This is a genomic window from Streptomyces odontomachi (assembly GCF_024435355.1).
GTDB lineage: Bacteria > Actinomycetota > Actinomycetes > Streptomycetales > Streptomycetaceae > Streptomyces > Streptomyces odontomachi.
On the sequence record NZ_JAMJWG010000004.1, the window covers coordinates 288357 to 345793 of the forward strand.

A 57437-nucleotide genomic window follows, 5' to 3' on the forward strand; every position below is an offset into this window, starting at 1 on the left:
CATGTGGTTCACCGACGGCGCCGCCGTTCCCGCCGGCTCGATCCTGCAACCGCGCGCCGAGGCGGAGATCGCCTTCGTGCTGAAGCAGGATCTCGCCACGGGTGACCTGTCGCCTGACCAGGTACGCGGCGCGATCGACTACGCGGTCGCGGCCATCGAGATCTGCGGCAGCCGCATCGAGAACTGGGACATCAGCTTCGCCGACACGGTCGCGGACAACGCCTCGGGGGGTGCGTTCGTGCTCGGCCGGGAGCGCCGGCGCCTCGATGAGTTCGAGCCGCGTGACGTCGTGATGTCGCTGGTCGTCGACGGGGAGGAGGTGTCGGCCGGCACCGGGGCCGCCTGCCTGGGCGATCCCCTTGCGGCCGTCCGGTGGCTGGCCCGCCGGGCGCGCGAGACCGGGGAGCCGCTCCGTGCCGGCCAGGTGATCCTCTCCGGCGCTCTGGGCCCCATGAAGCCCATCGAGACCGGAAGCACCGTCCAGGCCACGGTGGCGCCGGTCGGCACGGTGCGGTTCACCCTCGGCGAGGAGCAGCGATGACGAAGACGAAGGTCGCGATCATCGGGTCGGGCAATATCGGCACCGATCTGATGATCAAGGTGATGCGTGCGTCGCAGCACCTGGAGATGGGTGCGATGGTCGGTATCGACCCCGGCTCCGACGGGCTCGCGCGAGCCGGCCGGTTGGGCTTCGCGACCACCGCGGAGGGCGTCGACGGGCTGATGCGGCTTCCCGGGTTCGACGACATCGAGATCGTCTTCGACGCCACCTCGGCCAAGGCCCACGAGTACAACGCCGGCAGGTTGCAGCCCCTGGGCAAGCGGCTGATCGACCTGACGCCGGCAGCCATCGGGCCGTACGTCGTTCCGGCGGTCAACCTCGACGAACACCTGAACGCGCCGAACGTCAACATGGTCACCTGCGGTGGCCAGGCCACCATCCCGGTCGTCGCCGCGATCTCCCGGATAGCGCCGGTGCACTACGCCGAGATCGTCGCGTCGATCGCGAGCAGGTCCGCCGGTCCGGGGACCCGCGCGAACATCGACGAGTTCACCGAGACCACCTCGTCCGCGATCGTTCAGGTCGGCGGCGCCAGACGCGGCAAGGCGATCATCATCCTCAATCCGGCGGAGCCGCCACTGATCATGCGGGACACCGTCTTCGCGCTGGTGGACGCCCCGACCGCGGCACTGCACGAGGAGATCCGGCAGAGCATCGGCAAGATGATCGCCGACGTGGCCGCCTACGTCCCCGGCTACCGGCTCAAGCAGCGGGTCCAGATCGCACGGATCGCCGAGGACGAGCCGGTGCACACGCTGCTGCCCGGGGGCGTCTCCCGTCCGACCCACCAGGTGTCGGTGTTCCTGGAGGTCGAGGGCGCCGCGCACTACCTCCCGGCGTACGCGGGGAACCTCGACATCATGACCTCCGCCGGCATCCAGGTGGCGGAACGCATCGCAGCCCAGAAGGTGCAGCCGTGAGTACTTCGCTCTACATCCAGGACGTCACCCTGCGCGACGGCATGCATGCCGTACGCCATCGGATCGGCCCCGCCGACGTGCAGCGCATCGTCACCGCGCTGGACGACGCGGGCGTCGACGCGATCGAGGTCGCCCACGGTGACGGTCTCGCCGGTGGTTCGGTCAACTACGGGCCCGGCTCGCACAGCGACTGGGAGTGGATCGAGGCCGCCGCTTCGGTGCTCGAAAACGCCCGGCTGACCACGCTGCTGCTGCCCGGCGTGGGCACCGTCCAGGAGCTGAAGCGCGCCTACGAACTCGGTGTGCGCTCGGTCCGGGTGGCCACGCACTGCACCGAGGCCGACGTCTCCGCCCAGCACATCGCCGCGGCCCGCGAGATCGGCATGGACGTCTCCGGCTTCCTCATGCTCTCCCACATGGCACCGCCCGAAGAGCTGGCCGAGCAGGCCAGGCTGATGGAGTCCTACGGCGCCCACTGCGTCTACGTCACCGACTCCGGCGGCCGGCTGACCATGAACGACGTGGCGGCCCGGATCCGCGCCTACCGCGATGTGCTCGACCCCGCCACCGAACTCGGCATCCACGCCCACGAGAACCTCTCGCTGTCGGTGGCCAACTCCGTGGTCGCCGTCGAGAACGGTGTCACCCGCGTCGACGCCTCGCTGGCCGGCCACGGCGCCGGAGCCGGCAACTGCCCCATCGAGGCGTTCGTCGCCGTGGCCGACCTGTCGGGCTTCCGGCACGGCTGTGACCTGTTCAAGCTCCAGGACGCCGCCGACGACATCGTCCGACCGCTACAGGACCGGCCCGTGCGGGTCGACCGTGAGACCCTCACCCTGGGATACGGCGGCGTCTACTCGTCCTTCCTGCGCCATGCCGAGAACGCCGCCGCGCAGCACGGCGTCGACGTCCGCGACATCCTCATGGAATGCGGGCGCCGGCGGCTCGTGGGCGGCCAGGAGGACATGATCATCGACATCGCGCTCACCCTGGCCGAGCGGCACGCCGGCTCCCCTCAGGGCTGAGCGCCTCGGGACGCACCCGCCGAAGCGGCTGGTTCCGGCACCTGCACCAGGTCTGCCGGAACCAGCCGCTTCGCGTCAGTTGTGGGTGACGAAGTCGGCCACCAGGCGGTTGAACTCGTCGGCGTGCTCGAGCTGGGCCCAGTGGCCGCAGCGGTTGATCAGGTGAGCACGGGAGTTCGGGATGTGGGCGGCGAGGAAGAGCGTGGACTCGAAGGAGACCACGCGGTCGTCGCGGCCGTGGATCAGCAGTGCCGGGGCGGTGATGCCCGATACCCGGTCCAGGTCGAGCCAGATCGGGATCGGGGCCTTCGGGGCGACCGAGGCGATGTTGCGCAGGTGCTCGGGACGCTGGAGCGCGGCCTGCGAGCGGAGCCGGCACAGCTCCGGCGTGGCGAAGCGGGCCTTGTCGTAGACCATGATCTCGACGAGCCGGCGCATGCCCTCGGGCGTCGCGTCGGTGTACGTCTCGTACATGATCTTCAGGCCCTCGGTGGGGCCGCCGCCGGCACCGAAGAGGAACGGCCTCAGCTGGATCGGCGGGCCCATGGTGATGAGGTGCGAGACGCGCTCGGGGCGCTCGGCCGCGAGCCGCAGCGAGGTGTGGCCGCCCATCGAGTTGCCGACGAACGCGGCCTTCTCGATGTCCAGGGCGTCGAGCAGCTGGCAGGCCGCATCGACGTGGTCAAGCGTGGCGAAGTCGACCGTGTCGGAGTCGCCCCAGCCCGGCATGTCGGGTGCGATCACGCGGAAGTGCCGGGACAGCGCCTCGATGTTCGGGGAGTAGTTGCTCCACCCGGTCGCACCCGGGCCGCCACCGTGCAGCAGCACGACGGGGTGGCCGGTGCCGACGTCGTTGAGGTGGATCTTCCAGTCCTTGGTCTGGACGTACCGCGAGATGTCGTGCTGTTGCAGGGCCATCAGTGGGCTCCTCCCGGGATCTGGTTGGTGAACGGAGCCCGGCCGAGCAGGTCGTGCACGACCTCCGGCGGGCGGTGGCCCCAGCTGTGCAGCCGGTCGAGGGTGCGGACCTGCCAGGTCTCGTCGTCGATGAGCAGACCGCCCCAGCCGTACTCGACCGAGAAACCGGACGGCGTACGGACGTAGAAGCTGAACATGTGGTCGTTGGGGTGCATGCCCAGCGTCATCTCGAAGGGCTGCTCGGCGTCCATGCACCGGTCGTAGGCCATGCCCAGGTCGCGGATGTCGGTGACCTCGACCATGAAGTGGTGGGTCATCTTCGGATGCGGCATGTCGCCGAACGCGACGCTGTGATGGCGCGGGTTGCAGTGCAGGAAGATCAGGTCGGCGAGGATTCCCGGCGCCAGCTCCTCGACGATGACGTCGCTGATCCGGAAGCCGAGCAGACCCTCGTAGAAGGCCAGGTACGCCTCGCGCGGGACGCCCTTGGAGAGCAGCACCTGGTGGCCGGCGCCACCGGTGCCGGTGACGAACCCGCCGAGCAGCACGTCGGAGTGGAACGGCGCGTCGGCGTCGGCGAGACCGGTGACCAGTTCGATGCGGTTGCCCATCGGGTCCGTGATCTGGACCAGGCGGTCGACGCGGCGCGCCTCGGCCAGGGCCGCGTCGCCCTCGGCGACCTCGACGCCGGCGTCGGCGAGGCGTCCGACGAGCCTGTCGAGACACTCCCCCGACTCGACCTCGTAGCCGCTGGCCACGAGGTCGTCGGCCGGTCCCTCCGTGATGATCCAGCGGTGCGCCTTCTCGTCGGTGCGCAGCGTGAAGCCGTGGTCCGACTTCTGGCCAAGCTGCATGCCGAGCAGCGTCACGCCGAAATGCTCCCAGTCGGCGAGGTCGCTGACCTCGTACACGACGTACGCGAGCTCCTTCACACCAGTCATGGGTGTTTCCTTTCGATGATCGGGTGAGCGTGCGCGGTGCGCGCCCGCCCGGCGTCAGAGGGTCGGCGGGGCCAGGCCGGTCCGGTCGGCGGCTGCGACGAACTTGTCGGGGCGTACGGCGACCGCCCTCACGCCGTACCGGGCGAGCCACGGGAGCAGGACGTCCTCGAGGTCGACCAGCTCGCCGGGGCCCTGCGTGTACGCGGAACGGGGGCGCACGGCGACGTAGGTCGCGCCGAGGCCGTCCCACCGCGCCTTCTGCTCGGTGCTGAGCAGCGTGGCCGGATCGAGGTCGGCGCCGAGCAGCACGAAGCCGTCGGGGAGCAGGTCGTCGAGGCGGGCCAGGGTGCCCACGGTGTCGCCGCAGACCGGCTGCGGCACCATCCGGCCGATCACGCTGCCGTCGCCCCGCTCGCCGCGCAGCCAGCCGGCGGCCAGCACGGGCGGGGCGCTCAGGGGCGGCTCCCACGGCGTGACGGTGTTCTCGGGGACCGTGTTCATCGCCTCGAGCTCCTGTGGCGTCGCCTCCTGCCTGATGACCCGGCCCAGACCGACCGCGAGGCCGGTGTAGAAGTCGGCGTTGGGACGGCGCTCGGCCTCGTAGGTGTCGAGCCATTCCTCGCCCAGTTCGCCCCTGAGCACCCGGGCGAGCTTCCAGCCCAGGTTGTGGGCGTCGCGCAGGCCCGTCTGCATGCCGGCGCCGGCCCACGGCGGCATCAGGTGACAGGCGTCGCCGGCGAGGAAGACGCGGCCCCGGCGCCAGGTCTCGGCGGCGCGCACATGGTGGCGGTAGAAGGCGTGCTGGTGGATCTCGACGTCGTCGGCGGTGACGCCGAGCGCCTCCAGCAGCGGCCACACCTCGGCGCTGGTCGGGAAGTCGGCCTCGGTCTCGCCGGGCTTGAGCGGGATCTCCCACCGGTGGTTGCCGGCCGAGAGCGCGATGTCGACGACGGGGCGCTCCCGGTCGGTCCAGAAGGTGAGGAAGTCGCGGTCCGGCCACCAGCGCTTCACCTTGCAGTCGACGACGACCCAGAGGGTGTCGACGGTGTCGCCGAGCATCCCGACACCGAGCAGCTTGCGGGTCGGGCTGGAGCCGCCGTCGGCCGCGATCGCGTACCGGGCACGCGTGGTGGTCTCGGCGCCGCTCTCGCGGTCGCGTGCGGTGACGGTCACACCGCCGGCGTCCTGCTCGACGGCGACCACCTCGGCGCCGTACCGGACCTCGAGGCCGTCGAGCTCCTCGCCGCAGCGCCGCAGCTCGGTCTCCATGAGCGGTTGGTAGATGTTGTAGAAGCGCGGCCTGGTGTTGCGGGTGCCCAGCGTCGACGGCGGGTGCTCGACGCGCATGACCTCGTGTCCGTCGTACGTCACCCAGCGCAGGGCACGCTGCGGCTCGATGACCCGCTCGATCCGCTCGTCGACGCCGAGCTCCTGGAAGATCCGCATCGTCCAGTCGTTCACGGTCACGGCACGGGCCCGGGCGTAGATGTCCTTGTCGCGTTCGAACGCGACGACGCCGACGCCCTTGCGGGCCAGCGTGAGCGCTCCGACCAGGCCCGTCGGGCCGTAGCCGATGACCGCCACATCCGCGTCGTATCCCGCTTGTGCGTGTTGGCGCATGCCGATCTCCAGTGATCGCTCGTACTATTGGACCGGTCGTTCCGTCCAATAGTGACACGGTCATCGCGGGAGGGGCCTCGCGTCAAGAGGGTCGGGCACGGCTTTTGCGATGCGTGACCGACCGGCGGAGAGCAGTAAGATCACGGGAATGGAGCGTGGAACCAGGGCGCCGAACGGCAACCGGCGCGGGCGACGCTCGAGGGAGGAGATCCTCGACGCGGCAGCCCGCGTGATGGCGCTGCGCGGATACGCGGCCACCACGATCTCTTCGATCACGGCCGAGACCGGACTGCCGAAGAGTGCGATATATCACCACTTCCGCTCCAAGGGCGGGCTGCTCTCAGCGGTGATGGCGCGCGGTGCGCGCGACTTCTTCGACGCGATGCGCGCGGCGCACGCGAACCCTCCCGAGGGCGGCACCCACCGTGAACGCATGGCGTGGTACCTGGACCGGACGGCCGAGGTCTTCACGGCCAAGCCCGACTTCCTGCGGCTCCACATGCTGCTGGTCATGAGCGACGAGGCCGCCGAGGCGGAGGTCGCCGAGATGAACCAGCAGGTGCGCGCCGAAGGCCGTGCCTACATGCGGGTGATGATCTCTGCGGCCTTCGCCGACGAGGGACCCGACATCGCCCGCGCGGTCGCAGCGGAGCTCGATTTCTTCGCGATCGCCGGCTTCGACGGAGCCTTCGTCGGCGCGCAGGCCGACCCCGAGCGCACCGTCGTCTCCCAGATGGCTCGGCTCACCGACGCGATGGTCGCCCTCGGCGAGGCGACGGTCGCCCGCCTCAAGGCCTAGACCCTCTCGTCACACTCCCGTCTGCCCCGCGACGGTGAACGCGTTCACCACCGTCTGCACCAGCCGGTCACCCGCCGCGTCGGTGGCCGTGATGCGCAGCGTGACGTCCTTGCCGGCCGAGGTGTCGGGGTTGGTCCACCGGGCGGCGAAGGTGTCCTTGCCCCGAGTGGTGGTGGCCTTCGTCCAGAAGGAGCCGCCGTCGTAGGAGATCTCCACCTTCGCCTGGGTGACGGCCGCACCGGTCGTGGTGCCGGGCGCGCGCCCGAAGGTGACGGCGAGGTGGTCGTCACCGGTCGCGCTGGTGCCGTCCGGCGCGGCGCCGAGCCGGTAGTGCGGGGTGATGAGCGGGAGGGCCGAGCACGCGGCGGAGTCGCCGTACTGCCCGTCGTCCGCGACGCAGGACCAGTCGTCCGGCACGGTCCGGTCGCCCGAGTGGGCCGAGGAGAAGGACCACTCGGTGTGCGTGGTCAGCGACTGGTGGAAGGCCGGGTTCAGCCTGGTCTGGTCGTACGCCACCGTGTACGACGCCGGTTCGGGCGGCACGGTGACGACCGCGCCGACGACGTCGTCCTGGTCGTAGAGGGTGACGCCGGCCGAGCGCACCGTCATGTGCGTGGCAGTCACGTCGGACGGCACGGACAGGGCGTAGTGCCCGTCGCTGTCCGTGGTCGTGTGCAGGACGACGGCGAGCGTGTCACCCTTGCGGCAGGCCTGGCAGTACCAGGTGTCGTGCGGGACGGTGGCGCCCCGTGCGGGCGCGGTGAGTCCGGGCACCAGAGGGCCGCGCAGCCAGTCGACCGGGATGGTACGGCCGGGCAGCAGGGGCTGCGGCGTGGAGATGAAGCGCAGGTCACCCGCCTTGAGCCAGTCCTGATAGGTGGCGCCCGGCGAGCCGCCGACGTACTCCACGCGCCGCATGGGGGCGTGGAACGGCTCCGACAGCGCGTCGCTGCCCTGCTCGTACGGCAGGGACATCAGCCGCGCGACCTCCTCGGCACGGTCGGGCCGGTCGCTGTGGTACCGCGTCCGCACGGTGGTCAGCCGGTGCGCGGTCACCTTGTGGTGCTGGTCGGGAGCGATCGCGCCCGGTGGGTCGTCCAGCTTGAGGTCGTAGGAGTACGGCTCGGTGGCGTCCGCGGGTGCGTCGCGATGCGTGTAGGCGTTGAAGTGCAGGTTCCCGACCCTGACCGGCCCGGCGGAGGGCTGCACGTACACCGGCAGGTCGCCGGTGACGCCGAGGCCGTGGTTGAGCGCCGGCTCGCCGGTGGCGTCCTGGCGCAGGTAGTGCAGGATGAGCTGGGCCTGCCGCGACGGCTTCGGGGTGGCGAAGGTGACCTGTTCGGTCGCCTTGGACAGGTCCAGCACGACGTCGGTGCCGGTGGCGTCGTCCGGGACGGTGAACTCCGCGGTGGCCAGGCGGACGTCGGCCGGATCGCCGGCACCGTCGTAGTCCGGCACCGCGACCAGGGCGCTGTAGTGGCCGGCGGGCACGTCGACCTCGGCGTGACCGTCGGTCGCCGTCAGCGCGGGGTTCTGGTAGCTCCCCGCGTCGTCGACGTCGGCCAGGCTGAAGGGTGTCGCGCCCGGCCGGGGCGTGCCGTCCGGGCCGAGCACGGTGACCCGTACGCTGCGGTCGGCAGTGGCTTCCCGATGCCCGGCTGCTTCGGTGCCGGCCGTGGTGAACGCGGGCCGGACGGAGGTGACGCCGCCGAACAGCGGTCCGTCCCCGACCCGTTTTGCGGCCGCCTGCGCCGCCGTCTGGTGCGCCAGCGCCGCGCCGAACGCCGGCCCCGGAGCGGGGGCGGTGCCGCCCTCGACGCGTACCGGAGTGGCCGTCAGACCCGCCCGGACCAGGGCGGACACGTCGAAGAGCGCCGGGTCGAGCACCGTCCCCAGGTAGGGCAGGGCCGTCAGCGGGATGACGTAGACATCGTTGTCGAGACGTTCGGTGACGTAGTTCGCCGCTGAAGCGCCACGCCGCGGTGCCACGACGACACCGGCGTCCGCACCCAGCGTGACGCGCTCGCCGGTGACGAGGGTGACGGTGTGGGAGGGCCTGTCATCCGCCGTGGCCGGCATCGTGGGTGGGTGGTAGGTGCCCGCCGGGACCGGTACCGGCGCGGCCAGGGCGCCGGGAGCCGGGGCGAGCGTCAGTGCCAGCCCGAGCACCACGCCACCGGTCGTGGCCAGTCGGCCACCCTCACGCGGGCGCCGCCGCACCGCGCCCCGTTCCCTCTCGGACACCGCCGTCCGTCTGATCCGCGGGTGCCACATGGAGCCCCTCCCTCACGTCCTTGACGGTGGGTCAATGGGTCACAAGGAAACACTCACGCCCCACAGCGTTCGCCACGGCGGAGATCACTTCCAGGTACGAACCAAAGCTGGCCGGTTAACGCCCATGTACGGCGCCAATCAAGCGATGCGTACGCGCCGTCGCCCCTGCCCCTGCCCCTGCCCCTGCCCCTGCCCCTGCCCCTGCCCCTGCCCCTGCCACCGAACGGGAACGGGTCGGTGGCGGGGGCGACGGGCGGGCGAGCGTCGGGTGAGCGGTCAGCGGGTCACGCCGTGCCGTTCGTTCGGAACGCACCCGCCCCGCCTACCCTGTGGCGGGCCGTGCTCCGACGGTGGTCAGGTTGTGGTCAGGTTCGCCCCCTGCGGTCCGCCACCAGCTTGCCGGCCGCATCGGCGAGGGACGGCCAGCCGGCGGGGTCCTTCCCGTACCTTTCGGTGATCGTGAGGAGCCACCGTTCGACCCCGAACGCCACGCATCCCGTCGTCACCGGCTCGTCGGCCTGCACGATGTCGAAGGCCGCGCCGAAGTGGTCGTGATGCAGGTTCACCGAGGCGATCGCCAGGTCGCCCCCGTGGACGGCTTCGAACTTCGTCGGTGACACCTTCTGGAGCAGGAAGCCCGGATTCGACAGCGGCTGGAAGAAGGGGTCGGTCGCCGGTTCCCAGGAGATCTCGATGTCGAGCAGGGCGCACAGGGCCCTGACGCTCTCCCTGGCCTCGGCCAGGAACGCCGCGACGTCCGCGGGCGTGCCGAGGCAGACGATCTCCCGCATCCAGAAGCTCCATTGCCGCCGAAGCGGCACGTACGCCCGCTCCCTTCGAAAGCACGTGTTCGCCGTGGTCACGTACTCGGGCGCGGTCCGGCGTTGCCCTTGGCGTGCGGCGTAGACGTGGTAGCAGGCCGCCGGGGTGAGGATCTCCTCGACCTTCGGCTGCCCGGGGAGGGTGACCGGACCGTTGTCCGGCAGCGCGGACACGAACGCGGCGAGGCCCTGCTCGTCGCCCGGCGGGAAGGCCGCGAAGCTCGCCTGATGGGGGAAGGAGCGCAGGTAGTCGAGCCGTTGCAGGACGTCGACCGGCAGCGTGGCGGGGTGCCGTTCCTCGTCGGCGTGCCACGACGACGCCAGCAGCCTGACCGCCTCGTCGATCTCTGTCGCCAACCGCAGTGCGGCGCCGGAGAGACTCATCTGACCTGACTCGTGCCATCGCATCATGTCGGCCCTCAGTCCTGTTCGGTCGCGTCTGCCGGCATGACGGTAGAGGGGGCACACGGCCCGCCGTCATCCGGGAAAACCACGATCTGCCGAGGCGCTCCGCCCGCCCGCCCAAGGTCAGTGGTCTCCCGGATGTCCGGTCACCGGCGCAGCGCGCAGGATCGTGGCGAACACAAGCTGCGAGAGGAGGTGCCAGATGAATTCGGTGACCGTCAGTGACCTCACCCTCGAGGAGCTCGCTCTGCTCGAGGACTCCCCCGTCGCGCAGGAACTCCGCGTGATCGAGGAGGGACAGGACCGCACCAGCGGGTTCATGTCCCAGAACAGCATGTTCTGATCGGCTGTTCCCAGCCCGGACACGGGCGGTGTGCGCCGGCGCCGTCACCTTGCGGCGGCGCACACCGCCTCGGGCTCGACGACCGTGGAAGCGGATGGACGACTGGCGGATGGACGGCTGATGGATCCGATATTCGTGCAATCGATCTCGTACACGCTGGGAGAGAACAAGTACGAGCTGGGCGAATCCGGTGCTGCGGGCCGGCTCGCCACGCCGGTCGACGACCTGGCCGACGCCGGCTTTCGTTGGCATCACGTCTGCGCCCCGGAGACATCGGCCTACGACCTGGCCCGCGCGGCCGTGGCACCCCTGGCCGAAGCGGGTTCGCTGCACGGGGTTTCCGCGATCGTCTACGCCACCTGCCTGCCGTGCAACGCAAACCTGGAAGACGACGGGGCGTGGCGGGAGACCCGTGACGCGCAATATCTGGTGCGCTCCCCGGCCAGTCGCTTGCAGGCCGAATTCGCCCTGTCCGACGCGGTCGTCATCGGGCTCACCCAGCAGGCGTGCACCGGCATGCTCGGTGCCATCCGGGTCGGCAGGGCGCTGCTCCAGACCGAACCGGGATGGGACAAGGTCCTGTGTGTCACTGCTGACCGGCTTCCTGACGGCACGCTGTACGAGCTCACCTCCAACCTGGTCTCCGACGGTGCCGCCGCGTGCCTGCTGTCCTGGGAGCCGACCGGGTTCCGGCACGTCGCCGGTCACCACATCTCGGACGGTGCACTGGGGGGAAGCACGGAGCCCGGTGCCGCCATGGGCAGCTACTACGAGTACGTCATCCGGCTCGTGACGGAGACGCTGGCGAGTGCCGGGATGGGCATGGCCGACGTGGACGTCATCGTCCCGCAGAACGTCAACCCGCACCTGTGGGACATCCTCGCCCGTGCTCTGGACTGTCCACCGGACCGGATAGCGATGCCCTCACTCCCCGACGTGGGTCACGTACTGGCCGCGGACAATCTCATCAACGTGAAGCTGCTGCGTGAGTCCGGTCGGGTTCGGGCGGGAGACCGGGTCCTGTTGCTCATGGCCGGACTCGGTATGAACTGGCAGTCGACGGTCCTGGAGGCGGTATGACCCTCGCGAGCACCGTCAGGCGCTTGTCGGACCTGTCCCGGCATTCCGCCAAGGACCCGTACGTCGAATTCCAGTGGCCGGACGAGCTGGAGCCGGGACACGACTGGTTCACCACGCCCGAATACCTTTCGCTCGTCGGCACCGGCATCTGGCCCACGCTGTCCGAGGAACGCAGGAAGTCGCTCTCCTTTCACGAGGCGGCGAACTTCTACAGTCTCAACATCCACGGCGAGAAGACCCTCTTGCAGGGCCTCTCGGCGCGACTGTACCGAAGCGACATGGTGGAGGTTTCGCCGTATCTCCATCACTTCATCGACGAGGAGAACAAGCACAGCGTGTACTTCGGCGGCTTCTGTACGCGCTACGCGAAGGTGTACCGGAACCGCCAGTTCTCGTTGGGTGTCCAGCGCCTTCCCCAGGACGTCGAGGACTTTCTCTTCTTCGCAAAGACGCTGATCTTCGAGGAAGTGGGCGACCACTACAACTGGGTGCAGATGCGCGACGATCGGCTGCACCCTCTGGCACGTCGGATCAATCGGAGCCATCACGTCGAGGAAGCCCGGCACCTGCTGTTCGGGCGGGCCCTGGTCACCGATCTCTGGCAGCACCAGGAGTGGAGCCGGGAGACCGTTCGCGACGTACGTGACCATCTCGTGCAGTACTTCGTCAGCGGATGGAAGCAGTACTACAACCCGGACGTCTATGCCGACGCCGGCCTCACCCACGCCTTCGACCTGGCCGAGGAGGCCTGGTACAGCCCGGTGCAGCGCGCACACCGGAAGACCGCCTCGGCGAAGTGCGAAGAATTCCTCGTCGACGCTCGCATTCTGCCTCCGGAGTCCCTTGATGTCTGCTGACACACCGTTCCGATCCGCGTTGCGGACCTGGGTACGGGAGAAAACGGGAGACGCGGTGTTCGACGACGACAGCCCGCTGTTCGAGCAGCGTTTCCTCCGGTCGGTGCATGTGCCGGAACTGCTGGTCTTCATGGAGCGACTCCGGCGGTCACCGATCGATGTGGAGCGGCTGCGGATCGACGACTTCCGCAGCATCAACACCCTCGTCGCGCGATTCGACCGCTGAGCACGGACTTCTCAACTCAGGAGCACACCATGGGTGTGGAAACAATGCAGAGCAGCGGCCTCGAGTGGCCGATGACCGGGCTGGACGTACCGGCGTTGAAGGCCACGGGGTGGCGCCCGGTTCCGTTCAACCAGTTCGTCCTGAAAGTGCACAGCAGGTGCAACCTCGCCTGCGACTACTGCTACATGTACGAGATGTCCGACCAGAGCTGGCGGGGCCGGCCGGCCGTGATGTCCCCCGATCTGATCCGGGTCACAGCCTCCCGGATGGGCGATTACGCACGACGCCACCGGTTGCCTGCCGCCCAGGTCGTCCTCCACGGGGGCGAGCCGCTGCTGGCGGGCAGTGACGTGATCGCCTTTCTCGCCGAGGAGACGCGTCGCGCCTTTCCCGCGGAGACCCGGTTGGCCATCGGTGTGCACACCAACGGGGCGCTGCTCACCGAGGAGATGCTGGAAACCCTCCGGGCCCACGACATCCGGGTGGGAATCAGCCTGGACGGCGACAAGGGCGCCAACGACCGGCACCGCCGGTATCGAAACGGCAGGAGCAGCTACGACGACGTCGTCCAGGGGCTCGCCCTGCTCAGGTCGCCGCGTTATGCGCATCTGTTCTCCAGCATTCTGGCCGTGATCGACCTGGCCAACGACCCGATCGAGACGTACGAGGGCATCGCCGGGTTCGAGCCGCCCGCCATGGATTTCCTGCTGCCGCACGCGAACTGGATGGAGCCGCCGCCCGGAAAGGCGGAGCCGGGATCCACCCCGTATGCGGACTGGCTGATCAAGGTGTTCGACCACTGGTACGACCGCGGGTCGAGCCGGGCGAACGTGCGGCTCTTCGCGGGGGCGATGAAGCTGTTGCTGGGCCGGCCGGGCGACACCGAGCAGATCGGCCTGCAACCGGCCAATTTCCTCGTGGTCGAGACCGACGGGACCATCGAGCAGGTGGACACCCTGAAGTCGGCCTTCGCCGGGGCCCCGGAGACGGGTTCCCACATCGCCGACTGCGACTTCGACACGGTGGCCGAGCATCCGGGTGTGGTCGCCCGGCAGATCGGGGTCGAGGCCCTGTGCGAGCAGTGCCGTGGTTGCCAGTACCGCGACGTGTGCGGTGGAGGGCTGTACGTGCACCGCTACAGGGCCGGCACCGGATTCCGCAATCCGTCCGTGTACTGCGAGGACCTGATGAAGTTCGTCGGGCACGCCAAGGGGCGTCTCATGCGGGACCTCGACCGGGTACGCAGGGCGCGGGGCTGACCACATGTCCAGGGCGATCACTGCGGATCAGCGCACCGCTCCCACCGGGGCGGAGCTCTGTTCCCTCTGGCGGGACATCGTCGGCACCCCGTCCGTCGACGAGCACCACCGGTTCACCGACGCCAGCTCGTTACAGGTGATGGAACTGGTGGTCAGAATGGCGAAAGACCTCGGCCGCCGGGTGACGTTCCGCCAGGTCGTCGAGGCCCGGTGCGTGGCGGGTCTGGCCCGTGCCCTCGCGGCGCAGGCCGACGACTCCCGGCGGCGACCGCCCGGCACGATCCCGACGTGGACCGATCGGTCGACGCCGGCGTGGTCCGATCGGCGTTGGCGTGCGGCCGTGCAGGCGGAGGCCGAGTACCTGCGTCTGCGCGAGGGTGACGCGGCAGCGCTCGCCCCCTTGTACGAGGCCTTTCGGCTTTCCGGCCCGTTGGACGTCACCGCGCTGCGGGCCGCGTTCGGCCGCGTGGTGGCCGCCCACCCTGTCCTGCGCAGTCGCTTTGCCGTGCGCGTCCATGCGGGTGCGGAGGACCTGGCCGTCTACCAAGAAGTCGTCCCCGGAGACGGGTTCGAGCTCATGGTCGTGGAGCCGCCTTTCACTCCGGACGCCGGACTGCTCGCCACCGCAGCGTCCCGTTCCGTCGGCAGACCGTTCCCGCTCCACCAGGCCCCGCCCCTCAGAGCCACCCTCGTACGGGTGGACGACCACGAACACCTGCTCGTCATCACCATGAGCCACCTGGTCGGCGACGAGGCCTCGATGGAGATCCTGCTGCGAGAACTCTCTTCGGAGTACCAAGCGGCATACCAAGCGCCCCTTTCCGGCACACCGTCGCCTTCGCCGTCACATTCCCCGCCCTCACATCCCTCGCCGTCACATTCCTCCCCCTCCCATCCGTCGCCGTTGCGTCCGTCGCACGCGCGCTGGGCGAGCAGGCAACGCGCCCTGGCCGACGGTGCGGCGGGAGCTGCGGCTCTTGCGTTCTGGCGCACCGTGCTGCCCGCGGAGATCGAGTCGCTCGACACGTTCCTGACGGGCTTCACCGAGGACACGGGTGACGAGGGCGTCCACGTCGTGCGGATGGACATCCCTGCGGCGGATCGGGCACGCCTGCACGCGGAGGCGAGCGCGGCGAACGTGACGCTGTTCAGCTTTCTTCTGGCGCACTTCGTAGCGGTGGTGGCGGAAGAGACCGCCGGGTCACGGGTCAGCGTCACGACGAACATCGCGAACCGCATGGACGAGGTGTCTGCCGGCGTCATCGGAATGGTGGCCCAGTCGGTCGTGGTCAGCCTCGACCTTTCGCCGGGCATCGGCCTGACCGAGGTCATCGGCGAAGTGCACGACGTGATGCTCGGCATCATGGATCACTACGCGATCCCCTTCCTGGCGGCGTCGCAGCGCATCTGGCCGGCCCGCAGCGCCTCGTCCGCCCCCAGGCCCGAGGCACGCATCTTCTTCGGTTACCGGGAAGAACGACGCGCGCCCTTGCACCTGCCCGGCATCACGGTCGAGTCGTTCCCCGTAGCGGCGCCGGAGCGGCGTGGCAGCGGTGTCGAATGGCTGGTGGTCGAGCACGCGGACGGATTGCTGCTCGAGTCGGCGTGGCAAGGACGGAACTACCCGGCGGAATACGTTCACCACTTCACCGAACGGTTCCGCGCCAGCCTCATGGGCGACGAGCAGAGCGCCCCGAAGGAGCGTCGATGACCACCCTGAAGATCATCACTGCCAGCACCCGGCCGGGCCGCGTCGGCCCCGTCGTCGGTACCTGGATCGAGCAGCGAGCACGCGCGCACCAGGGCTTTGCCACGGTGGAGCTGGTCGACCTGGCGGAGGTCGGCCTTCCCTTCATGAACGAGCCGCACCATCCGAGTCTGGGCGACTACACCCATCAGCACACGCGGGACTGGAGCGCCCGGGTGTCGGCGGCGGACGCGCTCGTCTTCGTCATGCCGGAGTACAACAACGGCTACAACGCCGAGCTGAAGAACGCGATCGACTACCTCCACCACGAATGGCATTACAAGCCTGTCGGGCTGGTCAGCTACGGCGGAATTTCCGGCGGCACCCGCGCGGCCCAGGCCGTCAGGCAGGTGGTCACCACGCTTCGCATGGTGCCGGTAGCAGAGGCGGTCGCCATTCCGTTCGTCCACCGGTTCATCGACAACGCGGAGCTGCACCCCAATGCCCTCATGACCGGCGCTGCCGACGCGATGCTGACCGAGCTCGCCCGGGTCGCGGACGTGCTGACCGGGCTTCGGGCGGCGAGGGTGTGAGCTCTTTCAATGGCAGCGTGCCGTGCCCTGGTCCCGCAGGGCGTTCACCACGGCGAGGCGGGAGGTGACCCCGAGCTTGGTGAATATGTGCGACAGGTGGGTCTCGACGGTGCGGACGCTGAGGAAGAGTTTCTCGGCGATCTGCCGGTTGGTGTGGTTCTCCATGAGGAGCATGGCCACTTCCTGCTCCCGTCGTGACAGCCCCCATGGACCGGCGTTCCGCTTTCCGGAGGGCGTCGCCTTGGCGTCGATTTCGCGCTGCTCCCGAAGTGCCTGCTGGTACAGGCCGGTCGTCCCGCAGCTGCGGAAGGTGTCCGCCGCGGCGCGTAGCTCGCGAAGCGCCCGGGGGCTGTCGGCCGCTCTTGCGTGGGCGGCTCCGGCACGTAACCGGGCGCGGCCGGCGCCTATCCGGAATTCGCTCGCGGTGAAGGCCGCTGCGGCGGCGGACGCGTGCTCTGCCGCCGCAGCGGGGTGTGCCGCGCACAGGGCGTGGGCATGGGCCAGCCGAGCAAGCGCGACATCGACCGGGAGATCGGGGTGGGCCATGCGCCCAGCCCGGTTCGCCCATTTCGTGGCTTCCGCCACGCGGCCGTGCGCCGCCTCGGCATGGGCCATGGCTTCGCAGCAGTGCAGCAGCATGGACCGGTCGAGTACCGGCTGGTGGAATCCGTCGAAGGCGTTCAGCACCGCCTTCCTGCCGTCGTGGCGGCGCTCGGCGTTGAGCAGGGCGATGGCATGGGCGTAGCGCGCGAACGCCGCCCACCACTCAGGACGGTCGCCGGCCGCTTGCGCCGCGTCCCGCCCGAGCCGCATCGCCTCGTCCGTGCTGCCCTGCCAGCTCGCGGCCAAGCACTGGGTGGCCATGGCGAAGGCAACGGCTCGCGGTGCGCCCAGCGCCCGCGCTACCCGGACCGCTTCCGCACCGGCAGTCCATGCGTCCGCCGGCTTCCCCACGTGGGTGTACGCGTACGACTGCACGCTGAGGAGGCGGGGCAGGTGGGAAATCCGTCCGGAGTGCCGGGCGACGCCGAGCAGCCGTTCCAGGATCCGCAACGCCCTGGAGCCGTGGCCCATCATGACCTCGGCCAGGCACAACGATGCCGCGGCCTCGAGCGCTGCGGCGCAGTGCTCGTCCCCGGCCAGGTCGAAGAGCCGGGTCGCCCTTTCTGCGTGCCGTGCCGCCTCGGCGATCCGCCCCCCGCGGTAGGCGGGCAGGACCCGGTGCGCGGCGACCTCCAGCCGCAGGCCCTGGTCCCAGTCGTCACCGTCCTGGGGAGCACCGTCCAGCGCCGGAGCGGCCCGGGTGGCCGCTGCGCCGTCGTCCATCACGCTCCCCGCCGCGAGTTGCAGCCGGAGCCGGGTCGCCGCCGCGGACCAGGGGTCGGGTATCTTCCGCAGCTCGGTGAGCAGCATGGGGCGGCTTTCAGCGGGACGTTCCCCCAGCCGTTCCGCCGCCGCGTGGCACGCCGCCGCGCGAGAGCGCCGGCCGTGATCGTCAGGAGGCAGCTGCCGGAGCGCCTCGGCCGCGTGCTCGTGGGCCCCGGCGAGCTGACCGCCGGCCAGCTGCGCCTGGGCGATCTCCAGGAGGAGATCGACGTGAGGACCGGGTTCACCGGGATCGACCGGCGTCAGCTCGCGCGCCACGATGAACCAGCGAGCGGCGGTGGCCGGCGCATGGGAGAGCACCGAGCGGGCGGCTTCGACCAGCGTGGCGACCGCGTCGGCATCGCCGAAACTCCCCGATCGCGCGACATGGTGCGCACGCATGCTGGCGGGAGCGCCCAGTTCGCCGAGCCGGGCGGCGATCCTGGCGTGTGCGAGCCGCTGCCAGCCGGCGGCGGCGGAACGGTACACGGTGTGCCGGACGAGCGGGTGCCGGAACCGGAAGCGCCCGGTGGAGGTCGCCGCTCGCACGAGGTCACGCGCCGCTATGTCGTCGAGCGCCTCGAGCGCGGCCTCCTCGGTCACCCCCGCCGCCGACCCGGCCAGCACCGGATCGAACGCGTCACCGAGCAACGCACCCGCCTGGGCCACGAGTCGCGCGGTGGGTGTCAGGCTGTCCAGTTCCAGCTGGATCACCGCCCGTACGGCGGGCGGGAGCGCGTCAGGGCACCCGTCGAAGTCGCACGCCCCCGGGAGGCTGCCGCTCTGGTCCATCGCGGCGAGGGCTTCCAGGTAGAACGGTATGCCGCCGCTGGCCTCGTAAAGGGCCTCGAACCGGTCCGGGTCCTGCCCGCCGAGGAACTCGGCGGCCTCCGCGCGGGTGAACGGTTCGACGGGGAGCGTGTGGACGCCGGCCGCGCGTAGCGAGTTCAGCCGCGGTGTCGCCTGGCCGGGGCGGTAGGCCACGGCGATCAGCACCGGGCCGAGCGGCGGATGCCGTACCAGGTGGTCGAGGAGCTCGATGGACGCGGCGTCCGCCCAGTGGGCGTCGTCGAGGATCAACAGGAGTCCGGACGGCTGTGCCAACTCGCCGAGGAGCCGGCTGACGTCCCTGAAGATCTGGTGGCGAGCCAGGCCCGTGACATCGGCAGAAGGTGGCCCGCCGGGGGCCTCGGTGGCGGAGGTGGGGAAGATCGCACTCAGCTCGAGCGGCTCGTCGGCGGCGCCCTTCGGCGCACCTCGCCTTCCCAGGTGGTCTACGAGCGCATTGATGACCACCCCGAAAGGGATGCCCTGCTCGAACTCGGTGGCCCGGGTGTGCAACACCGTGAACTCCCGGTGCACGGCGCTCAGGGCGACCTCGTCGAGCAGGCGTGTCTTGCCGGTCCCGGGCTCCCCCACCAGCCGGAGGAAACGGAACGAGCCGCCCGCTGCGGCGTGCAGGAGCCGTTCGAAACTCTTCAGTGCGTCATGGCGTCCGATCAGGGGCCGAACCTGGTGCCCGGTCCGATCCACGTTGTGTCCTCCCGGTGGGCTGCAATGTCACCTGTGGGGCGGCATGGTTGGCGGCCATGACCGTGCGCTGCGCCTCGGTGTGCTTGCGGGGGAAGTCAGGCACCGTCACGCGTAGCCGGTCGCGGGGACGGTGTCGTAGCGGCTCATGATCTCGACGGTCGACTCCGGGGTCAGCTCCCGGCCGCCCGCGATCATGTTCCGCAGGTCGCGGAAGTACTGCACGTACAGATCCGGCGTGAAGGTGTTGAGCAGCACCGCCGGCTCGTCGCCGAGATTGGCGAAGGTGTGCGGAGCGCCGGGCGGGATCATCGCGAGCGTGCCGGCCGGCGCCGCGTGGGTGGTCTCCCCGATGGTGAAGTGGGCGGTGCCGGAGACGACGTAGAAGCCCTCGTCGTGCTGGGCGTGCCGGTGCTGCGGCGGGCCCTGGGTGTGCGGGGCGAGGGTGATCTCTCCGATGCCGAGGCGGTGCCCGGTGGTCCCGCCGTCCTCGAGGATCCGCATCCGCGTCGGGCCGAGCTGGATGGTCTCGCCGTCTTCCGGGCCGACCACGGAAACCGCGCTCATGTCTCCTCCTTCACGAGAGCTGACTCTCACGACACTAGGAGGCCTAGCCTCATAATGCAAGTGCACTCTCACGAAGAGAGGCCACTGCTATCATGTGGCGGCACCAACAGGAGGAGTCTCGCGATGACGCAGCAGACGGGTACCGGCCGTACCAACCAGAAGCAGCGCACGCGGACGGCGATCCTGACGGCCGCCCGTCAGCTCGTCGACACGGACGTCGAGGTGACCATGCCCGCGATCGCCCGCGCCGCCCTGGTCTCCGAGGCCACCGCCTACCGGTACTTCCCTGACCTGCCCTCCCTCATCAGTGAGGCCCTGGCCGGGGTCTGGCCGCCCCCCGCCGAGGCTCTCGCACCGGTCGCGGACTCCACCGACCCCGTCGCACGCACCGCCTTCGCCTGCGAGTTCCTGCTGCGCGGTGTCCTCGCCCGGCAGGGCTCGGTGCGGGCGATGATCGCCGCCACCATCACCCGGCCCGAAGCGGTGACCTCGCGCCCCGGCATCCGCTTCGGACTCATCGACCACGCGCTCCTCCCGCTGGAGGACACCCTCGGCGCGACGGACCCGGAGGCCTTCGCCCAGCTCAAGCGGGATCTCGCGGTGGTCGTGAGCGCCGAGGCGCTCTTCACCCTCACCGATCTCTGCGGGCTCGAACCCGACGCGGCCATCTCCAGCGCCGTACGGACCGCGTCCGCCCTCACCGCGGCCGCGATGTCCTCGGCCGGGTAGCGGCCCCCGCGACAACGGCGCCGGGACCCTCCCCGTCGCAGGACGCCATCAGGCCTGACCGTCGGGCACGTCACCACGGTGTCGGCCACGCGTCGGCTTGTCGGGGCTTGTCGGGACTTGTTGTCGAGGCCTGTCGGCGGGCCTTTCGGTGGGGCCTGTCGGTGGGGTGTCGGGGCCTGTCGGTCCGGTGTCGGTGGTTTGTTGGGGGTGGCCTGGAGGCTTGCCGGAGATCCTGCCGGGGCCCGTCCCGGCAGGCGTGCGAAAGGCAGGGATCCAGCATGACCACCAACGTGACGATCGTCGGCGCCGGGCTCGGCGGCCTCACGCTCGCCCGCGTCCTGCACATCCACGGAATACCGGCCACCGTCTACGAGGCGGAGGCCTCACCGATGGCGCGCACGCAGGGCGGAATGCTCGACATCCACGACTACAACGGACAGCTGGCCGTGCGGGCGGCGGGCCTGATGGACGAGTTCCGCGGCATCGTCCTGGAGGGCCGTCAGGCGATCCGGGTCCTCGACCGGGACGGAAACATCCGGCTCGACCAGGGCGACGACGGCACGGGTGGCCGCCCCGAAGTGCAGCGCGGCGAGCTGCGGCAGATCCTGCTCGACTCGCTCCCGGCCGGCACCGTCCGGTGGGGCCACAAGGTCGGCGGTGTCCGCGGCATCGGTGCGGGCCGCCACGAGGTGGCCTTCACGGACGGCGGCAGCGTCGTCACCGGCCTGCTGGTCGGCGCGGACGGCGCATGGTCACGGGTCCGGCCGCTGCTCTCCGACGCCGTGCCCGAATACGCCGGCATGTCCTTCGTCGAGACCTACCTGTTCGACGCCGACACCCGGCACCCCGCCGCCGCGAAGGCGGTCGGTGGCGGGTCGATGTTCGCGGTCGATCCGGGCGCCGGCCAGATCGGCGCGCACCGGGAGAAGGGCGACACCCTCCACACCTACGTGATGCTGTCCAGGCCGCAGGAGTGGTTCGCAACCGTCGACTTCACCGATCCCGCCGCGGCGACCGCACGCATCGCGCAGGAGTTCGACGGCTGGGCCCCGGAACTCACCGCCCTGATCACCGACAGCGACACCGCGCCCGTGCTGCGCCCGCACTTCACGCTGCCGGTCGGGCACCGGTGGGATCGGGTGCCGGGCGCGACCCTCGTCGGCGACGCCGCCCACCTGATGCCGCCGAACGGCGAAGGGGCCAACCTGGCCATGCTCGACGGCGCCGAACTCGGTGCGGCCCTCGCCGCGCACCCCGACGACACGGAGACCGCACTCGCCGCGTACGAGCGCACGATGTTCCCCCGCAGCGCCGCCGAAGCCGCGGCCGAGGCCGACGTGCCCGACAACCCCGCGATCCAGGACGTGCTCGACTTCTTCACCCGAAGCAAGCAGACCCCGTGAGCCGGCCCTGACAACGCGCCCACCCGCACGTGATGAGACACCGTCGTCCTCCGCCCGCGCCCCGGCCTGCGGTGCTCATGCCAGCCGCCGCTCCTCCTCCAGGTAGCGCAGGACGGCGGCGACCCGCCGGTCCACCTGGTCGCCGGGGGACAGCTCGAGCTTGGCGAAGATGCTGCGGATGTGCTTGTGGACGGCGCCCTCGGTGACCACGAGCCGGCCGGCGATGGCCGTGTTGCCGAGCCCTTCGGCCATCAGGCCGAGCACGTCGCGCTCGCGGGGGCTGAGCCGCTCCAGGCGGGGGTCCTGGCGGGAGCGGGTGAACAACTGCGCGACGACCTCGGGGTCGATGGCGGTGCCCCCGCCGGCCACCCGTCGCAGCGCGTCCAGGAACTCCTCGACCCGCCCGACCCGCTCCTTGAGCAGGTAGCCGAGCCCGCCCACACCACCGCCGAGCAGTTCGGCGGCGAAGCTCTGCTCGACGTAGCCGGAGAGCACGAGGACGGCCAGGCCGGGCCGCCGGCGACGGGCCTCGACGGCCGTGCGGATCCCTTCGTCGGTGTGGGTCGGCGGCATCCGCACGTCGAGGATGGCGATGTCCGGGCGGTGCTCCTCGATGGCGGCGAGCGCCCCTTCGGGGGTGCCGGCGGTGGCCACCACGTCGAGTCCTTCGGCCCGCAGCAGCAGGGCGAGGCCCTCGCGCAGCAACGGGTCGTCCTCGGCCATCACGATCCGCATGGAAGCTCCACCTGAAGCGTTGTCGGGCCGCCCTGAGGGCTGGTCAGGCTGAGGCTACCGTCGTGCGCCGCGACCCGGCGGCGCATGCCGGTGAGCCCTGAGCCGCCCCCCTCTCCCCCGGAGCCGACCGCCTCGGATGTGCCCCCGGCGCCGCCACGGCCGTCGTCCTCGACGCGCAGCAGCAGCGTGCCGCCGCGGCTGTGCGCCGTGACGGTGGCGTGCGCTGCACCGCTGTGCTTGGCGACGTTGGTCAGCGCCTCGGCGACCACGAAGTAGGCGGTCGCCTCGACGGACGCGGCACACCGCTCGGGTATGTCGACGTCGACCCGGCACGGCACCGGGCAGTTGGCGGCGAGGCCGGACAGCGCGCCGGTCAGACCCCGGTCGTCCAGGACCGGCGGCAGGATGCTCCGGGAGACCGTGCGTAGTTCGGCGAGCGCCTGTTCGGCGGCCGACTGGGCACGTTCCAGCAGCTCGTCGGCGCCGGCCGGGTCGCGGGCCACCATGCGACGGGCCGCGCCGAGCAGGACGGTGACGGTGACGATGCGGTTCTGCGTGCCGTCGTGCAACGACCGTTCGATACGGCGCAGTTCGACGGCGTGGGCGTCCAGCGCGGCGGCGCGGGTGGCGGTCAGCTCCGCCACCCGCAGGGAGAGGTCGACGTCCGGACCGGCCACGAGGAGGCTGCGTCCGGGCCGGGCCTGGAGGCGGGCCATGCCGGGGGTGAGCCCGAGGATGATGACGATCCAGCTCAGGCCCAGCAGCGCCACGGCGAGCGCGTCCGGCCAGGAGTGCGCGACGCCGAAGCCCACCGAGGTGGCGGTGGTGTCCTCGGGCATGGCCCGCCAGTACAGCGGGAACGTGGTGTCGCGGAGGGCGGCGACCGGCAGGTAGACGCCGAGCAGTCCCAGCAGCAGCCCGAGGGTGGCGTGCCGCAGCAGCCAGCGCAGCTCCCGGCGGGTGGTGGGGTCGACGAGGGCGGGCCGCAGCCGCGTGGGCGGCGCCTGCGGGCCGATGACCTCGGGGCCCCAGCGGCCGAGCCGCGCGCGTTCCCGCCCGGCCAGCGCGTGCAGCGCGCGCAGGACGAAGGGTGCCGCCAGCAGCCCGATGCCGATCAGGCTCGTCACCGCGGTGACGGCCGCCCAGAGCAGCACCAGCAGGGCGAGCAGGGCGGTCCTGAGCCCCGACGCGAGCTGCGCGACCGCGGTGCGGGCCGCGGTCAGGGGCGGTACGACACCGTTCCTGAGGCTGGTGACGCGGCGGTCCGCGCCCGGGTGCCCCGTGCCCGGGTGTTCCGTGCCCGGGCTGGTCGTGCTCGGCTGCTCCGTGCCCGGGTTGCCCGTGCCCCGGTTATCCGCGCCCGGGTGCTCTGTGCCCCGCCGGCCCACGTCCTGCCGGCCCGCCGGAGCCTGGCCCTGGATGGACATCCGCTCTCCGTCCCACGCGTTCCGTCCGGTGCACCGCGCCAACGACCTTATGTCGTGGTCCTGTTCGCGTCAGCGTCCCAGGGTGAGAAGTACAGCCTGCTGTACCAGGGCGGGTGGGCTGCCGGTACCCGCACTGGGTGGGCTGCGGGATCGGCCGGGAGGGGTGCGGATCCATAGCGTCGGTGAGGTCAGCAGGACACCGCCCGGACCGACGGAGGAACCCCATGTCGCACACCGAACCGCACCGCCTCGCCGGCTGCCCCGGCGAGCCGTCGCCGCCCGGTCTCACCCGCGCGGACATCTTCCGTTCACTGCTCTGGATCATGGCGGTGACCAGCGCCGTCATCAACATGGTCGTCTCGTACAGCGCGGCGATCAGCTGGGTGAACCTGGTCTGCGGCGCCGTCACCCTGGTGTGCGGCGGGATCCTCGTGGCGCGCCGTCTGAGGGGCCGTCGGTGAGCGCTGCCGCCCTGTCAAAGGTCACCACCGAAACCGACACCCAACCCCCGACCTCCGACCCCCGACCCCGAAGGGATCTCGCAGTGAGCGCCCAAGTCCCCGCCGGCACCGCGACCCGACCGGCCGGCACGCCTCGGCGAGACCGCGCCGCCGGTCCGCGGGAGAGCATCCGCCGACACCCGCTGACCTGGTTCTTCTCGCTCGCCTACCTGTTGAGCTGGGCCGCCTGGATCCCGTACATCCTGTCCGAGAACGGTATGGGCGCCTGGCACTTCACCTTCCCCGGCGGTTCCGGCGGCAGCCAGTTGCTGGGCGTCCTGCCCGGGGCCTACCTGGGCCCGATCACGTCGGCCCTCCTGGTGACCGGGGTCACGGAGGGGCGTTCGGGGTTGCAGGCCTGGCGCCGCCGGGTGACGAGGCTCCGGGTGGGCCCGCGCTGGTACCTCGTGGTCCTGCTCTCGGTGCCGGCCGTCCTGACCCTCGCCTCGACCGCAGTGACCGGCCAGGGGCCCGCGCTGCCGTCCACCGCGGTGCTGGCCGCGTTCCTGCCCGGCCTGCTCGTCCAGATGCTCACCACCGGTCTGGCGGAGGAGCCCGGCTGGCGCGAGTTCGCCATGCCCCGCCTCCAGCTCCGCCACGGTCCACTGCGCGCCACCCTCGTCGTCGGCCCGCTGTGGGGTGCCTGGCACCTCCCGCTGTTCCTGACCGAGTGGGGCGGCGGGCCGCACGTGCCCTGGACCACGCCAGTGGAGTTCATCGCCACCACGATCGCCTTCAGCACCGTCATGACCTGGGTGTTCAACGCCACCGGCGAGAGCCTGCCGCTGGCCATGCTGCTGCATTGCAGCGTGAACAACTACTTCTCCCTCGCCTCGTCCGACCTCTTCCCCACGCTCTCCCGCCAGGACGTCGCGCACGCCTTCCTGCTCGGCTCCCTCACCGCGGCCGTCGTCCTGCTGGTCGCCACCCGCGGCCGGCTGGGCTGCCCTCCGGCGCCCGCAACCGCCGCCCTCGCTTCCGGCTGACGGAGCCGTCCTGCCGGTCGACGGGGGGTGGCTGGGGCGCTGACGGCCGCCGGCTTCGGGCTCGGCGCCGGTGTGCCGCGTGCCCGGACGGGTGCGCGGCCACACCATCAGGCACCGTTGACCCGACGGTTCCTGATGGTGTGACCAGGGCTGATGGCTGAAACCGCATCACTGGGTCTTGCGCCACGGTCCTCGGAACCGAATACTCCCTTTCGACATTCGTCAGGGTCACAACGACCCGGGGGAACACCTGACCGCTCACCATGAGCCCGCACGACCGCGCGGGTTCCCGCTTCTCCAAGTGGAGGTACCAGTGAGGGTCCTACGCTCCCGGGGACATCTGATCCCGCCCGTCACAGCCGCGTCCAGGCCGACCGCCGACGCCGACGGGCCCTCGGCGGGAAAGCCACCGTCAGCGTCGTGAGCGGGCGCCGGAGCCGCACCGGCCCCATCCGTCCCGTCACCTGACGGCCCGGCACGGTACGCCCCGCCGCTCCGTTCCGCACCCGTCCGACCCGCCCACGGCATGCCCGTGCAGCGGCCGACGCGTGCTGCTGATCCGTGCCCGCCGGCTCGTTCCCGCGCTGCCGGTTCGCGCTCTGGCGGCGTGCCCTGGTGCCCGCGTGCAGCCCTCCCGGTACAGCCCCCCGCTCCGCCAGCATGACTTATCACATCAAAATATTCTTTAACATCTCATGGGATATCAATACACCCCTGAGCCAGCACGCTGAAGTGTCCTCGTTCGCCTCGAACCGAAGGAACGTCACATGCATCTACGCGCGAAGATGATCAGCGCGGGATCCGCGATCCTGGCCGCCCTGCCCCTGGTGGTCCTGGGTCCGGGCGCGGCCCTGTCGCACGCCGCCACGACCCCCGCGGTGGCGACCGCGCACGCCTGCGCCGCGCCCAAGGCCGGCTCCGCCGCCTGCCAAGCCGTCGTCCGGACGGACGTGACCCCGCTCAGATCGGCCCATCCCACCGCCACACCGTCGGGGTACGGGCCAGCCGACCTCCAGTCCGCCTACAACCTGCCGTCCGCGAGCGCCGGCTCGGGCCGCACGGTCGCCATCGTCGACGCCTACGACGACCCGACGGCCGAAGCGGACCTGGCCGTCTACCGCTCCCAGTACGGCCTGCCCGCCTGCACCACGGCCAACGGCTGCTTCCGGAAGATCGACCAGGACGGCGGCACCAACTACCCGCGCACCAACGCCGGCTGGGCACAGGAGATATCCCTCGACATCGACATGGTCTCGGCCGTCTGCCCCAACTGCCACATCCTGCTGGTGGAGGCCGACTCCAACAGCTTCGCCAACCTGGGCGCGGCAGTGAACCGGGCGGCCGCGACATCCGGCGTCGTGGCGATCAGCAACAGCTACGGCGGCTCCGACGCCTCCGACACCTCCTACGGTTCCTACTACGACCACCCGGGCATCGCCGTCACCGCCAGCTCCGGTGACGCCGGCTACGGCGCCGAGTACCCCGCCTCCTCGCACTACGTCACGGCCGTGGGCGGCACCAGCCTGACCACCGCGGCCACCTCCCGCGGCTGGACCGAGAGCGCCTGGAGCGGCGCCGGCAGCGGCTGCTCCGGCTACAACACCGCGCTCTCCGGGGCGGCCTCCTTCGACACCGGCTGCGGCAAGCGGGCCGAAGCCGACGTCTCCGCCGTGGCCAACCCGGCGACCGGGGTGGCGGTCTACGACAGCACCGCCTACCAGGGCAGGTCCGGCTGGTTGGTGTTCGGCGGCACGAGCGTGTCGGCACCGATCATCGCCTCGGTCTACGGGCTGGCCGGCAACACCGGCTCCATCGACAACAACTACCCCTACACGCACGCCTCCGCGCTCTGGGACGTGACCACCGGCAGCAACGGCAGCTGCCCGACCACCCAGTGGTGCAACGCCCGCACCGGCTGGGACGGACCCACCGGCCTCGGCACGCCCAACGGCGTCGGAGCGTTCTGATCCGACCCCGACCTGCTCCCGATCGGCCACACGCCGGCCACGAGCAAGCGGGCCGCCCCCCGGAGCCAGCGGCGCGGCCCGCACCGACCCCAGCCCGCCCCCGCCGCACCGTTCCTGGTGCACGGTGCACGGTGTGCACCAGGAACGACGCAGGCGTTCTTGCCGAAACCGGGTGTTCACCCCGACACTAACCAATTGTCAGGTACGCGACACATCTACAGATGTGGGGCTCACCTGACACGATCCAGGGCCTCTCACCCCCCGGGCCCCTCGCTCCTGAGGAGGAGACAGTGAGATTCGAGCGCACTCCGTACCGTTCCGCACGCCGGAGATCCACGCGTCTGCTCGCCCTGGCGGCAGGACTCGCCGCAGCCGCCACGCTGGGCCTGCCGACCGCCCAGGCGGCGCAGGCGCCGGCCGGTTCCACCAGCACCGTCTCGCTCTCCGCAGTGCGTGACGCAGTCCAGCGTTCCGAGGTCACGGGTATCGCCTGGTACGCCGACGAGACGTCCCACCGTGTCGTCGTCACCGCCGACAGCTCCGTCTCCCGCGCGGAGATAGCCACGCTCAGGCACAGCGCGGGTGCCGCCGCGGACACCATCGACGTGCGACGCACCGACGGAGTCTTCCGGCCGCTCCTCTCCGCCGGCAACGCCATCTACGGCGGCAACTACCGCTGCTCCCTCGGCTTCAACGTCGTCCAGGGCAGCACCTACTACTTCCTCACCGCGGGTCACTGCGGCAACATCGCCAGTACCTGGTACACCAACTCCGGACACACCACCCTCATCGGTGCGACCGTCGGCTCCAGCTTCCCGGGCAACGACTACGCCCTGGTCCGCTACGACAACACCGCACTCACCCACCCCGGCGGCTACAGCGCGGCCAACGCAACGGTCGGCGAGTCGGTCAAGCGCACCGGATCGACGTCCGGCACCCACAGCGGCACGGTCACCGCGCTCAACGTCAGCGTCCGCTACTCCGGCAGCGGAGGCGGCACGGTGAGCGGCATGATCCAGACCAACGTGTGCGCCGAACCCGGCGACTCCGGTGGCCCGCTCTACGACGGCAAGAAGGCCCTGGGCATCACCTCCGGCGGCAGCGGCGACTGCACCAGCGGAGGCACCACGTTCTACCAGCCCGTACCCGAGGCGGCCAACGCGTACGGGGTGACCGTCTACTGAACACACGGCCCGGTCGCGCAGAGGGATGCGCGACCGGGCCGTCTCCGGCGCCTCGCTTCCTCGGCCAGGCAGTCGACGGTGCACCGTGCCCTCGAAGCACCGCAAACGGCCGTGCGTGAAACCGAAACGGCTCGCCGACCGTCGTATCGCGGTACGGTGACCCACCGATAGGGCCCGTCCCCGTCCTCACCCAGACGCCTTCAGAGCGTGCGTGACCAGGGTGGGCGGCGGTTTCGTCGACCACTGGTCGTCGACCGACGGCCCGTCGCAGCACCGCAGCACCACCCGCGGACGTGGCCGGTCGAACCGGTTGCGGCCGGCGCGACATGCCCACGCACAGCACGGAAACGGGGCCCCGATGACCCAGCCGCCCGCACCGCGGGACCTCGACACCAGCAGGCCGCACTCGGCCCGCATGTACGACTACTACCTGGGCGGCAAGGACCATTTCGAGGTCGACCGGGAGGCAGCGGAACGGGTCGCCGCGGAGTTTCCCACCATCTTCATCGGGGCTCAGGCGAACCGGTCCTTCATGCAGCGGGCGACCCGTGTGCTCGCCGGGCAGCACGGCATCCGGCAGTGGCTCGACATCGGCACCGGCATCCCGACCAACCCCAATCTGCACCAGGTGGCACAGGCCGTCGCGCCGGAGGCGAGGGTCGTCTACACCGACAACGACCCCCTGGTCCTGAAGTACGCCCAGACCCTGATGCACAGCACCCGGGAGGGTCGTACCGCCTACATCCACGCGGACATCAACGAACCCGACTCGATCCTGAACGCCCCGGAGTTCCACGAGGTCCTGGACCTGACCAAGCCGGTCGCGTTGTCCCTCATGGCCATCATGCACTTCGTCACCGACTCCCAGGACCCGTACGGAATCGTCGACCGTCTCATGGGTGCCCTGCCCTCCGGCAGCGCCCTGGTCCTGAGTCACGGCACCACCGACTTCGACCCGGAGGCCTGGGAGAAGATCACCGAGATCTACCACCGGAGTGGCACGCCGTTGCAGTTCCGCCCCAAGGCGGACGTGGCGCGCTTCTTCACCGGCCTTGACCTGCTGGAGCCCGGCATGGCCGTCGGTCACCGCTGGCGTCCGGATCCCGTGGACGACACCGCCGAGGCACCCGGCGAGGAGCCCACGGACGCCGAGATCAGCCTGTGGGTCGGAGTCGCCATCAAGCCCTGACCGGGCCGTTCCGTCATCTCGGGTGCGTTCACGCCGCGATGGCATAGGCGGGGTCGGTGACCCAGCTCACGTCGTAGTGGGGCAGTTCCGGGGCGTCCGGGGCGCCCCGCTCCTCGCGGGTCAGGACGCGGAAGCTTCCAGGGATGCCGAGTGCGGCGCAGCCGGTCTCCCAGTGTGCGCACCAGATCCCGAGCGCCACGGGGGCGTAGTACCGCGAGGTGGTGCTGGCGTAGAAGTCGAATCGCCGCACGGTCCCTCCGGTGGCGTCCGTCACGCCGACGCAGCGGGTCGTCTGGCTGTTGAAGGACGAGGGCGACCAGCGGCACGCCTCGTAGCAACGCCCGAAGGACGAGAACGGTGGGGCGTCCGCCGGCAGCGGCTGCCGGCCGCAGGGATCGGTGAAGAACAGCGACGGCAGGGGCAGTCGGCGACGCTGTGCCCGTTCGATGGCGCGCACGGTCAGCGGCTTGAAACGCGATCGGTATCCCACGGCGCAGACGCAGATCACATGGTCGCGGTCGGGATCGAAGCGGTCGCCCAGCTGCGCGACGACGCTGGCCTGGTCGGCGCCCGGACCGATCCAGCAGGTGGCCACCCCCATCCGCCCGGCGTGCAGGATCACTTTCTGAAGGCTCCGGCCGACGTCGACGACGGCCATGCGGTCGTAGTCACGCGGGGCGATGGCGACGACGAACTCGTGGGCGCCCACGGTCGGCCACACGGTGAGGGGGGCGGCGAGGTACTCCAGCCGGATCGGGCCGGTGCCGATGAGGTGATCGGGCCGGACGTACTCGCCGACCACCCGCATGAGCTCCGCCCGGTGCGCCCCGCTCAGATCGCGGCTCTGGAAGGAGCGGCAGGAGCGTCGTGAGCGCATGAGATCGAAGGCGTCGAGCCCCTCCCGCCGCCGCGGCACCGACTCGCCGGGCCGCACCCCCAGCTTCAGGGTGACCACGTCGAACGCCGCGGCGGCCAGCAGCAGGACGCCGACGGTGAACGGCAGCCAGAACAGCGCCGCCTGCCAGGCACCGATCAGCCTTCCGACAGCGGAGACGGCAAGGAAGACGATCCCGGCGGCCACCGTGGGCAGGTACTGGAGCCAGCCCGTGAACATCAGCCGCGCCTTCAGCCGCCGTAACGCCCGGGGCAGCGGGCCGGCTGGCCGCCTGCCGACCGTGTGCGGGGACGTGTCGGTCGTCGAGCGTGGGCCGCGGTCTCGGCGGCGTAACTGAGCCTGCGTCATGATTCGCCTCTCACCCGGTTCTGGGGTTTCCTCGACAACCAGATGCTAGGTTCGTTCCCACGCCTTATGCAAGTACGTACTTGCATAAGAGGGGGTGAACATTCCGACTTTGGAGGCATATGCCCAGGCAGATCGACGTTGACAAGCTGTTCGAGACAACCGTCACCGTCTTCGCCGAGCACGGCTACCAGGCCGCCACCACACAGGAGATCGCCAGAAGGTCCGGCATCAACGAGGTGACCCTGTACCGCCGCTACGACAGCAAGGCAGCCCTGATCAACGCGGCGCTGACGCACACGCTGGCCCGCTCGCCGTTCGCCCGACTGGCCGCCACGGACGACGTCGTGGCCGACCTCGTCGCCCTGGTCCGGGCCTATGCCGAAACGGTGGAGCGGTACGGCGGCGCCGCCCTGACCCTGCTCATCGAGCTACCGCGCCACCCGGAGCTGAGCGAGGCCATGTCCCTCGTGCCGAACCTGCGCAACGCCGCCCAGATGATCGCGGCCCACCAGGAGCGAGGCCGCATCGCCCCGGGCGACCCGATGCAGTTGTTGTGGACGCTGATCGCACCGGTCATGGCGGTCGGCCTGTGGGCCCGAACCGGCACCCCGACGATCGCCTCCTACGACCCGAACGCCCTCGTCACCGGCTTCCTCGACGGCCATCGCGGCTCACGAGGCGAGTGAAACGACGAAGACGGCAGGCACGGCCGCCCCCCTCTGCCGGCTCTCCCACCTCCGGATCCGTCTCCCGGGACCCCGGTTCAGCTCGAATCGGGGTCTGCGGCCCCCGACGATTCCCCGGAGACGGACACCTGAGGCTGCTCGGTCGCCGACGGCGCCGACCGCTGCGCGAGGAAGACGACCCCGGTCAGCGCGCCGAGGACGAGCATGCCGACCGCGGAGACGACCAGGGTGCCGCGCGCCGTGACGGCGGCCACCAGCGGTGCGGCGACCAGCGCGCCGGCCGGGCTGGACAGCGAGGTCACCGCGCCGCGTGCGGCGAGCACGGTGGCCAGTTCGTCGGTGGGCACGGCACGCTGGAACAGCAGGGTGGTGGTGGAGGGGAACGGTCCCCAGATCAGCCCGCACAGGCCGAAGGCGACACAGCCGACGACGAGCGAGCCGCTGAGGCCCAGGGGCAGCAGCGCCGCACCGAAGCACAGCACGATGCCGACGGTCGTGCCCTGCATCGGCCAGGACCTCATGTAGCCGGCCGCCGCCGCGCTCGTCACCGCGCCGATACCGAACGCCGTGTAGTAGCCGGCCATTTGCGCGGCGGAGCCGTGCAGGTCCCCGGCGACGTGCAGCGGGAGCGCCACCGTCACGGGGCCGAAGAGGGTGAAGAAGCCGAACGTCAGCGCCATCAGGGTGAGCAGGTGCCGGTCGCGGCCGATGACCTGGAATCCGGCGGACCTGGACGCGGTGCCCTTGACGCGGGTGCCCCGCACCTCGCGCGGCACCGCACGGGTGTAGGTCAGGGCCAGCACCGCGAAGGACGCCGCGTCACAGGCGATCACGGACGTCGGGCCGCCCGCCCAGGCGATCACGACCGCGGCCAGCGGCGGTCCACCGACGGTGGAGAACTCCAGCAGGACGTTGACCACCGCGTTGCCCGCCAGCACATGCTCCTTCGGCAGCAGCTCGGCGAGCAGGGTGTACCGGCCCGCCTTGCCCCATGCGCTCAGCAGCGAGGACAGCGCGAGCAGGACCACGTACAACGCGGGGCTCAGCGCGCCCGCCAGGTGGGCGAGCGGAATCGCGCCCAGCAGGACGGCGCGGGCGACGGCGTCCCAGCCGGCCAGCTGGGCGCCGGGCCTGCCCCGCAGGAACCGGTCGAAGGCCACCGCGCCGAGCGCGCCCGGCAGGGTGTAGGCGGCCGCCGCGAGCGCCACCCAGGTGCCGCGCTCGCCCGGCGGGGCGAGTTGCAGCGCCAGCCAGGGGACCGCCACGGTGCTCATCCCGTCGCCGATGCTGGACAGCCCGATTCCGGGCAGCACCCTGCCCAGTACCGGATGGGTGATCACAGGCCAGTACGGCGTGCGCTTGACCGCGGCGAACATGGCGGGTCCCGCTCCTCGTGTTGTGTCGGCCCGGCTCCGTGTCGCAGCCTTCAGCCGAGGTAGCTCTCGGGCCCTCCGGCACGGACGGTGTCCAGGGTCACGCAGTGGAACCCGCCGCCCAGGGCGCGCTGGTGGCGCAGCCGGTGCGGGACGACGGTGATGCCCCGCTGCTCCAACGCGGCCAGCAGCTCGGGATGGCCGGCGTCCACGACGGCGGTCTCCTCGTCGAGCATCAACAGGTTCATGCTGATCCACGGCCCGCTGAGTCCCGGCTGTCCGTCGGGGGACGGCTCGTCGGGCGGCGGTGGGCACCACAGGACGTCCCAGCCGGCCAGCGGTTCCGGTATGGCGTCGGGGCCGATCCGCTCCGGGTTGAGCAGCACCAGGCCGGGCCTGAGGAAGGTGATCGTGCTGTCGATGTGCGTGTAGCCGTATATCCCGCGCAGCGGGTGCACCCTGACGCCGCCCAGCAGGTCCAGGGTCGACTCCAGCCAGCGCAGCCCGCTCTCGTTACCGCTGCGGGAGACCTGGTACAGCAGGTCCCGGCCGAGGCGCAGCGCGTTGGCCGCCTCGAACGCCGGCTCGTCCTCACCGAGGTACGGCATCCCGTCCGCGTCCCGCAGGTACAGCCCGTCGGCCAGCCGCGGCCGGGGTGCCGCGATCCACCGGGCACCGCGCCGCAGGTAGTCCTGGAGCAGCGGGCGCAGTCCGAAGTGCTCGAAGTAGCGGGCACGGGCCGGGCTGGGGGTCTCGATCAGCGTCGAGCCGATGACCAGGGTCAGATCGCGCGGGCAGTAGCAGCTGAAGCCGGTCGTGCTCCAGTCGGGTGTGCCGAAGGCGGCCGTGTGGTCGAGCACCGCGGGCCGGTGCACGGTGCTCCCGAACTTCTCCAGGATGGCGACGAGACCGGCCAGGTCCTCGTTGGTCTCCTCGATCACCCGCCGCGGGAAGCGGCCCGCGCGGATCCCGCCCAGCTCGCTCGCGCTCAACTCCGGGTAGCAGTTCAGCCAGGCCGACGGGTCGGCCGGCATGCTGGGCAGCTGGGCATGGGTGGCGTCGCCGACGATCACTTCCCGCAGCGTGGTGAACTCGTCCCAGGAGTTCACCACGGAGCACCGGGCGTCCACGACCTCCGGCATGATCTCCTGTGCCGTCATGCCGTCACTTCTCGTCGGCGGTGAGCGCCAGCATGGCCTCGACCATCGCGTCGGCGGCCGCCAGGTCCTCGGCCACCACGCAGTACATGACCTTGCCGTTGACCGGCACGTAGTTGCCGGTGAGAACGACTCCGGTGCCCGTCTCGGGATCGAACCCGAGGCCGGCGTCGTTCAGCATCCGCACGGCCCCGGTGAAGGAGGGGACCGACCAGGTGGCCCGCTCCACCAGGACCCGCTCGCCCCGGTGGGACGGTGCCAGCATGCGGTCGCGCAGCACCGCGTGCAGGTGTGTCGAGCCGGTGAGCCTGCCGTTGGTCTCGCTGAAGATGATGGCGCCGTCCTGGGTGAGGATGGCGTCCGCGCTGATGTTGCCCCGGTAGCCCATGATCCGGAACGGCTCGCACACCTGCCGCCCCGCCTCGACCAGCTCCTTGTGGGCCTCGGGCGCGAGGGACCTGGGCGGCACGATCTCGCCGATGGCGACCGGCTCCATCAGGATCTCGCCGGTGCCCAGCAGGTCACAGCCCTCGTCGGTGATCACGAACTCGGCGTACACCGTGACGGCGTTGGTGAAGTACTCCTCGATGACCAGCCGGTCGTCCCGCCCACCGGTCAGCCAGGACCAGCGCTCGGCCACGTACGCCTTGATGGCCTCGGCGTCCGGCAGCAGCACGACGTTGCGAGCACCCGCCGGGCGCACGCCCTCTTCGGTGGCCAGGATCTCGTTCCCGAAACCGCCGCCGGCGAACTCCTTCTTGACGATCACGTTGCGGCCCCGGCCGAGGATGCCCGTGATGACCGACTCGGCCTGTTCGGCGCTTGCCGTGATCGCCCCCGGTGCGATGGCGACGCCGCTGCCCGCGGCCACGGCCCGGAAGGTGGCCTTGCTGTTGACCAGGCCGACGCCGCCCTGCTCGCTGAACGCGAAGCCCGGCAGCGCCGACTCGATGCCCATCGCCTTGGCGAGGTCCACCACGAAGGCGTCGTCGTAGGCCGTGAAGATCCGCTGCACGTCCCGGCCGGCGAGCGCTTCCTTCAGCTCGGCACGGAACCGCTCGTCCGCGAGCCGGTCCGGCGTCAGCAACTCGGGCCCGAGCGAGCCGGACGGCGGCACCAGCAGGGTCAGCGTGGACCGGTCCGTGCCGGTCAGGCCGAGCACGTAGTCGACGTAGGCGTCCTCGGCGACCCACGGGAGCACGAGGATGTCGCCGTCCTCGGCGAACCAGAACAGGCGTTGCGCACCCCATCCCCCGGAGACCCGTTCCTCGGGCGTCAGCAGGGCGAGGTCCCCGACCATCTCCTGGGTACGGCTGTTGGCAATGATCAGCTTCGACACGACGGTCCCCCCGTACAGATGAAACTCACCGTCACCGCGTTGCGAACCGCGTTGACCTGGTACTTCGTGTACCGGAGCAGAGCGTGGAACGCTGTGTGCCCGGTACAACGATGCGTCAGATTACGCCCTGGAAACGCGGCCCGGAAGTGGTTCCTTCCCAGAGCTTGCCCGTCTGACAGGCCTCGGCCCGCTACGGGAACGTCATCCAGGAGTAGGCGAACCACCCGGCGAAGACGATGAACACCAGCAGGAACACGAGGGTCCCCACGGTGCCCAGGAGATGTCGGATGCCACGCTGCACGGCGGTGGCCTGATCGGGACGGTCCGCCGGGTAGTAGACGGTGACGTGGTCGCCCTCCACCACCGTTGCGGGTCCGTCCTCCTCCTCGAAGCGGACCGGCTTCATGGCACCGCGCGGCAGGAACTCGTAGACGTGATGATGGGTCGTCGTCGAGCCCCCCTTGTCGCTGGACGTGACCGTCGTCCACGTCCTCAGGCACACGCCCTCGGCCGTCAGACCGCTGGCCCACGCCCGCTGCAACCGCACCTGCCGCCGGACCGCCGCGACAGCCGCGTAGAGGGCGCCCAGGACCATGAGCACCGGAATCACGACACCCAGCCAGTCCACCGTGCCCACCCCCTTCCGCGGCAGATGTCCGGGACTCACGGGGTGGGACGGCGCCCCGGTCCCGACCGGTTCCCATGGCAGCGCCATGCGGCCGGCCACCGACGCTTCGGTGACCGGCCGCGCTGTGCGGAGAGGGCAGGATTCGAACCTGCGCGGGCAGAACCCGACCGGGACGCGTCCCGGACCCCGTTGGGCCACTTCGGGTACCTCTCCACGGAGCCACCGGGTCGCCGCTCGCCTCCGCGGCCTCCCCGGCTCCGTGACCACCATGGTGCCCGAGCCCGCTGACGAGCCGCTGACCCGCGCCTGTCACCGCCCTGACCCGGACGCGGCGTCGACGGCCGCCCCGGCATGGATCACTCTTATCGCGTTTATATTGCGCCCGTAAGAAATGATACATACGGTGGGCGGTGGTTCGTTCAGTCAACCAGCGGAGGTACCGGCCGTGCACACGACATCACACACGCCTCGTCGAGCGTTGCTGGGGATGTCCCTCGCGGCGACCGCGACGGCCGGGCTGTCCTGCTGTGCCGCTCCGGAACAGCAGTCGAAGGGGACCGCGGCGTCGGCCACCCCCGCCTCCAGCGGTCCACCTCCGTCGCGTGGCACCCACCTGGTGATGCTGGGTACGCAGGGCGGCCCGATACCGGGGGCGCGCGCCGCCACCTCGACCGCCCTGGTGGTGGACGGGGCGATCTACCTGATCGACGCGGGCAGCGGTCTGCCGGTCCGCTTCTCCGAGTCAGGGCTCGACTTCGCGCAGGTGCGTGCCATGTTCATCACGCACATGCACTCCGACCACTACATCGACGCGTTCAACTTCTTCTCCCTCAACTGGACGAACTGGAAGTTCCCCGACCAGCAGGTCGCCGTCCACGGGCCGGGGCGCGCCGACCTCTCGGGCCCCGAGCACTCCTCCTCCCCCGGCCTGCCCGAGAAGCCCCACGCGCCGCTCGTGGTGCCCGACGCGCCGACCCCCGGCATCGAGGAGTTCTTCGACCTCTCGATCCGCGCCAACGCCTATGACATCAACGAACGGCTGCGCAGCACCCGGCGCCACGGCGACGTGCCGATGGATCTCACCGGGCGAACCGGAGACGCCCTGATGAAGGCGCACGCCATCAAGGTTCCGCAGCACGCGAACGTCGTGGAGCACACCCCTCAGATGCAGCCCATCGCCGTGTACGAGGACGACCGCGTGCGGGTGACGGCCACCCTGGTCGACCATCCTCCGGTCTTTCCCGCGTTCGCCTTCCGGTTCGACACCGACGACGCCTCGGTGGTGTTCAGCGGCGACACCACCCCCAACGACAACCTGTCCGCCCTCGCACACGGCGCCGACGTGCTCGTCAACGAGGTCATGGACATCGAAGCGGCGACCGCGCGCTTCAAGGGCTCGGCGCTCTACGCGACGATGGCGAACCAGTTCGCCACGGCGCACACCCCGTCCCGCGACTGGACGCCGCCCGGCGGAGGCGCCCGCAAGCCCGGGGTCGGCCGGGTCGCGCACGAGTGCGGTGCGAAGGCGCTGGTGCTCAACCACGTCTACCCCGGCGACGGCAGCGTCCCGGACCGTGATTTCAAACGGGCCGCGGAGCGGAACTTCAGCCGGCCGGTGGTGGTCTCGCGTGACCTGATGACGATCAGTCTCGCTTCCCTGGTCTGAGGGTTCCGGTCGCTGGTCTCGGGGTTTCGGGAGGGATCCTCGGGGGATCGGGGCTCTCTCCGTGCCGTGTCAGCAATTAGCCTTCTCCCCATGCCGAACCTCGCACCCCGACAGCTGATCTTCACGGTGTACGGGCTCTACGCACGCGAAGAACGCAACTGGCTGTCGGTCTCCTCTGCCGTGCGCCTGCTGGCCGACGTCGGCATCGACGCGGCGAGCGTGCGCTCCTCGATCTCCCGGCTGAAGCGCCGTGGGGTGCTGGAGTCGTGCAAGGTCGGCCGTGCCGCCGGATACAGCCTGTCGCAGCAGGCCCTGGAGATGCTGCGGGAAGGCGATGTGCGCATCTTCTCCCAGCGCCGGGCCGAGGTGTCCGACGGCCTGATGCTCGTCGTCTTCTCCATCCCCGAGTCCGAGCGCGATCGCCGGCACAGCTTCCGCACCGCGCTGTTGCAGATGGGATGCGGGACGGTGGCCTCCGGGGTGCTGGTGGCGCCGCCCGGCCTCCGCCCCGACCTGCGGCGCGCCATCCAGCGCATGGGGCTGGAGCAGAACGCGGACCTCTTCCACTCCCGTTGCGAGTCGTTCGTCGAGCTCAAGCAGCGCGTCGCCGAGTGGTGGGACCTGGCCGCGATCGAGGCCGAGTACAGGGAGTTCGTCGCCGCCTACCAGGACGTGCCGGCCCGCCTGAAGGAGGCCGAGGACCCGGTGCGGGCGGCGTTCGAGAGCTACGTTCCGATGCTCACCACATGGCGGCGCCTGCCCTACCGCGACCCCGGGCTACCGCTCGAACTGCTGCCTGACGGGTGGGTGGGAGAGCAGGCGGCGGACCTGTTCACCGACCTCAACGCGCTGCTGCGCTCCCGGGCGCACGAGCACGCCCTACGCGTCATCCACGGATGACGCCCGCCGCGGAGCCGCCCCGCGCAGTGCGGCGCGCCACGCGGCCGGCCAGGGGACGCTCGACTCGTGCCCCGGCGGCAGGTACACGGTGACGTAGCGCCCCTTCGCGGCGAGCGCACGGGGGTGGTCGCCGGTGGGCTCGCCCCAGACCTCGAAGCCCAGCGTGAGCGAGGAGGTACCGACGCGTTCGACGAAGACCACGGCGGTGACCTGCTGGCCGAACCAGAGGCGTGCCGTGTAGTCGGCCTCGAACCTGACCCGTGGCGCCGCTCCGAAATAGCCGTCCAGGCCGCACCGGGCGACGAGCGCGGCCTCCGCCGCCTCCACGAAGCGCACGATCGCGGTGTTGTGGTGGTGGCCGGCGGCGTCGGTGTCCATCCACTCCACCCGGCTGCGGTGGACGGCCTGGACGCGGCCCGTGCCGGCGGCGTCACACATGGGCGGCCTCGCGACGCGGCACCCAGCGGAGGTGGACGTCCTGGCCCGCGGCGTCCTCCCGCAGCAGCGCCAACCGCGGCGGTACCCGGTCCGTCCGCGAGGTCGGGGGCCTGCGCCGGCCGGCCCGGAACGGCAGCGGCCACTGGGCCGCCGCGCCCCGGTAGTCCTGCTCGGCCGCCGCGTGCAGCGTCCAGTGGGGGTCGTAGAGGTGCGTCCGGCCCAGTGCGCACAGGTCGGCGCGGCCGGCGAGCAGGATCGTGTTCACGTCGTCGTAGGAGGAGATCGCCCCGACCGCCATGACGGGGACACCGGCGGGCCCGGCGACCTCCTGACGGATGCGGTCGGCGAACGGGGTCTGGTAGGAGCGTCCGTAGGCCGGCGCCTCCTCCTTGACGACCTGACCGGACGACACGTCCACGGCGGCGGCGCCGTGCTCGACGAACGCGCGGGCGATCTCGACGGCGTCGTGCTCGGTGTTGCCGTCCGGGGCCCAGTCCGAGGCGGAGATGCGCACCGTCACCGGCACCCGGCCGGCGACGGCTTCCCGGACCGCGTCGAAGACCTCCAGCGGGAAGCGCAGCCGGCCCTCGGCCGTTCCCCCGTAGCCGTCCGTGCGGTGGTTGGCCAGCGGGGAGAGGAAGGAGGAGAGCAGGTAGCCGTGTGCGGCGTGCACCTCGATGAGGTCGAATCCGGCCGCCACACCGCGGCGTGCGGCCGAGACGAACTGCTCGACGACGCGGTCCATGTCCTGGCGGGTCATCTCGCGCGGCACCGAGCTGCCCGGCCCGTAGGGCACCGCGGAGGGCGCGACGACGTCCCAGCCGCCGGTGTCGAGCGGGTCGTCCATGCCCTCCCACATCGGTTTCGTGGCCCCCTTGCGGCCGGCGTGGCCCAGTTGGAGGCCGATCTTCGCCGAGCTGCGGCCGTGCACGAAGTCGGTGACGGTCCGGTAGGCGTCGCGCTGGTCGTCCCGCCACAGGCCGGTGCAGCCGGGCGTGATCCTGCCCTCCGGGGAGACGCACACCATCTCGGTCATGACCAGGCCCGCGCCGCCGAGTGCCTTGGAGCCGAGGTGGACGAGGTGGAAGTCGTTCGCCACGCCGTCGACGGCGGAGTACATGTCCATCGGCGAGACCACCACGCGGTTCTTCAGTTCCAGACCGCCGATGCGAACCGGCTGGAACATCGCGGGAACCGTCTGCCCGTGCCCCTGGGCGCGTGCGAAGTCCGCCTCGACGCGCCGGGCGAAGGCGTGGTCGCGCTCCTTGAGGTTCTCGAAGGTGATCCGCCGGGAGCGGGTGAGCAGGTTGAAGCAGAACTGCGTGGGGTCCTGGTCGGCGTACATGCCGATGTTCTCGAACCATTCCAGGGAGGCCTGCGCCGCCCGCTGGGTGGATTCCACCACCGGCCGGCGCTCCCCCTCGTAGGCCGTCAGCGCCTCGGTCACCCCGGTGTTCTCGTGCAGGCAGGCCGCCAGCGCCAGGGCGTCCTCCATGGCGAGCTTGGTGCCCGAGCCGATGGAGAAGTGGGCGGTGTGCGCGGCGTCGCCCAGCAGCACCACGTTGCCGCTGTGCCAGCGGTCGCACCGGACGGTGGTGAAGTTGATCCACTTGGAGTTGTTGGTGAGCACCCGGTGGCCGTCGAGCTCTTTGGCGAAGATCTCCGCGATCCGTGCCACCGAGACCTCGTCCGACGCGCCCGGTGGCAGCGCCGCGTGCTCCGTGGCGTCGAATCCGGCGCGGCGCCAGACGTCCTCGTGCATCTCGACGATGAAGGTCGACCCGGATCGGGCGAAGGGGTATCCGTGGACCTGCATGGTCCCCCACCCCGTCTGCTTGACGAGGAACCGGAACGCCTCGAAGGCCCGGTCGGTGCCCAGCCACATGTACTTGTTCGGGCGCCGGTCGAGCCGGGGTCCGAAGACATCGGCGTACCTGGCGCGGACGGTGGAGTTGAGGCCGTCGGCGGCCACCACCAGATCGTGGGTCCGGCGCAGCTCGTCGACGTCAGGTGCCGCCGTCCGGTAGTGGACCCGGACACCCAGGTCGGCCACCCGCTCCTGGAGGAGGCGCAGCAGTTCCTTGCGCGACATGGCGGCGAAGCCCTGCCCGCCGACGGTGGTGGTGTGGCCGTCGATGGCGACGTCGATGTCGGTCCACCGCGCGAACCGCTCGGCCATCTGCCGGTGGACGACGGTGTCGGCGGTCTCGATCGCGCCGAGGGTCTCGTCGGAGAACACGACACCGAATCCGAACGTGTCGTCGGCCGCGTTCCGCTCCCACACGGTGATCGCGTGACGCGGGTCGAGCTGCTTCATCAGTGCGGCGAAGTAGAGGCCGCCGGGGCCGCCGCCGATGACTGCGATCTTCATGGGGTTCCTCTCACTGCGTGGCGGCAGGCCGTGCGGCCTGCTCGGCGGTGACGATCCGGCGGAGCACGTAGTGCTGGAGCTTGCCGCTGGCGTTGCGGGGCAGCGAGTCGCAGAACCGTATGTCACGTGGGTACTTGTACGGGGCCAGCTGCTGCTTCACGTACGTCTGCAACGCGGCCCGGACGGCGTCGTCGCCGGTCACACCGGCCCGGAGCACCACGAACGCGCAGACCACCGCGCCGCGTTCGCTGTCCGGCCGTGCCACGACGGCGGCCTCGACGACGTCGGGATGGGTGTCCAGGACCTCCTCGACCTCCGGGCCCCCGATGTTGTAGCCGGACGAGACGATCATGTTGTCGGTGCGGGCCCGGTAGTGGAAGTAGCCGTCCTCGTCGCGTACGAAGGTGTCACCGGTGACGTTCCAGCCGTCCACGGCGTAACCGGACTGCCGGGCGTCGTCCAGGTAGCGGCACCCGGTGGGCCCGATGACGGCCAGCCGCCCCGCCACCCCCGCAGGGACCTCGCGGTCGTCGGGGCCGAGGACCGTCGCGCGGTATCCCGGCAGCGGCCGTCCGGTCGCGCCGGGTTTGATGTCGTCCCCCGCAGCGGAGATGAAGATGTGCAGCAGCTCGGTGGCGCCGATGCCGTCGACGATCTTCAGGCCGATCTCGTCACGGACCTGTTCCCACAGGCTGGGCGGAATGTGCTCGCCGGCGCTGACCGCCAGCCGCAGCCGCCGCAGCTCGCCGAGCCGGTCGCCCCGGATGATCTGCCGGTAGGCGGTGGGCGCGGTGGCCAGCACGGTGACGTCGTGCGCGACGACGAGACCGGCCAGTTCCACGGGTGTGACCGCCTCGGTGAGCAGGGCGCACGCGCCGGCCCTGAGCGGGAAGACGACGAGCATGCCCAGGCCGAACGTGAACGCGATGGGCGCGGTGCAGGACACCACGTCGGTGGGCCGCAGGTTCAGGATCGTCCGGCCGAAGGCGGCGTCTACGGAGAGCAGGTCGCGGTGGAAGTGGACGGTGAGCTTGGGCACGCCGGTGCTGCCCGAGGTCGGGCAGAACAGCGCCACGTCGTCGGCAGCCGTCGCGACGTTCGTGAACTCCCCGGACTTGGTGGCGCAGCGGGCGACGAGGTCCGCGTCGTCGCCGGCGCCGAAGGCCAGCACGGTCAGCCGGGATGCGCCCTCGGCCCGCACCGCGCGCACGTCGGCGACATGGCGGTGGTCGACGAGCGCGAAGCGCGGACGTGCCTTGTCGGCTATGGGGGACAGTTCCCGCTCGCGCAGCGCCGCCATGGTGGTGACCACGATGCCGCCGGCCTTGAGCACCCCGAGCCAGCACGCCACCGCCCACGGGTTGTTGGGCGAGCGCAGCAGCACCCGGTTGCCGGTGACCAGGCCGAAGTCCTCGACCAGGACCTGCGCCACCTGGTTGGCGCGGCGCCGGAGTTCGCCGTAGGTCCACACCTCACCGGCAGGCGTCCGCAGCGCCGGGCGGTCCGGGCCGAAGGCGGCGGTGGGCACGTCGATGAGCTCGGTGGCGGCGTTGAGCCGGTCGGGCTGCCGGAGGGCGTCGGTGGTGAACTCGAGGGTGGGCCACTGGTCGTGGGGAGGCAGGTGATCGCGGGCGAAGGTGTCCGCGTGAGCGGAGGGTGTGAGGTCCATCGGGGTCCTTCCGGTGCCACCGCGGGGCACGGGGATCAGACGGTACGGATCATGCCTTCCTGGGCCACGGTGGCCAGGTGGTGGCGGTCGCGGGTGTAGAAGCGCCCGGTGGCGAGCCCCCGGCCCGCCGTGGCGGCGACCGCGTCCTGCACGTAGAGCAGCCAGTCGTCGGCGACCACCGGTCGGTGGAACCACATCGCGTGGTCCAGGCTGGCCGTGACGAGCCCGGGCCGGGCCCAGGGGAGCCCGAGTGCACGGAGCAGGGGTTCGAGGATGGTGAAGTCGCAGACGTAGCCGAGGGCTGCGACGTCGCGCTGCGGCCGGGTCAGCCCCGGCACCGGACGCAGCGCGTCGAACGGACGCAGCCAGACGGCCTGGTGCGGCTCCGCCGGGCCGTCCACCTCCAGGTACACGGGACCCGGCACATGGCGCATGTCGAAGCCCCGCCCGCCGCTCCAGTACGCCCGGGTCCCGGCGGTCATGGTGCCGCCGGTCCGCCCGCGCAGATACTCCTCGGACGTCGGCAGGCTTTCGGGACACGGGAGGTCGTCCACCAGGTCGGTGTGGTGCTCGGGGCCCGGCTCGCCGGTGGCGAACGAGGCGAGCGTGACGTAGACGGGCTTGCCGTTCTGGTAGGCCCGCACCTGACGGGTGGCGTAGCCGCGGCCGTCCCGCAGCCGCTCGACCTCGTACCGGACCTCGGCGCCGATCTCGACCGGGCGCATGAAGTAGGAGTGCATCGAGTGCAGGGCCTTGTCCTGGGGCGCCGACCGCATGGCGGCGCAGGCTGCCTGCGCGACCATGTCACCGCCGTACGCCTTGGGCCAGGGGCACGGCTGGGTGGTCGCGGTGAAGGCCAGGTCCAGGTACTCGGGGGCGGTCTCCACGAGGGTGACGGCGTCCGAGAAGTTCTGCGAGGTGGCCCCGCGCAGCGCGACGGCGGTCACGGACGGTCCTGCCAGTGGCGGAGCTCCGTGTCGGACACGTCGGGCAGGTTGACGACGATGTTGTCAGGGGTGCGCGTGGTCATCCAGGTCAGCGGCCGGTTGCGGTCGAGGTTGCATTCGACGTGCGGCATGAACGGCGGCACGAAGACCCAGTCGCCCTCTTCGAGGTCCACGTAGTCGGCGTACTTCTCGCCGAAGTAGATCCGGGCTCGGCCGGCCAGGACGTAGCCCCCGGTCTCGGCCTCGCCGTGGTGGTGCGGCACCGAACGGAAGCTCCCTTCGTTGCTCACCTTTCCGAACCAGAGCCTCGTCGCAGGGGTGTGCCGGCGGCTCACACCGGAGATGCGTGAGGCCCCGGCGGACTGGCCGGTGTCTCCGGTCTCCAGCCCACCGCGCGTGACGACCGGGACGACGAGTCCCGAGTCGCTCGGGGCGTACCGGCTGTTGTGACCCTCGTGGTGGCCTTCGTGGCGACCTTCGTTGCCACCTTCGACGAGGTGGTGTTCGTGGTCGTGCTCGGACGGGTGCATGCGACAGCTCCTCACAGGCGCTGGATGACATGGGTTGCACAGGGGTGCGATGTCGGTGAGCGCGGCGCGCCCACAATGTATGTAGCATTTTTGACGACCGTCAAATATTGTCAACACCGGAATCGAGAACCGACAGCCGGTACACACCTCTGGAGGCGCCATGCTCCCCGTCGCCGTCAACCCCGCCACGCTCCCCGCACCCAGCGGCTTCTCGCACGGCACGCTGGTGGGCAACACGCTCTACCTGGGGGGCCAGACAGCCCTCGACGCCGACATGCGGATCGTCCCCGGGGGGATCGTCGAACAGTTCCGCCAGGCCCTGGGCAACGTCCTGACCACGCTGCGCGAGGCCGGCGGCGAGCCGCAGGACCTCGTGTCGGTGACGCTCTACCTGACGGACATCCCCGGCTACCAGGCACACGGGAAGGCGATCGGCCGCGTCTGGCGCGAGCTGGTCGGCACCGGCTATCCCGCCATGGCGGGCATCGGGTGCACGGCGCTCTGGCAGCCCGAGGCCCTGGTCGAGATCCTGGGCGTCGCGGTCATCCCGCGGGACCGGCTGCGCACCAGCGCGACCTGACCCGAGGCACCCGGGGGAGCACGCCTCAGGTCGGTAGTCTCGGTCGATGCCGAACGTGCCGAACCTCATGCGTACAAGCCGCAGGCTCATCCTCAGGGACCACGTCGACGCCCCCACGATCCGCGCGTTCGCCGAGAACTCCGGATGGCGTTTCGTAGGGGACACCGGCGACGCGGCCGGCGCCCCCGAGGGAGGCCTCTGCTACGAGGCGAAGTGGGCCGTGGACGACGGCGGATCCGTCCACTACGTCGTGGACGAGTTCGCTGACGTGCACTACATGGTCACGGCCCACGCCCATGCGGACGCAGCCGAGGCAACGCTGGCGGACATCGAGAACGGCCTCGCCGTATGGACCCTCGACGAGCTGCTCGACGACTGCTACGTCCACGTGTACCCGGCGGGCTGGGCCAAAGCGCTCCTGCGCCTGGGCGCCGGCGCTCCGCCGCACGCCGTGGAACCCGTGGTGGAACATGTCACCTACTCCGCCGGGCACGAGGATGCGCCGGTACGCAGGGCAGCCCTTTGGGCCATGGCCTACACGGCCTGGCCGGAGTTCGAGAACGCCCTGGCCCGTATCGCCGACACGGACCGGGACCCGCAGGTCGCCCGCGAAGCACGGCTGGCCCTGGAACAGCTGGCGGAGAGCGGCGTCATCGAGCCGGGCCGCGCACAGGCGTGATCACGCGGCCGGGAAATGATTGGACGGGGTGACGCCCGGCCTTGTAGCTTGCAGTGGCCCGTGACGCCGCCCGAGGAGGTGAGACCCATGAACGCTGTATCGATATGGGTGCTCCCCCTTCCCGTCACGGTCGGGCGATTGACATAGGTGTCGCCGGGAGCGCCTGGCCAACGAGGCACTCCCGAAAGGCAACACCTGTGGACTCTCCGCATCTCACCGCCGAGCCGTCGCCGGACGACACCTCCGGCCCCGATCGGACTCCCCCCGTGTTCGACGTGATCATTGCCGGCTGCGGGCCGACCGGCGCGATGCTCGCCGCCGAACTGCGACTGCACGACGTACGGGTACTCGTCCTGGAGAAGGAAACCGAGCCCGTGTCGTACGTCCGCATCGTCAGTCTGCACATGCGCAGCCTCGAGCTGATGGCGATGCGGGGCCTGCTGGATCGCCTTCTCGAACACGGAAGGCGGCGTCCGGCCGGCGGTCTCTTCGCCGCCATCCCCAAACCCGCCCCCGAGGGGCTGGACTCCGCGTACGCGTATCTGCTGGGCATCCCGCAGCCGGTCGTCGTTCGCCTGCTCGAGGAGCATGCGATCGGACTGGGTGCGCAGGTCCGGCACGGTTGTGCGGTGGCCGGATTCGAGCAGGACGACGAGGGTGTGACCGTCGAGCTGGCCAGTGGGGGCGTAGCCGGCGGGGGAGGGGAGCAGCTGCGTTCGCGCTATCTCGTCGGCTGTGACGGCGGGCGCAGCACGGTGCGCAAACTGCTCGGCGTCGGCTTCCCCGGGGAGCCCTCGCGTAACGACACGTTGATGGGCGAGATGGAAGTGGGGGTGCCGCGGGAGGAGATCACCGCCAGGATGGCCGAGATCCGCGAGACCACTCAGCGATTCTGGCTCCGGCCCTTCGGTGAAAAGGTGTACAGCGTCGTGGTCCCCGCCACGGGAGTCAGCGACCGCGCGGAGCCGCCCACTCTCGAGGATTTCAAACAACGGCTGCGCGCCGTCGCCGGAACCGACTTCGGCGTGCACTCCCCGCGCTGGCTGTCCCGCTTCGGCGATGCCACCCGGCTGGCCGAGCGTTATCGGGTCGGCCGGGTGCTGCTGGCCGGCGATGCGGCGCACATCCACCCGCCCACCGGCGGGCAGGGCCTCAACCTGGGCGTTCAGGACGCCTTCAACCTCGGCTGGAAACTGGCCGCGCAGGTCCGCGGCCGGGCCCCGGAAACGCTGCTGGACACCTACCAGGCCGAACGTCATCCGGTCGCCGAGGACGTGCTGGACAACACCCGCGCCCAGATGGAGCTGCACTCCACCGAACCGGGCCCGCTGGCCGTGCGCAGGCTGCTCACCGAGCTGATGGACTTCGACGAGGTGAACCGCCGTCTGGTCGAGAAGATCACCGCGATCGGCATCCGCTACGACTTCGGCCCGGGCCCCGACCTGCTCGGCCGCCGGCTGCCCGACATCGACGTGGCACAGGGCCACCTCTACGGTCTGCTGCACCGCGGCCGCGGCCTGCTGCTGGACCGCACCGATCGCCTGACCGCCGGCGCCTGGTCGGATCGGGTCGACCGGCTCGCCGACCCCACGGCGGCACTGGATGTGCCGTGCGTCCTGCTACGCCCCGACGGCCACGTCGCCTGGATCGGCGACGACCAGCAGGACCTGGACGCCCACCTCGCCCGCTGGTTCGGCGCACCCACCGGCTGACGGCTCCTGTAGTGCCGCGCCCGCACGCCGGGTGGCGTCGGCGGGTGCCCGCCCGGGCACCCGCCACGCGCGCATGCCGTTACCTCGCGTGCCGTTACAGCGACGGGGCCCGGCTGACGAAGGTGTCCAGGACTCCGTCGGCGACCTTGACCGGACCCTGCGGTCGGGTGGTGCCCGGGATCGTGGTGATCGCGGCGGCCTGGCCGGCCAGGTCGGCGGCCCGGGTGAAGTACGGCTGCGGGTCGCCGCCGTGCAGTTCGGTACGCAGGCCGTCGAGGGTGGCGGTCAGCGCGTCGCCCCACAGGTCGAGGGCGTCCAGCCAGGGCGCCGTCTCCGCGCGGAAGGCCGGGTCGGACACCCCGGCACGGATCTGTTCCGGTGCGCCGGCGAGCAGCCGGGCGTAGGACCCGAGGTCGCGCAGCGCGCTCTCCCGCCGGGTGCGGGAACCGGAGTCCCAGTCCGCCGTGAAGTCGGCGAGGCGGGCGGCGAGTTCCGGCGCCTGGGGCTGCCAGTTCTCAGGGCCGAAGGTGGGCGCCAGGTGCTCGGTGTCGAAGAACGCCAGCAGGGCCCGGGTGGTGGCCGGGTCGCCGCCGGCGAGGTACCCGGCGGCGGCGCGCCAGGTGCGGTCGGGGTCGTAGTCCTGGTCGTTCCACGCGAAGGACGCCCCGCCGAAGAGGGCGACCTTGCTCGCCGCGGCCTGGTTCATCGGGTTGAGCACGATGCCGCTCAGCGCGGTGTGGAGCCCGGCCTCACGCTTGTCGTAGGGGGCCATCAGCAGCCGACCGGTGGTCTGCCCGTAGTCGTTGACGGGGTAGTTGTCCCAGAGGAACACCTTGCGGCCCCACACCGCGGAGGCCGCCTCGGCGTCGGCGACGCTGATCGACGGCGGGACGACGGCCGTACCGGTCCACTGCACCACGATCTTCGGGTCGAGCTGGTCCCGCAGCACGGACTTGTACGCCGAGTCGGCCGTGTCGGAGTACTCGGTGGGCACCATCTGGAGCGGTGCCGTGCCGTCGTGCGTGTCGACGAAGTCGTGCTGCACGGCATTGAGCAGATCGGCCTGCGCCCGGCCGGCGCTGCCCCGGCCCGGGGCACCGTACGCGTCCTGGTCCCCGGCGCAGTTCCACTTGGTGTAGCTGATGTCGTCCAGCGCGATGTAGAAGCTGCGGGCGCCCTGGTCGTACAGGGTGCCGAGCTTGGTCTCCAGCGCCTTGACGTCGGCGGGGTCGCTGTAGCAGATGGACAGTCCCGGCGAGACGGCGTACGTGAAGTCGACGTGGTGGTCGGTGGCCTGCGTGATGAGTTCGTGCAGGTCGGCCAGCTTGTCGGCCGGGTAGGGGTCGCGCCAGTTCTCCCGGAGGTAGGTGTCGTCCTTGGGCGTGTAGATGTAGGTGTTGGCCTTGACGTCGCCGTAGAAGGCGAGTTGGTCGAGCCGGTCGGTGTGCGACCAGGGCGCGCCGTAGAAGCCCTCGATGCTGCCGCGCAGCGCCATGCTCGGGTGGTCGGTGACCGACACGGCGGCGATGCGGTGCCCTGCGGTCACCAACTGGCGCAGCGTCTGGGCGGCGTAGTAGATCCCGTCGCCGTCGTTGCCCGCGAGCACGACGGTGCCGCCGCCGGGCCCGGCTTTCGACGCGAGCGAGTAGCCCTCGGCGACGAGGTCGTCCGGCACGCTGCCGCCCGCGGCACGCAGCGCCCCGGACACCGCCTGGTCCCCGATGGATCCGACCACCACCGTCAGCCCCGGCCGGGCGCCCCCGGCGTCCTCGCCGCCGGCGGAACCCGCGGCCACCTGGTCGACGTGGTCGGCACCCGCCGCGGTGAGCGCCTTCCGGATGACGTCGACGCTCGGCCCGTCCACGCCGTCACCGGTCACGAGACGGACCCGCCCCGGCACCGCCAGCGCCGGCCCGGCGGCCACCATGTGCTGGGGGGTGGGCGTGACGACGGGCAGGGCACCGGGAGCGTCCGACGCCGGCGACTCCGGCGCCGACCCCGGTGGGGAGCCGGCGGCCGCGACGGCGGGTGCGCCGGTGAGCAGCCCGAACGTCAGGACGGCGGCACCGAGGAGTGGGAGACAGGACGGTCTGTGGTGGGAACGGGGCACAGCACCTCCACGTTGATCGGCCACCCGTGTGCGGGTGGTGACACGTGGTCTAAACCACCACCACCGGGTGCTGGTGTCAAGATCCAGCCATCAACGAAAGAAACGAGACAGGAAACGTCGAGGTGGGTAGTCGGTCACCACGGCCCCCCGGGTGACCGTACGGGACCCGCCCCCTCACTCCACCAGCAACGCCGAGGCCCGCGGTGCCAGGAACTGGTCCATCACCAGTTCCGCGGCGCCCCGGGCCGCCACCTGGTCGCCCACGGCGGACCCCTGCACCACGACCCCGTCACGCGCGACGAGTTCGCCGCCGACGAGGTCCGGGATGACGGGGAGGAACGCCGCGCTGAGCCGGTTCCACAGCGGGCCGCCGATCACCACCCGGGGGGCGTCCAGCAGGTTCACCAGCACGCCGAGGCCGACGGCGACCCGGCGTGCCGCGCGGTCGAGGAGGCGGGAGGCGACGGCGTCGCCCGCGGACGCGAGGGCGCAGAGCGTGGAGCAGGCGTCGTCGACGGCGACGTAGTCGTTCAGGTTCGGCAGCGGCATCAGGCCCACGCGAGCCGCCTGGAGTACGAGCGCCTCCGGAACGCAGGCCGCGGCCAGCCCGCCGCGCCGGCCGCTCCACTCCAGCTGTTCGGCATCGGGGTCCACGATGAGGTCGCCCACCTCGCCGATGTTGTTCGTGGTGCCGCGGATGACCTGGTTGTCCAGCACGACCGAGGCACCCACGCCGGAGCCGAGGTAGAGGAAGACGAACGAGTTCGACGCCTCCGGACAGGCGCGGAGCTCCGCCGTTGCGGCGGCGGTGACGTCCTTGTCGAGCAGCACGGGCAGCCCGGTCGCCGCATGGAGGTCGGCGCGCAGCCGGACGTTGCGCCAGTTGGGGAGTTGGGGCGGGTCGAGCAGGAGTCCGGCGTCGACGTCGAGCGGTCCCGGGGCCGCGATGCCGAGGCCGAGCAGCCGGGCGCGGGCGATGCCGGCCTCGGTGATCAGACCGTCGACGATGTCGGCGATCAGGGCGGTCACCTCCGACGGGTTGGTGGCCTGCGGCGTGGGTTCCTGGCGTGCCAGCCGGACCTCGCCGTCGAGGTCGAGGAGCACCGCGGACAGCCGGGCCGGGTCGATGTGCACGCCGACCGAGTACGCGCCGTCCGGCTCGGTGACCAGCGGGATGCTCGGGCGCCCGCGCGTGTTGCCGCCCGGTGCGCTCTCGCGGATCAGGTGGTCGTCGATCAGCCGGCGGGTGATGTTGGAGATGGTCTGGGAACTCAGGCCGGACTCGCGTTGCAGATCGGCTCGACTGACCCCGCGTGAGCGACGGACCAGGCCCAGCACCACGGCCTGGTTGTAGTCCGCCACCCGGAGCTGGTTGCTACCGCGCCGCATTCCGACCTCCTCGCTCCGGCGACGACCGGCGATCACCGCGGGCCTCGAAGTAAATCACCGCGGGTCACCCGGCGATGAGCCGCGTTTTAGTCAAGTGGATCGATTATTGGCAGCCATGGCCGACAGCCGGCCGAGGGGGATCCGCGGGTGCCGGCACACGCACGCCACACGCACGCCACACCCCGATATCCCTCGGTATCAGACCTTGACTCGGCGCGAGCCCGCTCCTTACGATCGCCAAACTTTATCCCATTCACTTGATAAAAGTAGAACGGAACACAGTCAGGAGAGGGTGACGCCATGCGGCGCAACCGCGTCCTCGCCGCTGCCGCGGCCGGAATGCTGCTGGGAGGGGCGCTCACGGCCTGCTCGTCGAGTTCGGGCGAGGACGGGCCGGTGACCGTCAAGCTGCTGGAGTATCAGAAGGCCCGCGCCGACGTCGTCAGGGACCTGGTGCCGAAGTTCGAGAAGGCGATGGCCAGGCAGGGGCGAGACGTCAAGGTCGAGTTGGTCGCCGACGCCCTCACCGACGACCAGTTCCGGACCAAGATCACGCAGCAGCTGCACTCCGGCACCGCGCCGGACGTCATCGACATGGGCGGCAGCAACGTGACCGGCATGGCCGGCGCCGGCTACCTGCTGAAGCTCGACGACTACCTGGACAAGTGGGACGGCTGGGGTCAGTACTACACGTCGGTGAAGGACGGCGCGCGCCAGCCGGACGGGGGGTTCTACTCCGTCCCGCACGAAGCGAGCGTGCAGAGCCTCTTCTACCGGAAGGACGTGCTGAAGCGGCTGGGCGTGGCCACCTCGCAACCGCGCACCTGGGACGAGCTGATCGGCCGGCTGAAGAAGATCAAGGCCAGGACCGGTCAGGCTCCGCTCGTCCTGCCCGCCGGGACCGCCTGGGGCGGTGGATCGTGGACGGAGGGCTTCCTGCCCCTCGTGGCCGGTACCGGCAGCACCTTCTACGACGCCGAGTCCGGGAAGTGGACGCTGAGGAGCAAGGGGGTGTCGGCCACCTTCGGGCTGTACGACGACCTCATCAAGGCCGGTCTGCTGCCGGTCCGGGATCTTCAGAACCCCAATCCGTGGGAGCCCACGAAGTACGAGAAGTTCCCGAAGGGCACGCTCCCGGTGGCGGCCCAGGGCAGCTGGGGATGGAAGTACGACTGGGGCCCCGACGGCGCGGCGCCCATCAAGGACGTCCGCGACAAGGTCGGCACCTGGGACTACCCGGCCCTGGTGCCGGGCACCAAGCCGTACTCGATCAGCGGCGGCGGCTTCGTCTACAGCGTCAGCGCCAAGGCCCAGGACCCCGATGCCGCGGTCGAGCTCGCTAAGTGGCTGAGTTCCGGAGAGGCGCTGGCCCGGCAGTTGACCACGGTGGGGGCGGTATCGCCGCGCAAGGGCCTGGCCGGCACCGCCCCGTACAAGGACGAGCCGGCGTTGCTGGAGGCGGAGGCCAAGCTGAACAGCTGCACCCAGCCACCGCTGGGCGACGGCGAGGACCAGGTGTCCCAGGCGGTCCAGAGCGCCACGGCGAAGCTGCTGTCCGGCAAGGCGGACGGCAACCAGGCCGCCGACGCCTTCGCCGAAGAGGCCAAGGAGCTGCTCGGCAGCACGCGGGTGGCCCGGTGACCACCGCCAGGGCCCTGCCTGACGGGCCGCGGCGGCGCCGGCGGGAGCGCGGTGCGCTGCCGCTGCTGCTCGGGCCTTCGGTCGTCCTGATCGCGGTCTTCGTGATCGCGCCGGCCGGTTACGGCATCTACCTCGGGCTCACCGACACCCAGTTGACCGGGTTCGCCGCCCGTGACCCGCAGTTCGTCGGGCTGGAGAACTTCCGGAACCTGCTCGGCTCCGACGACTTCCGCTCCTCGCTGGGCCGCACGGGCGAGTTCGTGTTCTGGTCGGCGATCGTCGGGCAGACCGTGCTCGGCATGCTCGCCGCCCTCCTGCTGCGCCAGAAGTGGCTGCGCGGCAAGGGCCTGTTCGGTGCGCTGCTGCTCCTGCCGATGGTGGTGCCCGAGGTCGTCGCGTCGTTGACCTGGGCGAGCGTGCTGTCCTCCGATGCGAACGGCACCTTCAACCGGCTGCTCGGGCTGTTCGGCTCCGGGGCGGCGGCCCCGCTCCAGGACGCGCCGATGACGTCGGTGATCATCATCAACGTCTGGCGCGGCATCGCGTTCGCCATGATCATGTTCCAGGCCGCGCTGGAGGACGTTCCCGACGAGCTGATCGAAGCCTCACGGATGGACGGCGCCAGCGCGCTCCAGGTCTTCCGGCACATCACCCTGCCCCTGATCCGCGGCCCGGTCTTCCTCTACGTGCTGCTCACCACCATCACGACGGTGGGCGTCTTCGGGCTGGTCTACTTCCTGACCCAGGGCGGTCCCGGGCAGGGGACGCAGCTGGCCTCCATCTACATCTTCCAGCACGCCTTCCAGTACTCCCAGATCGGCCTGGGCAGCGCCGCCTCGGTGATCCTGCTCGTGCTGCTGATGATCCTGGGCCTGACGTACGCCCGGCTGGCCAGGGTGGAGGTCTGATGGCGGCCACGACCACGGTGGAGGCCCGGGGGTCCACCGAGGGCGGTGGGGGCGCCGGGGCCGTCCGTCCGCAGCCGCGGCGGCGTACGCCGACGTGGGTGATCATTCAGCGCACGGTGCAGTACGTCCTGATGGTGCTGCTGGCGCTGTTCTGCGTCGTACCGTTCGCGTGGGTCGCGCTCACGGCGGTGGACGCCGACGGGGGCCCCACGGTCGGCCTTCCGGCGTTCACCCTGGCCAACTTCGTCCGGTTCTTCACCGACGGCGACACCCCGCGACTGTTCCTGAACAGCGTCGTCGTGTCGTGCGCGGCGACCGCACTGAACCTGGCCTGCGGCGTCTTCGGTGCCTACGGTCTTTCCCGGTACCGGTTCCGCGGGCGTACCACCTTCATGTTCGCGATCCTGCTGATCAGGGTGATCCCGCCGCCGGCGACGATCGTGGCCCTGTACCTGCTGATGGTGAAGATGCAGCTGGACGACAGCTACCTCGGCCTGATCCTGGTGGAGGCAGCGGCGGCGCTGCCGATCACCCTGTGGCTGCTGAAGGGGACCATCGACGCCGTTCCCTTCGAACTGGAGGAGGCGGCCTGGCTCGACGGCAGCACGCGGTTCGGTGCGCTCCGGCGGATCGTCCTTCCGCTGGTCGGCCCCGGTCTCGGCGCCGCGGCGATGCTGACGTTCATGGCCGTGTGGGGGGACTTCCTCACCCCGCTGGTGCTGTTGCAGTCGCCCGAGCGCTATCCGCTCTCGATCGGCCTTTTCCGCTCGTTCACCGCCTTCAACCAGGTCGACTGGGGCGTGCTCGCCACCAGCGCCGTCGTCTACATGGCCCCGCCGGCCGTGCTGTACATCGTCCTGCGCCGGCATCTGATGCGCTCGAGCCTCGGCGGCGCCCTCAAGTCCTGACCGCCCGCGTGCACGCCGCCCGCCCGGCACCGCCCCGCAGTAAGCGACCCGCAGTAAGCAACCCGCAGTGAGCAAGAGGAGACGTTTTCTTGGTTGCCGACAATCCGAACGGTCGGGTCCAGCTCGACGCCATCGCGCTGACGATGCTGCGGGTCCGGCGGTTCACCAGGTTCCGGATCCGGCCGGCCGTCTACCGCGACTCCCGTCCCACCCGGATCACCGCGTGGACGGTCGGCGGTGAGCCGGTGCCGTTCGCCGACGCCGTGACGCAGCGGTTCGAGCCGTTCGCGCTCGGCCGGTCGTGGGGGCGCCCCTGGGACACGACCTGGTTCGACGTCCGCGGCGAGGTGCCCGCCGGCTGGGCAGGGGGACGGGCCGAGCTGGTCGTCGACCTGGGGTTCACCGGGGATCAGCCCGGGTTCCAGGCCGAGGCGCTGGTGTACCGGCCGGACGGGGAGGTCGTCAAGGCGATCGAGCCGTACAACTCCTGGGTCCCGCTGCCCGAGCCGGGTCCCTTCCGGCTGCTGGTCGAGGCGGCTGCGAACCCGATCGTCCAGGTGCCCTACGAGTACGAGCCCACGGCGATGGGCGACCGGGCGACCGCCGGCGACCGGCCGCTGTACCGGCTCACCGACCTGTCGGTGCGGGCCCGCGATCTCCAGGTGTGGGAGCTGCTCCAGGACGTGACCACCCTCGACGGGCTGGTCGACGTCCTCCCCGAGCACGGAGCGCGGCGCGCGGAGATCGCCTACGCCCTGGAGCGGATGGTCGACGTCATGGACCCCGACGACGTGGCGGGCAGCGCCGCACGCGGACGCGAGGTCCTCGCACCGGTGCTGGCCGGCCGCGCGGCGGACAGCTCGCTGATCGTGTCGGCGGTGGGGCACGCCCACATCGACTGCGCCTGGCTGTGGCCGACCCGGGAGACCGTGCGGAAGGTGGCGCGGACCTTCGCCAACGTGCTGGACCTCGCCGAACACCACCCGGACTTCGTGTTCGCCGCCTCGTCGGCACAGCAGTACGCCTGGCTCAAGGAGAGCCAACCGGGCCTGTTCGAACGGGTCCGCAGGGCGGTGGCCGACGGGATGATCCGCCCCGTCGGCGGCATGTGGGTCGAGTCCGACACCAACATGCCCGGGGGTGAGGCGCTGGCCCGGCAGTTCGTGCTCGGCAAGCGGTTCTTCGCCGAGGAGTTCGGGGTGGACAGCGAAGAGGTGTGGCTGCCGGACTCGTTCGGCTACACCGCGGCCCTGCCGCAGATCGCCCGAGCCGCCGGCGCCCGCTACTTCCTCACCCAGAAGCCGTCCTGGAACGAGACCAACGCGATGCCGCACTCCAGCTTCCACTGGGAAGGCATCGACGGCTCCCGGGTGTTCACCCACTTCCCGCCGGCCGAGACCTACAACTCCGACCTCGGCGCCGCCGACCTGGCCCGCACCGAGCGGACGTTCCGCCAGAAGGGGAAGGCACGGCACGTCCTCGGGCTGTACGGGTGGGGCGACGGCGGTGGCGGACCCACCCGGGAGATGCTGGCCATGGCCCGGCGCAAGCACGATCTGGACGGCTCGCCCCGGGTGCGGTTGGACGACCCGGACCACTTCTTCCGCACCGCCGAGGCGGAGCTGCCGGCGCCGCCGGTGTGGGTCGGCGAGATGTACCTCGAACTGCACCGCGGCACCCTGATCTCGCAGGCGCGGGGCAAGCGGGGCAACCGCCACAGCGAGGCGCTGCTCCGGGAGGCCGAGCTGTGGGCGGCGACCGCGGCCGTCCGGCGGGGCGCCCCCTACCCGTACGACGAGCTACGGCGCATCTGGGAGCGGGTGCTGCTGCTCCAGTTCCACGACATCCTGCCGGGGACGTCCATCGCCTGGGTCCACCAGGACGCCGCACGGGACTACGACCGGCTGGCGAGCGAGCTGACGACCCTCATCACCACGGCGCTCGACGCGCTCCGCGGCACGGACGACGCCACCCCGGTCGCCGCCAACGCCGGCCCGTACCCGCGGCACGGCGTGCCGGCGCTGGGCATCGGACCGGCGACGCCGCCCGAGCCGGCCGCACCGCGCCGGGTGAACGACCGGTTCGTGCTCGACGACGGGACGCTGCACGTCGAGATCGACCGGCGCGGCACCCTCGTCTCGGTCGTCGACCTGGCCGCGGATCGGGAGCTGCTGCCGCGGGGGGTCGCGTGCGGTGTCCTCCAGCTGTTCAGGGACACCCCACGCGAGTGGGACGCCTGGGACATCAACGACGAGGACAAGCGCAGCGGCGTCGACCTCGTCGAGCCGGCGTCGATCGACATCGTCGACGACGCGGTGGTGGTGCGCCACGAGCGCGGCCGTACGGTGCTCACCCAGTCCGTCCGGCTGTCCGAGGGCACGATCGGCTACGCCTTCGACATCGACTGGCACGAGTCGCAGAAGCTGCTCAAGCTCGCCTTCCCGCTGGACGTCCGGACGGACCGGGCCACCTCGGAGATCCAGTTCGGCCATCTGCACCGGCCGATCCACCAGAACACCTCCTGGGACACCGCCCGGTTCGAGACCGTCGCGCACCGGTGGATCCATGTCGGCGAGCCGGGCTACGGCGTCGCCATCGCCAACGACGTCGTCTACGGCCATGACATCCGGGGTGCGCAGGCGCCCGACGGC

The 57437-nt window shown here is 70.9% G+C and carries 49 protein-coding genes and 1 tRNA gene (2 of these 50 cut by a window edge); 28 read left to right on the top strand and 22 right to left on the bottom strand.

The window, feature by feature from the left end; translation table 11 throughout:
• The 3 genes in view from NQO67_RS12085 to dmpG are tightly spaced (each overlapping or abutting the next) and all read left to right on the top strand, a layout consistent with a single transcriptional unit that may run on beyond the window.
• Nucleotides 1-541 carry the 3' portion of a 2-keto-4-pentenoate hydratase gene (locus tag NQO67_RS12085; protein ID WP_255949863.1) on the top strand. 269 nt of this gene lie to the left of the window's left edge, so only the last 541 of its 810 coding nucleotides appear in the window; the start codon falls outside the window, past its left edge; the stop codon is at nucleotides 539-541.
• Entirely contained in the window at nucleotides 538-1482 is a 945-nt protein-coding gene (locus tag NQO67_RS12090) for an acetaldehyde dehydrogenase (acetylating) (protein WP_255949864.1), read from the top strand. Before NQO67_RS12085 ends, NQO67_RS12090 begins: the two co-directional genes overlap by 4 nt.
• Nucleotides 1479-2507 carry a 4-hydroxy-2-oxovalerate aldolase gene (gene dmpG / locus NQO67_RS12095; protein ID WP_255949865.1) on the top strand — a complete coding sequence of 343 codons (1029 nt, stop codon included), beginning with the start codon at nucleotides 1479-1481 and terminating at the stop codon, nucleotides 2505-2507. The genes NQO67_RS12090 and dmpG overlap by 4 nt, the downstream gene beginning before the upstream one ends.
• A 75-nt stretch (nucleotides 2508-2582) precedes the next feature.
• Here dmpG and NQO67_RS12100 read toward each other — a convergent pair whose 3' ends face one another.
• The 3 genes from NQO67_RS12100 to NQO67_RS12110 are packed head-to-tail and all read right to left on the bottom strand — an operon-like array spanning nucleotide 2583 to nucleotide 5986.
• Nucleotides 2583-3425: an alpha/beta fold hydrolase gene (locus NQO67_RS12100; protein ID WP_255949866.1), complete on the bottom strand. Its 843-nt coding sequence runs from the start codon at nucleotides 3423-3425 to the stop codon at nucleotides 2583-2585.
• A complete protein-coding gene (locus NQO67_RS12105; protein WP_255949867.1) occupies nucleotides 3425-4366 on the bottom strand; it encodes a VOC family protein in 942 nt (313 codons plus the stop codon). Before NQO67_RS12105 ends, NQO67_RS12100 begins: the two co-directional genes overlap by 1 nt.
• Nucleotides 4367-4420: 54 nt before the next feature.
• Nucleotides 4421-5986, bottom strand: coding sequence for a bifunctional 3-(3-hydroxy-phenyl)propionate/3-hydroxycinnamic acid hydroxylase (locus NQO67_RS12110; protein WP_255949868.1), 1566 nt, complete (start codon nucleotides 5984-5986; stop codon nucleotides 4421-4423).
• 148 nt (nucleotides 5987-6134) lie between these two features.
• Between NQO67_RS12110 and NQO67_RS12115 the strand changes: the two genes are divergently transcribed.
• Nucleotides 6135-6785: a TetR/AcrR family transcriptional regulator gene (locus NQO67_RS12115; RefSeq protein WP_255949869.1), complete on the top strand. Its 651-nt coding sequence runs from the start codon at nucleotides 6135-6137 to the stop codon at nucleotides 6783-6785.
• Nucleotides 6786-6794: 9 nt separating this feature from the next.
• Here the strand turns inward: NQO67_RS12115 and NQO67_RS12120 are convergent, their stop codons facing one another.
• Nucleotides 6795-9029: a hypothetical protein gene (locus tag NQO67_RS12120; protein ID WP_255949870.1), complete on the bottom strand. Its 2235-nt coding sequence runs from the start codon at nucleotides 9027-9029 to the stop codon at nucleotides 6795-6797.
• A gap of 395 nt (nucleotides 9030-9424) precedes the next feature.
• A complete protein-coding gene (locus tag NQO67_RS12125) occupies nucleotides 9425-10264 on the bottom strand; it encodes a class-II aminoacyl-tRNA synthetase family protein (protein ID WP_255949871.1) in 840 nt (279 codons plus the stop codon).
• 223 nt (nucleotides 10265-10487) lie between these two features.
• On the opposite strand from NQO67_RS12125, the gene NQO67_RS12130 reads away from it, so the two are divergent.
• The 7 genes from NQO67_RS12130 (at nucleotide 10488) to NQO67_RS12160 (ending at nucleotide 16330) form a co-directional block, all read left to right on the top strand.
• Complete coding sequence (locus tag NQO67_RS12130; protein ID WP_255949872.1) at nucleotides 10488-10628, top strand: hypothetical protein; 141 nt, start codon at nucleotides 10488-10490, stop codon at nucleotides 10626-10628.
• 120 nt (nucleotides 10629-10748) lie between these two features.
• Nucleotides 10749-11708, top strand: coding sequence for a 3-oxoacyl-[acyl-carrier-protein] synthase III C-terminal domain-containing protein (locus NQO67_RS12135; RefSeq protein WP_255949873.1), 960 nt, complete (start codon nucleotides 10749-10751; stop codon nucleotides 11706-11708).
• Nucleotides 11705-12565, top strand: a complete 861-nt coding sequence (locus NQO67_RS12140) for a diiron oxygenase (protein ID WP_255949874.1) — start codon at nucleotides 11705-11707, stop codon at nucleotides 12563-12565. Before NQO67_RS12135 ends, NQO67_RS12140 begins: the two co-directional genes overlap by 4 nt.
• Nucleotides 12555-12791, top strand: coding sequence for a hypothetical protein (locus NQO67_RS12145; RefSeq protein WP_255949875.1), 237 nt, complete (start codon nucleotides 12555-12557; stop codon nucleotides 12789-12791). The genes NQO67_RS12140 and NQO67_RS12145 overlap by 11 nt, the downstream gene beginning before the upstream one ends.
• Before the next feature lie 29 nt (nucleotides 12792-12820).
• Nucleotides 12821-14050, top strand: a complete 1230-nt coding sequence (locus NQO67_RS12150) for an FxsB family cyclophane-forming radical SAM/SPASM peptide maturase (RefSeq protein ID WP_255949876.1) — start codon at nucleotides 12821-12823, stop codon at nucleotides 14048-14050.
• 4 nt (nucleotides 14051-14054) lie between these two features.
• Nucleotides 14055-15761: a condensation domain-containing protein gene (locus NQO67_RS12155; protein ID WP_255949877.1), complete on the top strand. Its 1707-nt coding sequence runs from the start codon at nucleotides 14055-14057 to the stop codon at nucleotides 15759-15761.
• Nucleotides 15758-16330 (top strand): NADPH-dependent FMN reductase, encoded by a 573-nt coding sequence (locus tag NQO67_RS12160; protein WP_255949878.1) that lies wholly within the window; start codon nucleotides 15758-15760, stop codon nucleotides 16328-16330. Before NQO67_RS12155 ends, NQO67_RS12160 begins: the two co-directional genes overlap by 4 nt.
• Before the next feature lie 6 nt (nucleotides 16331-16336).
• Here the strand turns inward: NQO67_RS12160 and NQO67_RS12165 are convergent, their stop codons facing one another.
• On the bottom strand, nucleotides 16337-19228 hold the full coding sequence (locus tag NQO67_RS12165) for a helix-turn-helix transcriptional regulator (RefSeq protein WP_255949879.1): 2892 nt from the start codon (nucleotides 19226-19228) through the stop codon (nucleotides 16337-16339).
• 105 nt (nucleotides 19229-19333) lie between these two features.
• Nucleotides 19334-19792 carry a cupin domain-containing protein gene (locus tag NQO67_RS12170; RefSeq protein ID WP_255949880.1) on the bottom strand — a complete coding sequence of 153 codons (459 nt, stop codon included), beginning with the start codon at nucleotides 19790-19792 and terminating at the stop codon, nucleotides 19334-19336.
• A 123-nt stretch (nucleotides 19793-19915) separates the two neighbouring features.
• Here NQO67_RS12170 and NQO67_RS12175 point away from each other — a divergent pair, with 123 nt between their 5' ends.
• On the top strand, nucleotides 19916-20521 hold the full coding sequence (locus NQO67_RS12175) for a TetR/AcrR family transcriptional regulator (protein WP_255949881.1): 606 nt from the start codon (nucleotides 19916-19918) through the stop codon (nucleotides 20519-20521).
• Between the two features lie 278 nt (nucleotides 20522-20799).
• Nucleotides 20800-21924, top strand: coding sequence for an FAD-dependent oxidoreductase (locus tag NQO67_RS12180; RefSeq protein WP_255949882.1), 1125 nt, complete (start codon nucleotides 20800-20802; stop codon nucleotides 21922-21924).
• A 75-nt stretch (nucleotides 21925-21999) separates the two neighbouring features.
• On the opposite strand, the gene NQO67_RS12185 is transcribed toward NQO67_RS12180, so the two are convergent.
• Entirely contained in the window at nucleotides 22000-22659 is a 660-nt protein-coding gene (locus NQO67_RS12185; RefSeq protein WP_255949883.1) for a response regulator transcription factor, read from the bottom strand.
• The gene (locus NQO67_RS12190; protein WP_255949884.1) at nucleotides 22647-24086 is read right to left on the bottom strand and encodes a sensor histidine kinase; all 1440 of its coding nucleotides are present in this window, start codon (nucleotides 24084-24086) and stop codon (nucleotides 22647-22649) included. The genes NQO67_RS12185 and NQO67_RS12190 overlap by 13 nt, the downstream gene beginning before the upstream one ends.
• Before the next feature lie 224 nt (nucleotides 24087-24310).
• Between NQO67_RS12190 and NQO67_RS12195 the strand changes: the two genes are divergently transcribed.
• The 5 genes from NQO67_RS12195 (at nucleotide 24311) to NQO67_RS12215 (ending at nucleotide 29912) form a co-directional block, all read left to right on the top strand.
• Nucleotides 24311-24547, top strand: a complete 237-nt coding sequence (locus tag NQO67_RS12195) for a hypothetical protein (protein ID WP_255949885.1) — start codon at nucleotides 24311-24313, stop codon at nucleotides 24545-24547.
• A gap of 83 nt (nucleotides 24548-24630) precedes the next feature.
• On the top strand, nucleotides 24631-25572 hold the full coding sequence (locus NQO67_RS12200; protein ID WP_308295649.1) for a CPBP family intramembrane glutamic endopeptidase: 942 nt from the start codon (nucleotides 24631-24633) through the stop codon (nucleotides 25570-25572).
• Nucleotides 25573-26339: 767 nt separating this feature from the next.
• Complete coding sequence (locus NQO67_RS12205) at nucleotides 26340-27539, top strand: S53 family peptidase (RefSeq protein WP_255949886.1); 1200 nt, start codon at nucleotides 26340-26342, stop codon at nucleotides 27537-27539.
• Between the two features lie 290 nt (nucleotides 27540-27829).
• Nucleotides 27830-28723, top strand: coding sequence for a S1 family peptidase (locus tag NQO67_RS12210; protein WP_255949887.1), 894 nt, complete (start codon nucleotides 27830-27832; stop codon nucleotides 28721-28723).
• A 358-nt stretch (nucleotides 28724-29081) separates the two neighbouring features.
• A complete protein-coding gene (locus tag NQO67_RS12215) occupies nucleotides 29082-29912 on the top strand; it encodes an SAM-dependent methyltransferase (protein ID WP_255949888.1) in 831 nt (276 codons plus the stop codon).
• 28 nt (nucleotides 29913-29940) lie between these two features.
• On the opposite strand, the gene NQO67_RS12220 is transcribed toward NQO67_RS12215, so the two are convergent.
• Nucleotides 29941-31026, bottom strand: a complete 1086-nt coding sequence (locus NQO67_RS12220; RefSeq protein WP_255949889.1) for a nitroreductase family protein — start codon at nucleotides 31024-31026, stop codon at nucleotides 29941-29943.
• 248 nt (nucleotides 31027-31274) lie between these two features.
• On the opposite strand from NQO67_RS12220, the gene NQO67_RS12225 reads away from it, so the two are divergent.
• The gene (locus tag NQO67_RS12225) at nucleotides 31275-31841 is read left to right on the top strand and encodes a TetR/AcrR family transcriptional regulator (protein ID WP_255949890.1); all 567 of its coding nucleotides are present in this window, start codon (nucleotides 31275-31277) and stop codon (nucleotides 31839-31841) included.
• Nucleotides 31842-31918: 77 nt separating this feature from the next.
• Here NQO67_RS12225 and NQO67_RS12230 read toward each other — a convergent pair whose 3' ends face one another.
• The 5 genes from NQO67_RS12230 to NQO67_RS12250 form a co-directional block, all read right to left on the bottom strand.
• Nucleotides 31919-33217, bottom strand: coding sequence for an MFS transporter (locus NQO67_RS12230; protein ID WP_255949891.1), 1299 nt, complete (start codon nucleotides 33215-33217; stop codon nucleotides 31919-31921).
• Between the two features lie 50 nt (nucleotides 33218-33267).
• Nucleotides 33268-34374 (bottom strand): inosamine-phosphate amidinotransferase 1, encoded by a 1107-nt coding sequence (locus NQO67_RS12235; RefSeq protein ID WP_255949892.1) that lies wholly within the window; start codon nucleotides 34372-34374, stop codon nucleotides 33268-33270.
• A 4-nt stretch (nucleotides 34375-34378) separates the two neighbouring features.
• Nucleotides 34379-35710, bottom strand: coding sequence for a preATP grasp domain-containing protein (locus tag NQO67_RS12240; protein ID WP_255949893.1), 1332 nt, complete (start codon nucleotides 35708-35710; stop codon nucleotides 34379-34381).
• A 190-nt stretch (nucleotides 35711-35900) separates the two neighbouring features.
• On the bottom strand, nucleotides 35901-36338 hold the full coding sequence (locus NQO67_RS12245) for a DUF3592 domain-containing protein (RefSeq protein ID WP_255949894.1): 438 nt from the start codon (nucleotides 36336-36338) through the stop codon (nucleotides 35901-35903).
• 127 nt (nucleotides 36339-36465) lie between these two features.
• Nucleotides 36466-36551 (bottom strand) — tRNA-Arg (locus tag NQO67_RS12250).
• A 274-nt stretch (nucleotides 36552-36825) separates the two neighbouring features.
• On the opposite strand from NQO67_RS12250, the gene NQO67_RS12255 reads away from it, so the two are divergent.
• Nucleotides 36826-38004 (top strand): MBL fold metallo-hydrolase, encoded by a 1179-nt coding sequence (locus NQO67_RS12255; RefSeq protein ID WP_255949895.1) that lies wholly within the window; start codon nucleotides 36826-36828, stop codon nucleotides 38002-38004.
• A gap of 90 nt (nucleotides 38005-38094) precedes the next feature.
• Nucleotides 38095-38904 (top strand): PaaX family transcriptional regulator, encoded by an 810-nt coding sequence (locus NQO67_RS12260; protein ID WP_255949896.1) that lies wholly within the window; start codon nucleotides 38095-38097, stop codon nucleotides 38902-38904.
• Here NQO67_RS12260 and NQO67_RS12265 read toward each other — a convergent pair.
• From NQO67_RS12265 to NQO67_RS12285, 5 genes are read right to left on the bottom strand one after another with little or no spacing between them, the layout of a single operon-like run.
• Complete coding sequence (locus NQO67_RS12265) at nucleotides 38884-39342, bottom strand: acyl-CoA thioesterase (protein ID WP_255949897.1); 459 nt, start codon at nucleotides 39340-39342, stop codon at nucleotides 38884-38886. The genes NQO67_RS12260 and NQO67_RS12265 overlap by 21 nt on opposite strands.
• Nucleotides 39335-41713, bottom strand: a complete 2379-nt coding sequence (locus tag NQO67_RS12270; protein ID WP_255949898.1) for a bifunctional salicylyl-CoA 5-hydroxylase/oxidoreductase — start codon at nucleotides 41711-41713, stop codon at nucleotides 39335-39337. Before NQO67_RS12270 ends, NQO67_RS12265 begins: the two co-directional genes overlap by 8 nt.
• Nucleotides 41714-41723: 10 nt before the next feature.
• On the bottom strand, nucleotides 41724-43382 hold the full coding sequence (locus tag NQO67_RS12275) for an AMP-binding protein (protein WP_255949899.1): 1659 nt from the start codon (nucleotides 43380-43382) through the stop codon (nucleotides 41724-41726).
• Between the two features lie 35 nt (nucleotides 43383-43417).
• Entirely contained in the window at nucleotides 43418-44329 is a 912-nt protein-coding gene (locus NQO67_RS12280) for an acyl-CoA thioesterase (protein ID WP_255949900.1), read from the bottom strand.
• Nucleotides 44326-44859: a cupin domain-containing protein gene (locus NQO67_RS12285; protein WP_255949901.1), complete on the bottom strand. Its 534-nt coding sequence runs from the start codon at nucleotides 44857-44859 to the stop codon at nucleotides 44326-44328. The genes NQO67_RS12280 and NQO67_RS12285 overlap by 4 nt, the downstream gene beginning before the upstream one ends.
• Nucleotides 44860-45019: 160 nt before the next feature.
• Between NQO67_RS12285 and NQO67_RS12290 the strand changes: the two genes are divergently transcribed.
• The 3 genes from NQO67_RS12290 to NQO67_RS12300 all read left to right on the top strand — a co-directional run bounded on the left by NQO67_RS12290 (nucleotide 45020) and on the right by NQO67_RS12300 (nucleotide 47830).
• Entirely contained in the window at nucleotides 45020-45439 is a 420-nt protein-coding gene (locus NQO67_RS12290) for a RidA family protein (RefSeq protein ID WP_255949902.1), read from the top strand.
• Between the two features lie 46 nt (nucleotides 45440-45485).
• Nucleotides 45486-46118: a HEAT repeat domain-containing protein gene (locus NQO67_RS12295; RefSeq protein WP_255949903.1), complete on the top strand. Its 633-nt coding sequence runs from the start codon at nucleotides 45486-45488 to the stop codon at nucleotides 46116-46118.
• A gap of 197 nt (nucleotides 46119-46315) precedes the next feature.
• Nucleotides 46316-47830: an FAD-dependent monooxygenase gene (locus tag NQO67_RS12300; protein WP_255949904.1), complete on the top strand. Its 1515-nt coding sequence runs from the start codon at nucleotides 46316-46318 to the stop codon at nucleotides 47828-47830.
• A 94-nt stretch (nucleotides 47831-47924) separates the two neighbouring features.
• Here the strand turns inward: NQO67_RS12300 and NQO67_RS12305 are convergent, their stop codons facing one another.
• The gene (locus tag NQO67_RS12305) at nucleotides 47925-49940 is read right to left on the bottom strand and encodes a glycoside hydrolase family 84 protein (protein ID WP_255949905.1); all 2016 of its coding nucleotides are present in this window, start codon (nucleotides 49938-49940) and stop codon (nucleotides 47925-47927) included.
• Between the two features lie 174 nt (nucleotides 49941-50114).
• Complete coding sequence (locus NQO67_RS12310) at nucleotides 50115-51329, bottom strand: ROK family transcriptional regulator (protein ID WP_255949906.1); 1215 nt, start codon at nucleotides 51327-51329, stop codon at nucleotides 50115-50117.
• Between the two features lie 300 nt (nucleotides 51330-51629).
• On the opposite strand from NQO67_RS12310, the gene NQO67_RS12315 reads away from it, so the two are divergent.
• The 4 genes from NQO67_RS12315 to NQO67_RS12330 all read left to right on the top strand — a co-directional run.
• A complete protein-coding gene (locus NQO67_RS12315) occupies nucleotides 51630-52970 on the top strand; it encodes an ABC transporter substrate-binding protein (protein ID WP_255949907.1) in 1341 nt (446 codons plus the stop codon).
• Entirely contained in the window at nucleotides 52967-53878 is a 912-nt protein-coding gene (locus NQO67_RS12320; RefSeq protein WP_255949908.1) for a carbohydrate ABC transporter permease, read from the top strand. The genes NQO67_RS12315 and NQO67_RS12320 overlap by 4 nt, the downstream gene beginning before the upstream one ends.
• Complete coding sequence (locus tag NQO67_RS12325; RefSeq protein WP_255949909.1) at nucleotides 53878-54786, top strand: carbohydrate ABC transporter permease; 909 nt, start codon at nucleotides 53878-53880, stop codon at nucleotides 54784-54786. The genes NQO67_RS12320 and NQO67_RS12325 overlap by 1 nt, the downstream gene beginning before the upstream one ends.
• Nucleotides 54787-54929: 143 nt before the next feature.
• Nucleotides 54930-57437: the 5' portion of an alpha-mannosidase gene (locus NQO67_RS12330; protein WP_255950030.1), read on the top strand. The gene runs 462 nt beyond the window's last position; only the first 2508 of its 2970 coding nucleotides appear in the window; the start codon lies at nucleotides 54930-54932; the stop codon falls past the right edge of the window.

Bases quoted from the DNA above. Each gene is read 5' to 3' on its own strand.
- NQO67_RS12220 (WP_255949889.1), bottom strand. From the start codon at position 31,026: ATGTTCACGGGCTGGCTCCAGTACCTGCCCACGGTGGCCGCCGGGATC.
- NQO67_RS12155 (WP_255949877.1), top strand. From the start codon at position 14,055: ATGTCCAGGGCGATCACTGCGGATCAGCGCACCGCTCCCACCGGGGCG.
- NQO67_RS12290 (WP_255949902.1), top strand. From the start codon at position 45,020: ATGCTCCCCGTCGCCGTCAACCCCGCCACGCTCCCCGCACCCAGCGGC.
- NQO67_RS12275 (WP_255949899.1), bottom strand. From the start codon at position 43,382: ATGGACCTCACACCCTCCGCTCACGCGGACACCTTCGCCCGCGATCAC.
- NQO67_RS12110 (WP_255949868.1), bottom strand. From the start codon at position 5,986: ATGCGCCAACACGCACAAGCGGGATACGACGCGGATGTGGCGGTCATC.
- NQO67_RS12285 (WP_255949901.1), bottom strand. From the start codon at position 44,859: ATGCACCCGTCCGAGCACGACCACGAACACCACCTCGTCGAAGGTGGC.
- NQO67_RS12135 (WP_255949873.1), top strand. From the start codon at position 10,749: ATGGATCCGATATTCGTGCAATCGATCTCGTACACGCTGGGAGAGAAC.
- NQO67_RS12255 (WP_255949895.1), top strand. From the start codon at position 36,826: ATGTCCCTCGCGGCGACCGCGACGGCCGGGCTGTCCTGCTGTGCCGCT.
- NQO67_RS12145 (WP_255949875.1), top strand. From the start codon at position 12,555: ATGTCTGCTGACACACCGTTCCGATCCGCGTTGCGGACCTGGGTACGG.
- NQO67_RS12150 (WP_255949876.1), top strand. From the start codon at position 12,821: ATGGGTGTGGAAACAATGCAGAGCAGCGGCCTCGAGTGGCCGATGACC.
- NQO67_RS12170 (WP_255949880.1), bottom strand. From the start codon at position 19,792: ATGAGCGCGGTTTCCGTGGTCGGCCCGGAAGACGGCGAGACCATCCAG.
- NQO67_RS12115 (WP_255949869.1), top strand. From the start codon at position 6,135: ATGGAGCGTGGAACCAGGGCGCCGAACGGCAACCGGCGCGGGCGACGC.
- NQO67_RS12235 (WP_255949892.1), bottom strand. From the start codon at position 34,374: ATGACGGCACAGGAGATCATGCCGGAGGTCGTGGACGCCCGGTGCTCC.
- NQO67_RS12265 (WP_255949897.1), bottom strand. From the start codon at position 39,342: ATGTGTGACGCCGCCGGCACGGGCCGCGTCCAGGCCGTCCACCGCAGC.
- NQO67_RS12260 (WP_255949896.1), top strand. From the start codon at position 38,095: ATGCCGAACCTCGCACCCCGACAGCTGATCTTCACGGTGTACGGGCTC.
- NQO67_RS12175 (WP_255949881.1), top strand. From the start codon at position 19,916: ATGACGCAGCAGACGGGTACCGGCCGTACCAACCAGAAGCAGCGCACG.
- NQO67_RS12100 (WP_255949866.1), bottom strand. From the start codon at position 3,425: ATGGCCCTGCAACAGCACGACATCTCGCGGTACGTCCAGACCAAGGAC.
- NQO67_RS12125 (WP_255949871.1), bottom strand. From the start codon at position 10,264: ATGAGTCTCTCCGGCGCCGCACTGCGGTTGGCGACAGAGATCGACGAG.
- NQO67_RS12140 (WP_255949874.1), top strand. From the start codon at position 11,705: ATGACCCTCGCGAGCACCGTCAGGCGCTTGTCGGACCTGTCCCGGCAT.
- NQO67_RS12130 (WP_255949872.1), top strand. From the start codon at position 10,488: ATGAATTCGGTGACCGTCAGTGACCTCACCCTCGAGGAGCTCGCTCTG.
- NQO67_RS12205 (WP_255949886.1), top strand. From the start codon at position 26,340: ATGCATCTACGCGCGAAGATGATCAGCGCGGGATCCGCGATCCTGGCC.
- NQO67_RS12160 (WP_255949878.1), top strand. From the start codon at position 15,758: ATGACCACCCTGAAGATCATCACTGCCAGCACCCGGCCGGGCCGCGTC.
- NQO67_RS12295 (WP_255949903.1), top strand. From the start codon at position 45,486: ATGCCGAACGTGCCGAACCTCATGCGTACAAGCCGCAGGCTCATCCTC.
- NQO67_RS12190 (WP_255949884.1), bottom strand. From the start codon at position 24,086: ATGTCCATCCAGGGCCAGGCTCCGGCGGGCCGGCAGGACGTGGGCCGG.
- NQO67_RS12195 (WP_255949885.1), top strand. From the start codon at position 24,311: ATGTCGCACACCGAACCGCACCGCCTCGCCGGCTGCCCCGGCGAGCCG.
- NQO67_RS12230 (WP_255949891.1), bottom strand. From the start codon at position 33,217: ATGTTCGCCGCGGTCAAGCGCACGCCGTACTGGCCTGTGATCACCCAT.
- NQO67_RS12215 (WP_255949888.1), top strand. From the start codon at position 29,082: ATGACCCAGCCGCCCGCACCGCGGGACCTCGACACCAGCAGGCCGCAC.
- NQO67_RS12090 (WP_255949864.1), top strand. From the start codon at position 538: ATGACGAAGACGAAGGTCGCGATCATCGGGTCGGGCAATATCGGCACC.
- NQO67_RS12105 (WP_255949867.1), bottom strand. From the start codon at position 4,366: ATGACTGGTGTGAAGGAGCTCGCGTACGTCGTGTACGAGGTCAGCGAC.
- NQO67_RS12180 (WP_255949882.1), top strand. From the start codon at position 20,800: ATGACCACCAACGTGACGATCGTCGGCGCCGGGCTCGGCGGCCTCACG.
- NQO67_RS12325 (WP_255949909.1), top strand. From the start codon at position 53,878: ATGGCGGCCACGACCACGGTGGAGGCCCGGGGGTCCACCGAGGGCGGT.
- NQO67_RS12310 (WP_255949906.1), bottom strand. From the start codon at position 51,329: ATGCGGCGCGGTAGCAACCAGCTCCGGGTGGCGGACTACAACCAGGCC.
- NQO67_RS12315 (WP_255949907.1), top strand. From the start codon at position 51,630: ATGCGGCGCAACCGCGTCCTCGCCGCTGCCGCGGCCGGAATGCTGCTG.
- NQO67_RS12270 (WP_255949898.1), bottom strand. From the start codon at position 41,713: ATGAAGATCGCAGTCATCGGCGGCGGCCCCGGCGGCCTCTACTTCGCC.
- NQO67_RS12225 (WP_255949890.1), top strand. From the start codon at position 31,275: ATGCCCAGGCAGATCGACGTTGACAAGCTGTTCGAGACAACCGTCACC.
- NQO67_RS12185 (WP_255949883.1), bottom strand. From the start codon at position 22,659: ATGCGGATCGTGATGGCCGAGGACGACCCGTTGCTGCGCGAGGGCCTC.